The 56,801-nt window shown below is 69.9% G+C and carries 49 protein-coding genes and 4 pseudogenes (1 of these 53 running past the window's edge); 23 read left to right on the top strand and 30 right to left on the bottom strand.

Translation table 11 applies throughout. The annotated features are described in order from the left end of the window. The 3 genes in view from ACH4TL_RS35310 to ACH4TL_RS35300 are tightly spaced (at most 53 nt apart) and all read right to left on the bottom strand, a layout consistent with a single transcriptional unit that may run on beyond the window. Positions 1-1,159: the 5' portion of a hydantoinase/oxoprolinase family protein gene (locus ACH4TL_RS35310; protein WP_398324610.1), read on the bottom strand. 974 nt of this gene lie to the left of the window's left edge; only the first 1,159 of its 2,133 coding nucleotides appear in the window; it begins with the start codon at positions 1,157-1,159; the stop codon falls past the left edge of the window. A gap of 51 nt (positions 1,160-1,210) precedes the next feature. Further along, the gene (locus ACH4TL_RS35305; protein WP_398324607.1) at positions 1,211-2,809 is read right to left on the bottom strand and encodes an FAD-dependent oxidoreductase; all 1,599 of its coding nucleotides are present in this window, start codon (positions 2,807-2,809) and stop codon (positions 1,211-1,213) included. A 53-nt stretch (positions 2,810-2,862) separates the two neighbouring features. After that, positions 2,863-3,969 (bottom strand): LacI family DNA-binding transcriptional regulator, encoded by a 1,107-nt coding sequence (locus tag ACH4TL_RS35300; RefSeq protein ID WP_398324604.1) that lies wholly within the window; start codon positions 3,967-3,969, stop codon positions 2,863-2,865. An 84-nt stretch (positions 3,970-4,053) separates the two neighbouring features. Between ACH4TL_RS35300 and ACH4TL_RS35295 the strand changes: the two genes are divergently transcribed. Continuing rightward, a complete protein-coding gene (locus ACH4TL_RS35295; protein ID WP_398324601.1) occupies positions 4,054-4,233 on the top strand; it encodes a hypothetical protein in 180 nt (59 codons plus the stop codon). Here ACH4TL_RS35295 and ACH4TL_RS35290 read toward each other — a convergent pair. Continuing rightward, entirely contained in the window at positions 4,225-5,376 is a 1,152-nt protein-coding gene (locus tag ACH4TL_RS35290; RefSeq protein ID WP_398324599.1) for an abortive phage infection protein, read from the bottom strand. The two genes, ACH4TL_RS35295 and ACH4TL_RS35290, sit on opposite strands and share 9 nt — an antisense overlap. Positions 5,377-5,586: 210 nt before the next feature. Here ACH4TL_RS35290 and ACH4TL_RS35285 point away from each other — a divergent pair, with 210 nt between their 5' ends. Continuing rightward, positions 5,587-6,804: a sensor histidine kinase gene (locus ACH4TL_RS35285; RefSeq protein WP_398324596.1), complete on the top strand. Its 1,218-nt coding sequence runs from the start codon at positions 5,587-5,589 to the stop codon at positions 6,802-6,804. Positions 6,805-6,808: 4 nt separating this feature from the next. Continuing rightward, a complete protein-coding gene (locus ACH4TL_RS35280; protein WP_398324593.1) occupies positions 6,809-7,462 on the top strand; it encodes a response regulator in 654 nt (217 codons plus the stop codon). A 32-nt stretch (positions 7,463-7,494) separates the two neighbouring features. On the opposite strand, the gene ACH4TL_RS35275 is transcribed toward ACH4TL_RS35280, so the two are convergent. The 4 genes and pseudogenes from ACH4TL_RS35275 to ACH4TL_RS35260 all read right to left on the bottom strand — a co-directional run bounded on the left by ACH4TL_RS35275 (position 7,495) and on the right by ACH4TL_RS35260 (position 9,504). Beyond that, the gene (locus ACH4TL_RS35275) at positions 7,495-7,917 is read right to left on the bottom strand and encodes a spore-associated protein A (protein WP_398324590.1); all 423 of its coding nucleotides are present in this window, start codon (positions 7,915-7,917) and stop codon (positions 7,495-7,497) included. 90 nt (positions 7,918-8,007) lie between these two features. Further along, positions 8,008-8,223 (bottom strand): PLD nuclease N-terminal domain-containing protein, encoded by a 216-nt coding sequence (locus tag ACH4TL_RS35270; RefSeq protein WP_398324587.1) that lies wholly within the window; start codon positions 8,221-8,223, stop codon positions 8,008-8,010. 11 nt (positions 8,224-8,234) lie between these two features. After that, complete coding sequence (locus ACH4TL_RS35265) at positions 8,235-8,864, bottom strand: DUF3887 domain-containing protein (RefSeq protein ID WP_398324584.1); 630 nt, start codon at positions 8,862-8,864, stop codon at positions 8,235-8,237. A 44-nt stretch (positions 8,865-8,908) separates the two neighbouring features. Beyond that, a pseudogene (locus ACH4TL_RS35260) lies at positions 8,909-9,504 on the bottom strand (LysR substrate-binding domain-containing protein). A 121-nt stretch (positions 9,505-9,625) separates the two neighbouring features. Between ACH4TL_RS35260 and ACH4TL_RS35255 the strand changes: the two are divergent. Beyond that, a pseudogene (locus ACH4TL_RS35255) lies at positions 9,626-10,497 on the top strand (EamA family transporter); the annotation flags it as partial. 56 nt (positions 10,498-10,553) lie between these two features. Here the strand turns inward: ACH4TL_RS35255 and ACH4TL_RS35250 are convergent. From ACH4TL_RS35250 to ACH4TL_RS35235, 4 genes are all read right to left on the bottom strand, one after another. Further along, on the bottom strand, positions 10,554-12,119 hold the full coding sequence (locus ACH4TL_RS35250; protein ID WP_398324581.1) for a carboxylesterase/lipase family protein: 1,566 nt from the start codon (positions 12,117-12,119) through the stop codon (positions 10,554-10,556). Positions 12,120-12,134: 15 nt separating this feature from the next. Next, positions 12,135-12,773, bottom strand: coding sequence for a GPP34 family phosphoprotein (locus ACH4TL_RS35245; RefSeq protein ID WP_398324578.1), 639 nt, complete (start codon positions 12,771-12,773; stop codon positions 12,135-12,137). A gap of 115 nt (positions 12,774-12,888) precedes the next feature. After that, entirely contained in the window at positions 12,889-13,548 is a 660-nt protein-coding gene (locus ACH4TL_RS35240) for a response regulator (RefSeq protein ID WP_398324575.1), read from the bottom strand. Beyond that, positions 13,545-14,693: a sensor histidine kinase gene (locus tag ACH4TL_RS35235; RefSeq protein WP_398324982.1), complete on the bottom strand. Its 1,149-nt coding sequence runs from the start codon at positions 14,691-14,693 to the stop codon at positions 13,545-13,547. The genes ACH4TL_RS35240 and ACH4TL_RS35235 overlap by 4 nt, the downstream gene beginning before the upstream one ends. Before the next feature lie 211 nt (positions 14,694-14,904). Here ACH4TL_RS35235 and ACH4TL_RS35230 point away from each other — a divergent pair, with 211 nt between their 5' ends. Next, positions 14,905-17,337 (top strand): SpoIIE family protein phosphatase, encoded by a 2,433-nt coding sequence (locus ACH4TL_RS35230; RefSeq protein ID WP_398324572.1) that lies wholly within the window; start codon positions 14,905-14,907, stop codon positions 17,335-17,337. 18 nt (positions 17,338-17,355) lie between these two features. Here ACH4TL_RS35230 and ACH4TL_RS35225 read toward each other — a convergent pair whose 3' ends face one another. Both ACH4TL_RS35225 and ACH4TL_RS35220 read right to left on the bottom strand, forming a co-directional pair. Then, complete coding sequence (locus ACH4TL_RS35225) at positions 17,356-18,102, bottom strand: SDR family oxidoreductase (protein WP_398324569.1); 747 nt, start codon at positions 18,100-18,102, stop codon at positions 17,356-17,358. A gap of 53 nt (positions 18,103-18,155) precedes the next feature. Next, a complete protein-coding gene (locus tag ACH4TL_RS35220; RefSeq protein ID WP_398324566.1) occupies positions 18,156-19,412 on the bottom strand; it encodes an MFS transporter in 1,257 nt (418 codons plus the stop codon). A gap of 481 nt (positions 19,413-19,893) precedes the next feature. On the opposite strand from ACH4TL_RS35220, the pseudogene ACH4TL_RS35215 reads away from it, so the two are divergent. Beyond that, positions 19,894-20,815 (top strand): annotated as a pseudogene (locus ACH4TL_RS35215) (AraC family transcriptional regulator). Between the two features lie 173 nt (positions 20,816-20,988). Here the strand turns inward: ACH4TL_RS35215 and ACH4TL_RS35210 are convergent. Then, positions 20,989-21,537 carry a GNAT family N-acetyltransferase gene (locus ACH4TL_RS35210; protein ID WP_398324563.1) on the bottom strand — a complete coding sequence of 183 codons (549 nt, stop codon included), beginning with the start codon at positions 21,535-21,537 and terminating at the stop codon, positions 20,989-20,991. Positions 21,538-21,843: 306 nt separating this feature from the next. After that, complete coding sequence (locus ACH4TL_RS35205; RefSeq protein WP_398324979.1) at positions 21,844-22,671, bottom strand: class I SAM-dependent methyltransferase; 828 nt, start codon at positions 22,669-22,671, stop codon at positions 21,844-21,846. 91 nt (positions 22,672-22,762) lie between these two features. Here ACH4TL_RS35205 and ACH4TL_RS35200 point away from each other — a divergent pair, with 91 nt between their 5' ends. Next, the gene (locus tag ACH4TL_RS35200; RefSeq protein WP_398324560.1) at positions 22,763-23,527 is read left to right on the top strand and encodes a transposase; all 765 of its coding nucleotides are present in this window, start codon (positions 22,763-22,765) and stop codon (positions 23,525-23,527) included. A gap of 69 nt (positions 23,528-23,596) precedes the next feature. Here the strand turns inward: ACH4TL_RS35200 and ACH4TL_RS35195 are convergent, their stop codons facing one another. Together ACH4TL_RS35195 and ACH4TL_RS35190 are read right to left on the bottom strand one after the other, a co-directional pair. After that, positions 23,597-24,028 carry a VOC family protein gene (locus tag ACH4TL_RS35195; protein WP_398324557.1) on the bottom strand — a complete coding sequence of 144 codons (432 nt, stop codon included), beginning with the start codon at positions 24,026-24,028 and terminating at the stop codon, positions 23,597-23,599. Positions 24,029-24,569: 541 nt separating this feature from the next. Beyond that, positions 24,570-25,314, bottom strand: a pseudogene (locus tag ACH4TL_RS35190) (3-keto-5-aminohexanoate cleavage protein). Positions 25,315-25,740: 426 nt separating this feature from the next. Here ACH4TL_RS35190 and ACH4TL_RS35185 point away from each other — a divergent pair. From ACH4TL_RS35185 to ACH4TL_RS35165, 5 genes are all read left to right on the top strand, one after another. Next, complete coding sequence (locus ACH4TL_RS35185; RefSeq protein ID WP_398324554.1) at positions 25,741-26,187, top strand: nuclear transport factor 2 family protein; 447 nt, start codon at positions 25,741-25,743, stop codon at positions 26,185-26,187. A gap of 1,134 nt (positions 26,188-27,321) precedes the next feature. After that, positions 27,322-27,759, top strand: coding sequence for a type II 3-dehydroquinate dehydratase (locus tag ACH4TL_RS35180; RefSeq protein ID WP_398324552.1), 438 nt, complete (start codon positions 27,322-27,324; stop codon positions 27,757-27,759). Positions 27,760-27,908: 149 nt separating this feature from the next. Then, the gene (locus ACH4TL_RS35175; protein WP_398324549.1) at positions 27,909-28,835 is read left to right on the top strand and encodes a GNAT family N-acetyltransferase; all 927 of its coding nucleotides are present in this window, start codon (positions 27,909-27,911) and stop codon (positions 28,833-28,835) included. Between the two features lie 348 nt (positions 28,836-29,183). Next, complete coding sequence (locus tag ACH4TL_RS35170; protein WP_398324546.1) at positions 29,184-31,820, top strand: amino acid adenylation domain-containing protein; 2,637 nt, start codon at positions 29,184-29,186, stop codon at positions 31,818-31,820. Between the two features lie 709 nt (positions 31,821-32,529). Beyond that, positions 32,530-33,822 (top strand): aminotransferase class V-fold PLP-dependent enzyme, encoded by a 1,293-nt coding sequence (locus tag ACH4TL_RS35165; RefSeq protein ID WP_398324543.1) that lies wholly within the window; start codon positions 32,530-32,532, stop codon positions 33,820-33,822. A gap of 50 nt (positions 33,823-33,872) precedes the next feature. Here the strand turns inward: ACH4TL_RS35165 and ACH4TL_RS35160 are convergent. From ACH4TL_RS35160 to ACH4TL_RS35150, 3 genes are all read right to left on the bottom strand, one after another. After that, positions 33,873-34,690, bottom strand: a protein-coding gene (locus tag ACH4TL_RS35160; RefSeq protein WP_398324540.1) for an IS5 family transposase whose coding sequence is annotated in 2 segments (ribosomal slippage) — positions 33,873-34,348 and positions 34,348-34,690 — 819 coding nt in all. Because the reading frame shifts where the segments join, the coding sequence is not laid out codon by codon here. Between the two features lie 147 nt (positions 34,691-34,837). Continuing rightward, a complete protein-coding gene (locus ACH4TL_RS35155) occupies positions 34,838-35,686 on the bottom strand; it encodes a hypothetical protein (RefSeq protein WP_398324537.1) in 849 nt (282 codons plus the stop codon). A 1,155-nt stretch (positions 35,687-36,841) separates the two neighbouring features. Further along, positions 36,842-37,921, bottom strand: coding sequence for a hypothetical protein (locus ACH4TL_RS35150; RefSeq protein ID WP_398324534.1), 1,080 nt, complete (start codon positions 37,919-37,921; stop codon positions 36,842-36,844). 816 nt (positions 37,922-38,737) lie between these two features. Here ACH4TL_RS35150 and ACH4TL_RS35145 point away from each other — a divergent pair. From ACH4TL_RS35145 to ACH4TL_RS35135, 3 genes are read left to right on the top strand one after another with little or no spacing between them, the layout of a single operon-like run. Next, positions 38,738-39,346 carry a helix-turn-helix domain-containing protein gene (locus ACH4TL_RS35145; RefSeq protein WP_398324530.1) on the top strand — a complete coding sequence of 203 codons (609 nt, stop codon included), beginning with the start codon at positions 38,738-38,740 and terminating at the stop codon, positions 39,344-39,346. Between the two features lie 48 nt (positions 39,347-39,394). Then, positions 39,395-41,620: a Mucin-19 gene (locus tag ACH4TL_RS35140; RefSeq protein WP_398324525.1), complete on the top strand. Its 2,226-nt coding sequence runs from the start codon at positions 39,395-39,397 to the stop codon at positions 41,618-41,620. Beyond that, positions 41,617-42,369: a hypothetical protein gene (locus tag ACH4TL_RS35135; protein ID WP_398324520.1), complete on the top strand. Its 753-nt coding sequence runs from the start codon at positions 41,617-41,619 to the stop codon at positions 42,367-42,369. Before ACH4TL_RS35140 ends, ACH4TL_RS35135 begins: the two co-directional genes overlap by 4 nt. 104 nt (positions 42,370-42,473) lie before the next feature. Here ACH4TL_RS35135 and ACH4TL_RS35130 read toward each other — a convergent pair whose 3' ends face one another. The 3 genes from ACH4TL_RS35130 to ACH4TL_RS35120 form a co-directional block, all read right to left on the bottom strand. Continuing rightward, a complete protein-coding gene (locus ACH4TL_RS35130) occupies positions 42,474-43,241 on the bottom strand; it encodes a helix-turn-helix domain-containing protein (protein WP_398324517.1) in 768 nt (255 codons plus the stop codon). 59 nt (positions 43,242-43,300) lie between these two features. After that, a complete protein-coding gene (locus ACH4TL_RS35125; RefSeq protein ID WP_398324514.1) occupies positions 43,301-43,438 on the bottom strand; it encodes a hypothetical protein in 138 nt (45 codons plus the stop codon). An 859-nt stretch (positions 43,439-44,297) separates the two neighbouring features. After that, entirely contained in the window at positions 44,298-45,305 is a 1,008-nt protein-coding gene (locus tag ACH4TL_RS35120; RefSeq protein WP_398324510.1) for a hypothetical protein, read from the bottom strand. A gap of 58 nt (positions 45,306-45,363) precedes the next feature. Between ACH4TL_RS35120 and ACH4TL_RS35115 the strand changes: the two genes are divergently transcribed. Both ACH4TL_RS35115 and ACH4TL_RS35110 read left to right on the top strand, forming a co-directional pair. Next, positions 45,364-45,528, top strand: a complete 165-nt coding sequence (locus ACH4TL_RS35115; RefSeq protein ID WP_398324508.1) for a hypothetical protein — start codon at positions 45,364-45,366, stop codon at positions 45,526-45,528. Between the two features lie 170 nt (positions 45,529-45,698). Then, complete coding sequence (locus tag ACH4TL_RS35110) at positions 45,699-46,595, top strand: aminoglycoside phosphotransferase family protein (protein ID WP_398324505.1); 897 nt, start codon at positions 45,699-45,701, stop codon at positions 46,593-46,595. Positions 46,596-46,632: 37 nt separating this feature from the next. Here the strand turns inward: ACH4TL_RS35110 and ACH4TL_RS35105 are convergent, their stop codons facing one another. Both ACH4TL_RS35105 and ACH4TL_RS35100 read right to left on the bottom strand, forming a co-directional pair. Next, complete coding sequence (locus tag ACH4TL_RS35105; RefSeq protein ID WP_398324501.1) at positions 46,633-47,241, bottom strand: ankyrin repeat domain-containing protein; 609 nt, start codon at positions 47,239-47,241, stop codon at positions 46,633-46,635. 180 nt (positions 47,242-47,421) lie between these two features. Beyond that, complete coding sequence (locus ACH4TL_RS35100; protein WP_398324498.1) at positions 47,422-47,931, bottom strand: hypothetical protein; 510 nt, start codon at positions 47,929-47,931, stop codon at positions 47,422-47,424. Positions 47,932-48,088: 157 nt separating this feature from the next. Between ACH4TL_RS35100 and ACH4TL_RS35095 the strand changes: the two genes are divergently transcribed. Further along, positions 48,089-48,838: a hypothetical protein gene (locus ACH4TL_RS35095; RefSeq protein WP_398324495.1), complete on the top strand. Its 750-nt coding sequence runs from the start codon at positions 48,089-48,091 to the stop codon at positions 48,836-48,838. Here the strand turns inward: ACH4TL_RS35095 and ACH4TL_RS35090 are convergent. Beyond that, a complete protein-coding gene (locus ACH4TL_RS35090) occupies positions 48,816-49,457 on the bottom strand; it encodes a hypothetical protein (RefSeq protein WP_398324490.1) in 642 nt (213 codons plus the stop codon). The two genes, ACH4TL_RS35095 and ACH4TL_RS35090, sit on opposite strands and share 23 nt — an antisense overlap. Before the next feature lie 1,189 nt (positions 49,458-50,646). Here ACH4TL_RS35090 and ACH4TL_RS35085 point away from each other — a divergent pair. Together ACH4TL_RS35085 and ACH4TL_RS35080 are read left to right on the top strand one after the other, a co-directional pair. Further along, positions 50,647-50,877 carry a hypothetical protein gene (locus tag ACH4TL_RS35085; protein ID WP_398324486.1) on the top strand — a complete coding sequence of 77 codons (231 nt, stop codon included), beginning with the start codon at positions 50,647-50,649 and terminating at the stop codon, positions 50,875-50,877. A 417-nt stretch (positions 50,878-51,294) separates the two neighbouring features. Then, positions 51,295-51,477: a hypothetical protein gene (locus tag ACH4TL_RS35080; RefSeq protein WP_398324482.1), complete on the top strand. Its 183-nt coding sequence runs from the start codon at positions 51,295-51,297 to the stop codon at positions 51,475-51,477. A 510-nt stretch (positions 51,478-51,987) separates the two neighbouring features. On the opposite strand, the gene ACH4TL_RS35075 is transcribed toward ACH4TL_RS35080, so the two are convergent. After that, positions 51,988-52,680, bottom strand: coding sequence for a hypothetical protein (locus ACH4TL_RS35075; RefSeq protein WP_398324479.1), 693 nt, complete (start codon positions 52,678-52,680; stop codon positions 51,988-51,990). Further along, positions 52,677-53,339: a sigma-70 family RNA polymerase sigma factor gene (locus ACH4TL_RS35070; protein ID WP_398324475.1), complete on the bottom strand. Its 663-nt coding sequence runs from the start codon at positions 53,337-53,339 to the stop codon at positions 52,677-52,679. The genes ACH4TL_RS35075 and ACH4TL_RS35070 overlap by 4 nt, the downstream gene beginning before the upstream one ends. 581 nt (positions 53,340-53,920) lie before the next feature. On the opposite strand from ACH4TL_RS35070, the gene ACH4TL_RS35065 reads away from it, so the two are divergent. Further along, a complete protein-coding gene (locus ACH4TL_RS35065; protein ID WP_398324470.1) occupies positions 53,921-54,118 on the top strand; it encodes a sigma factor-like helix-turn-helix DNA-binding protein in 198 nt (65 codons plus the stop codon). After that, positions 54,102-54,824 (top strand): hypothetical protein, encoded by a 723-nt coding sequence (locus ACH4TL_RS35060; RefSeq protein WP_398324467.1) that lies wholly within the window; start codon positions 54,102-54,104, stop codon positions 54,822-54,824. The genes ACH4TL_RS35065 and ACH4TL_RS35060 overlap by 17 nt, the downstream gene beginning before the upstream one ends. Before the next feature lie 105 nt (positions 54,825-54,929). Here the strand turns inward: ACH4TL_RS35060 and ACH4TL_RS35055 are convergent, their stop codons facing one another. Beyond that, entirely contained in the window at positions 54,930-55,925 is a 996-nt protein-coding gene (locus ACH4TL_RS35055; protein WP_398324462.1) for a competence protein CoiA family protein, read from the bottom strand. Between the two features lie 527 nt (positions 55,926-56,452). On the opposite strand from ACH4TL_RS35055, the gene ACH4TL_RS35050 reads away from it, so the two are divergent. Beyond that, on the top strand, positions 56,453-56,713 hold the full coding sequence (locus tag ACH4TL_RS35050) for a hypothetical protein (protein ID WP_398324457.1): 261 nt from the start codon (positions 56,453-56,455) through the stop codon (positions 56,711-56,713). The last annotated feature ends 88 nt before the right edge of the window (positions 56,714-56,801 follow it).

The raw sequence follows: 56,801 nt of genomic DNA, 5'->3' as shown, positions 1-56,801 counted from the left end.
AGGTCATCGTCACGGCGAACCGGCCGCCCTCCGCGTTCAGCACCACGTAGTCGTCGGGGTCGCCGTCCATCGGCCGTACCGTGGTGACCTTCGCGTCCCGCAGCTCGTCGAGCGAGGCGAAGCAGGCGTAGGGAATCCCGGCGATGTGCGCGCTGCGCGGACCGACGCCCGTGACCTTCCCGCCCAAGACCCGCACCATGGACCCGCCACCGACGCCGACGGTGCGCACATCCAGGGCGCTCAGGTACGACCTCTTGCCGAGGATCGTCGCGTGCCGCACCGCCACCTTGCCGCGCCGCACCACGCTGACGTCCGTCGACGTGCCGCCCGTCTCCAGGAACACTCCCTCGCTGATCCGCTCCCGCATCAGCGCGCCCGCCACACCCGCCGCCGGCCCCGACAGGACTGTCAGCAGCGGGCGGCGCCGCATCTCGTCCAGCGACATGACACCGCCGTCGCACCGCATCACCATCAGCGGTGCCGTTACTCCGGCCTTGGTGATGGCGGAGTCGACGAGATCGGCCGTGACCAGCATGCGCGGCAGGATCGCCGCGTTCACCACGGCGGTACGGGTCCGCTTGTGCAGCCCGTACAGCGAGGTGATCTCGTGTGCCGCCGCGCCCGGCAGCCCCGTGGCCCGCGCCACCTCCAGCACGGCCCGCTCCCCTTCGGGCCGGTCCACCCCGAACGGCTCGGTGGCGACGAGGACGTGGGCACCCTCCTCCCGTACGCGGTTCACGGCGGCCCGCACCGCGTCGCTGTCGAACGGGTCCGCCACATGCGCGTACGCCAGCGGAAGCCGCTTGCCCGGGGCGAGTTCCAGCTTCCCGAACGCCGCCAGGCGCCGGGTGAGCACGGCACCCGCCCCCGTGCCGATCCCGATGAGCCCGACCTTCGCCACATCGCCCTCCAGGAGCGCGTTGGTGGCCTGGGTCGTGCCGTGCGCCAGGAACATGACGTCGGCCGGGGTGCGACCGACCTGTCCGAGGAGACGGTCGAGCGCCCGGACGATGCCGTGTGCGACACCGTCCTCATGGTGGTGGCTGGTGGGCACCTTCACCTGGCCCACCAGTTCGAGTGTCGCGGCATCGACGGCCACGGCGTCCGTGAACGTGCCGCCCACGTCGATACCGACGCGGACGCGACGGTCAGGGCACATGTCAGGCACCTCCTTGTGCGTTGACATACGTATGTCGCTGAAGGGAGCCGGTCAGTAGCCGCGGACGTCGGGCCAGCGCCTCTGCACGCCCGCCCGGTCCAGCACCCGGCCGAACTCGTCGAACCGCTTGTCCTCCGCCTGCACCTGCTGCGGCTCCACGTCCTGGTCCAGGCAGTGCGCGGCGAGCGCGCCCGCGACCTCGCCGATGTTCCATTCCACGGGGTGCAGGCGGTAGCAGCCGTTGGTGATGTGCGTCGTGCCGATGTTCTTGCCCGCGGGCAGCAGGTTCCGCACCCGGCACGGCACCATCGCGCCCAGCGGGATCTCGAACGGCACCGAGCCGATGTCGATGTAGGTGTCGCCGCCCGTCGAGGGGTGCAGATCGATGCGGTAGCCCCCGACGCCGACCGAGTCCCGGTAGTGCTTGGTGCCGTACGGCCCCACGGCGTCGATGGCCACATCCTGCTCGACGACGGTCGTCACCGCCTTGATGCGCCGCGACTCGCGTACGTAAGGCGCCTTGGCGAGTCCGTCCGCCGTGCCCGTCACATCGGGGCGGATACGCAGCCCGGGGAACCCGGTGCCGCCGTCCGCCCGCGGCGCCTCGGTCTGCAGCCAGTACAGGACGGACAGCGACAACTCCCGTGCCTCGCGCAGCGCTTCGGCCTCCTGGCCGACGTAGGGCTTGCGCCAGTAGTCGTTCAGGGGCCAGTTGACCAGCGTGATGTCCGAGCCGAAGGCGCCGGGCCGGTGCAGCTTGCGGGCCAGGATCCGGCGGAAACCCCACAGCTCCTTGTCCCCGGCGTCCGCGCTCTGGTCCGCGTGCACGGCCAGCGGATCCTGCTCGGGGTTGGGCGCGAACGTGCGTGGGACGGGCTCCAGGGTCCGCGGGTCGGGAGCCTCGAACCCGAGCAGCGGACCCGGCCAGAAGCCGGGGCGGTACGCGCGCCAGAAGCCGTACCCCTCGGGCCGGTCGATCGTGTGGTCCTCGCCCTCGTGGTGCGAGAGCGCGAAGCACACCGTGATGCCCTGCTGGTTGCCGGGCTGCGCCCGGGCGGGGGCGTGCGGCTCCCCGAACTCGTCGTGCGACTCGGCACCGCTCCCGTGTTCCACACCGGCCAGCTCCAGCAGCTCACCGGTCTCGGTGGCGTCGATGACGTACGGTGCCGCGAAGGTGCGCGAGGCGCCACCGCGCAGGTCGCGCACCGTGACGGCGGTGATGGCATCGTTGTCGTGCTCGGCGGAGACGGCCCGGTGCTCGGTCAGGACGGTCAGCAGCCCGGCGGCCCGGTGCGGCGCGAGCATCGCCTCCAGGACGGCGAGCGCGACGCGCGGCTCATGGCACAGTTTGCTGACACGCCCGGCGCCCGGGTTGAGCTCGGTGAGCCCGAGCGCCTCGCCGCGCAGCGGATACCACTGCCGGTAGTAGGCCCGGATGCCCTCGCGCAGGGCCCGGTACGTCGCCGTCGTGCCGAACCGTTCCACCCACGGGTGCTCGTCCGGCGGCACGGCCTGCGCGGTCAGCTGCCCACCGATCCAGTCGGTCTCCTCGGTCATCACGACGCGTCGGCCCGCCCGGCAGGCCGCGAGTGCCGCGGCGACGCCGCCGAGGCCGCCACCGACGATCAGGATATCTGGCTGGGGTACCACGGTGCTCCTCGTAGTCGTGACGGAACTGCGAGCTGCAGTACGGGAGTTGATCGCTAACGTGGCGCCGCGGGCGGGCCCGCCGTCTCGCCGGTGCGGAACTCGCAGGCCACCAACGGCTCCCGCGCCTCCTCGCCCGCCACGAGCGCGGCGAGCAGCCGGACCGCCGCGGCGCCCAGCCGGTGCCGGGGGATGTCGAACCCCATCGGCACGGGCCCCGCGGCGAGGTCCGCGGGCGGGCTCCCGAGCAGCCCCAGCGAGACATCGCCCGGGCAGGTGAGTCCGGCCTCCCGTACGGCACCGTTCAGCGCCCGCCACGCCGCCCCCGTGTCCGTCTCCTCGGCCACGAACGCGGTCACCCCGTCCGCGACCAGGGTCCGCACCCGCTGCGCCGTCAGCTCGCCCGCCGGATCGGCGCAGCGCAGCACCGCGCCGGGCCCGTCCGCGAGGCCCGCGTCCGCCAGGCCGTCCTCGAAGCCCCGCTGCCGGTCCGTGGACGGGGGAGCGTCGTCGTCCTCCCGTACGAGCACGATCCGCCGGTGCCCCAACTCGGCCAGATGGGCGACGACTTGACGGCTGGCGCTCACATAGTCGGCGCCGACCCAGGCCAGCCCCTCCAGTTCCTCACGGCGGCCCAGATGCACCACCGGAAACCCGTCGGCGACGAGCCGCTTCAGCTCGGCGCGCGGTACGTGGCGGCCGAGGAAGAGACACCCGTCGGCCAGCCGGACCCGGCTCAGCGCGGCCGGGCCGACGGCGCCCGCGCCACCGGTGCTCGACCCCGTGAACAGCACCAGGTCGTAGCCCAGGGCGGCCGCCTCCTGCTCCACACCCACCAGGAACGGGTAGTACGAGTGCTGGACGTCGGTCGGGAACGTGGCGGTGAAGCTGAAGACGCCGAGCAGGTTGTTGCGGGCCGCCGCCAGCCGCCGGGCCGCCGGGTCCGGCACATAGCCGAGACTGCGGGCCGCGTCGAGGACGCGCTGCCGGGTCTCCTCGGAGATGGCCGCCGCCCTGCCGTCGACGCGCGCCGACAGCACCAGTGACACCGTCGCCTGGGACACTCCGGCGAGCCCGGCCACCTCCGCCTGCCGCGGCCGTGACGTACGGCTCGCGGGCGCCGGGTTCCGTCCCGGTTTCGGCCGCTTCTTCGGCTGCTCCACTCCTGAGGCCCCCTCGCTCGCCGAGCTGTTAATGCGCATTAGTAATGCGCATTAACGCACGCGGCGTCAAGAGGAAGGGCGGGGTTGCCAGATGCGCTCGGCGGCAGCCCGAAGCCCTTCGTGGCGGCCTTGCTGCTGGACTGGACGGGCTCACCCTGGAGCATCGCCGGTCTGCTGGCGGCCGCGTACGTCCTGAGCCTGGTGCTGATCGCCCGCACACCGGAGACCAAGGACGTGGACTTCCACGGCACACGGTCAGGGTGATCCGGGCGACGGCCGTCGGCGGGCGTACGCGCCCGCCAGGGCCGTGAACGATTCCTTGGGCTCCCAGTGCCAGGGGGAGTCCGGATCCGCCGGACGGTCCCGGATCACCTTCACCAGGCTGTAGCTGGCCATGTCCAGATCGAGTCGCCGCTCGCTGCGGTGCGGGGCGTCGGGCGTGACGAAGGTGTACGCCATGGCCGCGTACAGGTTCAACGACTCGAACACCTCGAACACATCCGTCAGGTACGCGGCCTGCGTGCGCTCGCTGCGCACCAGCCCCTCCTTCACCCGAGGTGGCGTCGTGGTGTAGTCGACGACGTCCCAGCCCATGCCGCCCAGACGCGGTGCGCCCTCGAAGGTGCAGCAGCCGAACTCGGTGATCGCGAGCGGTTTGCCGTGCCGCTGGTACCTGCGCAGCTCGCGGAGGTGTCCGGCGCGGTTCGGATACCAGCCGTAGTAGTCGATGCACACCAGGTCGAACAGGTCCCAGTCCACGTCCTCGTCCTGCGCGGCCCCGTACGACAGGGGCCCGCGGAAGACCGAGCGGCCGACCGCGGCGGCCCGCGCGGTGAAGCGGCGCAGCCGCCGGGCCGTCTCGACCGGGTCGTAGTTGCCCTTGACCAGGTTGTCGATCCGTTCGGCCGCGGTGGCGCCGGGCACGATCCCGGGCACGAACAGCAGGAACTCACAGCCCACGTTCAGATGCACCCGAACTCCCTGGCGGCGCAGCCGTTCGGCGAACCGTCCGGTCTCCGCGAGGTGGTCGAGGATGTCCCGGGCAGGCACATCCCCCAGGGTCGGCTCCAGCCATACGCGCAGACCGCGCTCGGCCGCCTCGGCCGCGGTACGGGTGAGCCGTTCGACGCCGTCGCCGGTGACCTTCACCGTGTCGGCGTGCAACTCGTCGCGGATCGCCCGCAGATCGGCCCGGGTACGTTCCGCGTTCCACGCCGTGGCCGCCGTTTCGCCCGCCCCTACTTCGTAGACGACCCCGCGATATCGCACCCCGCCGAACCCCGCGTCCCGCGCCCGCCGGTGGTGTCGCCCCGCCGCGGCCGCGTGCCCGGCGGGCAGCGCCGTGCCGACGGCGACGGCCCCCGCGAGCTGTAGAAACCGTGCCCTGCTGACCTGAGCTGCGCCCATGTCCGTCTCTCCCGTCTTCCGGATGGAAAACAGCCTGAACGGGTCACCGGAGCGCGCACCATTCGCCGATGGGCCACCACGAGACTGCCGGACGACCCGCCGCCGCCGTACGGAAGTCCCGGCCGGCGCCACCCGCCTCCGCCAAGTGGCCAAGACGATCCGGCCGATGGGCCGATGTGCCGCACCCGGCGGCCCGCATACCCTCCTGCCATGACCGACGGCCCCGACCTCGCCCTCCCGCCCGGTCGCGCCTGGCGTGCCTGGCGCGACCGGGCGGTGGACACGGCGCTCTTCAGCGCGGCCGTCCTCCTCGGCATGGTCGTCCTCGGCGTGGTGAAGGAGCAGGGCGATCTGCCGGGGTGGGCCGCGGACGTGGACCCGCTGCTGGGGCTCGTGGCCTGCCTCGCGCTGTGGTGGCGGCGCCGTCACCCGCTCGCCGTGGCCGTGATCGGGCTGCCCGCGGTGGCGCTGGCGACCAGCGCCCTGCCCGCGGGCGCGGTGATCGTCACCAACATCGCCCTCCGGCTCCGCTGGCGGCAGGCTCTGCTGACGCTCGGGGCGTACGCGCTGCTCATGACGCCCTCCGGCCTGCTGCTGTCGGGCACGGCCGACGACCTGTGGCTCGACGCCGCGTTCTCGCTGGCCTACCTCCTGGCCGCCTTCGCCACGGGCCACGCCCTGCGCTCCCGGCGGCTGCTCGTCGAACGGCTGCGCGCGGACGCCGCCCGGGCCCGTGCCGAACACGAGCGACGGCTCGCCGACGCCCGCCGCGGCGAACGCCAGGCCATCGCCCGCGAGATGCACGACGTGCTGGCACACCGCATCTCCCTGCTCTCCGTCCACGCGGGCGCGCTCGCCTACCGCACCCGGCAGGCGGAGGCGGGCGCCGGACCCGCGCTCGACAGCGCCGAGGTCGCCGAGAGCGCCGAGGTGATCCGGGGCAACGCACACGAGGCCGTGGAAGAGCTTCAGGACGTACTGCGCCTGCTGCACGCGGAGGACGGCGGCGAGCCGATGTCGCTGCTGCCCCGCATCGAGGACATCGACGCTCTCGTCGCGGACGCCCGCGCCACCGGCCAGCCCGTGGACTTCCGCACCGAGCTGACCGCCGACGCCGTACGCGACCTGCGGTCCCCACTGCACCGCACCGTCTACCGCGTGACCCAGGAGGGCCTGACCAACGCCCGCAAGCACGCGCCCGGTACCCCCGTCCGCGTAGCGCTGGCCGGAGGCCCGGGCGACGGCCTCACGGTGGAGATCCGCAACGCCCTGCTCGCCACCCCCGGCACCGGCGACGCGATCCCGGGCACCGGCACCGGTCTCACCGGACTCGCCGAACGCGTCCGGCTCGACGGCGGCACCCTCGGCCACACCGCCGCCGACGGCACCTTCACGCTGCGCGCCCGGCTACCGTGGCCCGCGAGGTGACGCGATGATCCGAGTGCTGCTGGCCGACGACGACCCCTTGGTGCGGACCGGGCTGAAGATGATGCTGCGCGGCGCGGACGGCATGGAGGTCGTCGGGGAGGCGGCCGACGGCGGCCAAGTGGCCGCCGCCGTCCGCGAACACCAGCCCGATGTGATCCTGATGGACATCCGGATGCCCGTCATGGACGGCCTCGCCGCCACCCGGGCCCTCACCCGCCCCGGCGCGCCGTCCCCGCGGGTGATCGTGCTGACCACCTTCGACGAGCACCGGCTGGTCGTAGCGGCGATGCGCGCCGGCGCCGCCGGATACCTCGTCAAACACGCCGCGCCCGAGGACATCGTGGAGGCGGTACGGCGCGCCGCCCGCGGCGAGCCCGCCCTGTCACCGTCCGCCGCGCGGGCACTCATGGAACACGCGGCGACGGAACCGGACGACCGGGCCGAACGCGCCCGTCAGCGGCTCGCATCCCTCACCTCACGGGAGCGCGAGGTGGCCGAGGCGGTCGCCGAAGGGCTGTCCAACGCCGACATCGGCAACCGCCTGCACCTGTCCGTCGGCACGGTCAAGGCCCACCTCTCCAGCGCCCTGGTCAAGCTGGGCCTGGACAACCGTGTCCAGCTCGCCCTCCTCGCCCATGACGCCCACCCGCGGAGCTGACCGTCTGACCGTACGGCCGTACCGGCTCCCGGTCAGCCGCAGTGACCGGTGCCCTTCGTGGAATAGGTGGTGATGCCGCCTTCCCAGGTGACGCACTGCCCAGGGGCGTGAAGGTAGACGGGCCCGGCGTAGGTCGTGAACCGGCCGCTGTCGGTCGCCTTCCCCTCCAGTTCGGAGCTGAGCGAGGCGAACATGTACACCGGCGCCCCAGCGCTGGCGCGCACGGTGACCACACAGTTCTCGCCGGTCGTCTTGTTGTACGTCAGGAACGTGGTGCCCAGGTTCTCCATGTCGGCGGAGTCGATGACCTTGTGTCCGGCGCCACAGGCCCCGTTGTACTTCGCGACCGGCCCGACCGACTCCGTCGCGGACGCGGGCCCGGCAAGGGCGAGAGTGCTGCCCCCGACGACGGTGGCGATGGCCGTGATGATGGCTGTACGGCGTGCGAGCTTCATGGGTTCCCCTCGTTCATGTGGTCCGTATGGGGTGAGACCAGATGACCGCCGGGTTGGTTGTGGCCACGTCGCGTCACAGTTCTGTAAGGGCTATCGGTCTTCGCTCCGTCCGAACCTCACGTAGGCGATGAGCCCCAACACGTTCCCGAATGCGCAGATGGCCAGCCATGCCTGGGCGGACAGACTCCGGGTGTTCGGGTGCCGGGAGACGTCGATCATGCAGTAGACGGCGGGGATGAGGGCCACCAGCGGTACGATCGCCGCCCAGATCGGCGGTGACGAGGAGCTGAGGGAGTCGGTGAGCACGGGAGCGCCTTTCACGGGGTGTCGGGCGGAACGATGACGAGCCCGGCGACCTTCTCGTCCGTGTCGAACGCGACCCGGGCCTTCATGTCGCCGGCCTCGTAGCGCAGCGGAATGTCGACGACCGTGTGGTCGCCGATGCGCCGGACGAACGGATCGCCCTCAGCGAAGCCCTCGAACGCCCCGACCAGGCCGGTGATCGAAGCGAGGCCGCTGCCCCGCACCTCGTCGGTGAACGCCTCCAGCACCTGGGCGTTGAAGGACTGCCTCGCTTCGTCCATGCGGCCGTCGAGGACATCCGTGACGATCTTGGTGGCGCGTTCCGCGGCGTCGGTCATGTGCACTGTCTTGTCCATGGGTTCTCCCGTTCGCGGGTCGATGGGCTTCCCGAACCGCTGGAAGGCGGCTTGCCGGGTGACTCCCAGCAGGTCGCCGATCTCCTGCCAGGTGTGACCGGCGTCGCGACACTGCTGCACGCACAGCTTCAGCAGCTGTTCGGCCACACCGGCCACGCTCTGGGAGCGTCGGACCAGGCCGAGGTAGGCGGGCGAGGCCAACGGGCTGGCCAACGACGCGGCCAGGGCCGAGGCATCTTCGGCCAGCGAGGCGCTGAGGGCGGCGAGAGTCGGCGGAGAATCGGCCATATGTAAAGGCTGCCTTTACAAGGGACCCGATGTCAAGGATTCCTTTACGCCGGTGATCTGACCCCGAGGACATCGAGCAGCGCCTGCGTGGCCGGGCTGGGATGGACTCTGCTCCACGCCAGATACTCGACGCGACGCGGCCCGTCGACCACCGGGACCAGCTCCAGCTGCGGGTCGTCGGCGGCCAGCGGCCGGATGAACGCGGACGGCAGCAACGCGATGCCGAGCCCGCGCACGATCAGCCGGGTCAGGCCACGTCCGCCTCGTACGCGACATCGCGGGTCAGACCCGCGGCCGCGAACGCCTGGTCGGACTGGGCCCGGCCCGGTGACCCGTCCCTGAAGTCCACGAACGTCTCCTCGGCGACCTCGTGCAGCATGACCAGGGAAGCGCCCGCGAGCCGGTGCCCGGCCGGTACCACCAGCACATGCTCGTCATGATCGAGAACGATGGCTTCCACACCAGCCGGACGGTCGCCCTCCGGCAGACCGAGGAAGCCGATGTCCAACTCTCCGTTCCGGATCGCCACGGCCAGTTCGTCGCTGCTTCCGGCACGGAGGCTGACACGGACGTCCGGGTACCGGGCGCGGTACCGCTGCAGCAGTTCGGGGACGTCGATGGCGGCCGTGGTCCTGATCATGCCGACGCCGAGTCGGCCGCGTACCACGCCGGCTGCCGCCGCGGCGTCGGCGACCGCGCAATCGGCGGCGGCCAGGCACTCGCGGGCGCCGACGAGAAAACGTCACGTCGAGACTCCTCACTTGGACACCTCGACCGAACGGTCACCGGGCCCGCTGCTGCCCTCATCCGCTCAGCGGGCGGCAACAGTCGCGCTGACCGCGCTCGCCCCCGCCTCCTGGGGCACCACCTATGTCGTGACGACGGAACTGCTCCCGCCCGGGCATCCGTTGTTCGCCGGGCTGCTCGCACTGGCGATCACCCGGGTGCTCCCGCGCGGGAACTGGTGGTGGAAGGCCGCCATCCTCGGCGTACTCAACATCGGCGGGCTTCCCCTGCTGTACCTGGCGGCCGAACGACTCCCCGGCGGTGTCGCCGCCACCCTCAGCGCCGCTCAGCCGCTGCTGGTCGCCGGCCTGGCCGCAGCGGTGCTCCACGACCGGCCGACGGCCTGGCGCCTGACCTGGGGCGTGCTCGGCGTGACCGGCGTCGGACTCGTCGTGCTCGGACCCGGGGCCCGGCTGGACACCGTCGGAGTGCTCGCCGGCCTCGTCCATACGGCCGCCATGGCGGGCGGGATCGTCCTCACCAGACGCTGGGGCCGCCCGACCGGCGTCGGGCCACTGACACTGTGGCCGGCTGGCAACTGACGGCCGGTGGCCTGCTGCTGCTCCCGCTCACCGTCGCGATCGAAGGCGCGCCACAGCGCATCGATGCCGGAGCCGTCGGCGGCTACCTGTGGCTCGGCAGCATGGGCGGGCTGATCGCGTACACGCTGTGGTTCCGCGGGATCGGAAAGCTGCCGGTCGGCGCGTCCGCACCGCTGGTGGTGCTGTCTCCGCTGGTCGCGACCGTCATCGGCATCGCGCTGGGGGAGTCGCTGAACCTGCCGCAGACGCTGGGCTTCGTCCTCGCCCTGGCCGCCATGCTGGCCGCACAGCTCAAAGCCCCCAACCGGACCGCGCGGCCCAGTAAACGGCACAGCATCGCGACCCGCGCTGATCGCACCGGTCACCCGACGGCGTCCCAGAACGCGCAGTGGTGGCGCAGCCGTGCCGTGCGGGTGGGGACGATGTGGTCCGGCGCCAGGGACAGCACCGTCTGCCGGGGCCAGCGCGGCGACGACGGGCCGTTCGGGTTTGCGGTACGGGCGAAGCGCGTCCAGTAGTCGATCATGGCATCGGCCAGCCGGTGCTGCGCCGCGGTCAGATCACGGGGGCGGCCGCCCAGGTCGAACAGGTAGGGCAGTTCGCTCGCGTGCGGCGCGCCGAGCGGGAACGGCGGCGTGCCCGAGGTGAGCGGCGGTGCGTGTTCGTCGGCGAACTCGTAGCGCCATACGGGCACATGGGCGGCGAGCAGGCCGACGGCGCGTGCCGTCGGGCAGGCGAAGTTCGCGTCGCCGATGACCGCGCCGAACACCGGGCCACCGTCCGCGCCGTACACCGGGTACTCGCGGACGATGGCCTTCGCCTGTCCCGGGGAGTCGAAGAAGGAGGCCACGACATCGGGCCAGGTGTCGGGAGTGACGGGATGGCCCGCCTGGATGATCCCGGCGGCCCAGCCGTTCCCCTCGTCGTGGTTGTCCCCGATGAGTACGGGGACGCGGTGGAAGCGGCCCGCGGCGATCGCCGCCGCGGGATCGCTCGGCAGCAACGGGGTGGCGTGAGCTGGCTGTTGATCGGTGTCCTGGGCCGCGAGCAGACGGGAGACGTTCACCCGCCGCAGACAGGCCAGGACATCGCGGGCGGAGCCGCAGCCGGCCTTCGCGGCGAGGTCCGCGCCCGTCGCGCGCGCCGCGGACAAGGGGACGGAGGACGGGGCGAACGGCCGGTCGGGGCGGCCCGTGCACGGGCCGCTCTCGATGATCGCCCGTTCGAAGAGCCCCGCGGCGGCGGGTGAGGCGAGCTGGGCGCAGACGCTGTAGCCGCCCGCTGACTCGCCGGCCAGCGTCACGTTGCGCGTGTCGCCGCCGAAGGCACCGACCTCGGCGCGGACCCAGCGCAGCGCCGCCTGCTGGTCCGCCAGACCGAACGTGCCGGATCCGGGCAGCCCGCTGTGCGCGACGAAACCGAGCGCCCCGAGGCGGTAGTTGACGGTGACGACCACGACGTCACCGCGGGTGGCCATGCGATGGGCGTCGTACGAGCTGCCCGCACCGGTGGTGAAGCCGCCCCCGTGCAGCCACACGATCACCGGCCGCGGGCGCGCCGGTCCCGCGCCGTCGGGCGTCGTGACGTTCAGGTGGAGACAGTCCTCGTCGGTGCTGCCGCCGGGCACCTCACCGGCCGGCTGCGGGCAGGCGCTCGCGGGCCGGATCGCATCCCGCACCCCGGACCAGGGCGCCGCGCGGTGGGGCGGCGCCCAGCGCAGCCTGCCCACCGGGGGCGCCGCGTAGGGGAGGCCCTCGAAGGTGCGGTAGCTGTCGTGGGCGGCGCCCCGTACGAGGCCGTCATGGGTGCGCACCACCGTGGCGGCGGCGGTCCTGGCGGGCTCTGTCGGCGGCGCCGCGGACCAGGCCGTGACAAGCACGGCGGTCACGGCGCAGCCCAGGGCGGTCAGGAAGCGGTGCATGCTCATCAACTCCCCATCCGGTCAGCTGCCGCCCATGCCGCCCTGCGCGGCGACCATGGTCACCGGCAGAGCGCGTACGGCCTTCTCCAACCCGGGCGCGAGGGCGGCGAGACGCCCCGCGCAGGCGTCGATACGGACCCGGAAGGTCTTCTGGTCCTGCCGTGACAGAACCGAGCGGATGCCACCCGCCGCGGCCAGCGCCAGCAGCACGGCGTCGGCTGCGGGGATCTCCCGCACGGGCCCGTCCCCGTGCAGCGCCGCGGACACGCGGGCGCGGAGTGCGGCGGGTACAGCGCGGTCCGTCACGGTCAGCCGCCGGGTGCCGAAGCGGGTCCGGGGCGCCTTCACGGCGAGGAGCCCCGCCGCGATGAGCCGGTCCTCCACCTCCATCAGGGTCCGCTTCCGGTGGCGGCGCACGAGGTGCTTCCAGCCGTGCCCGGCGGTGGCGTCGCGCAGCACGCCGTCCAGGACAGGGTCGCCGGTCGGCTCCGTACCGGACACGGTCACCGTGCCGCCGTCCTCTCCCAGCCGACCGCGCGACGCGAGGTCGACGAGGGCGGCGGCGCGGACCAGCAGCTCCGTCCGGGAACGGTCGTAAGGGCCTTCGGCCGCGTCGTCGTGGGCGAGCAGATACATGAGGCATACCAGGTCGTCGATCACCCTCCGACGCTATGGCCGGGTACCCCGGCCACGGATCGGCCGCGGGAACGGACCGGCACTGGGAACACAGGAGGACCGCGGCCCGGCCTCCTCCTCAAGGAGGAGGCCGGTGCGGTCAGGGGCGGCGCGGCCGCACGAGACCGTGGTCATAAGCGGCGACGACGGCCTGCACGCGGTCACGCAGCCCCAGCTTGCGCAGCACCGAGGTGACATGGTTCTTGACGGTCGCCTCCGACAGACCCAGCCGCTCGGCGATCTCCGCGTTCGACAACGCCTGCCCGATCAGAGTCAGCACCTCCCGCTCACGGCCCGAGAGGTCCCGCAGCGAGGGCGGCGGCGCCGGGACGGACGTGGTACGCAGGAACCGGTCCAGGACACGGCGCATCACGGTCGGCGCCAGCAGCGCGTCACCACGCGCGGTGAACCGGATCGCGTCGACGAGCTCCGCCGGGCGGATGTCCTTCAGCAGGAAGCCGCTCGCCCCCGCGCGCAGGGCGGCCACAACATGCGCGTCCACATCCCAAGTGGTCAGCACGAGCACCCGGGCCGGACTGCCGCACTCCGCGATCTGCCGGGTCGCCTCGATGCCGTCCACGACGGGCATGCGTACGTCCATCAGCACCACGTCCGGCGCCAACTCCCGCGTCAGCCGCACCGCCTCCCGGCCGTCGGACGCCTCACCGACCACCTCGAGGTCGTCCCTGGAATCGATGATCATGCGGAATCCGGTACGGACCAGGGCCTGATCGTCGGCCACCACCACGCGCAGCATCATGACGCGGCCTCCACCGGCAACCGCGCCGCCACCTCGAACCCGCCTCCCGGCAGCGGACCGGCGCGCAGGCTGCCGCCCACGAGCCGTGCGCGCTCCCGCATCCCCACAAGACCGCGCCCCGCTCCCGCCGCAGCCGAACGTCCCTGCGAAACAAGCCCGTTGTCGACCACCACGACCTTCACGCACTCCCCTTCGGCCGTCACACGCACGCTCACCTCGTCGGCACCGACCGCATGCCGCAGCGCGTTGGTGAGGGCCTCCTGGACGATCCGGTACGCCGCCAGATCCACCGCCGCAGGCAGCCCGTCCATCACGCCCTCACGGTGCACCCGCACGGCCGTCCCGGTCGCGCGCACCACATCCGCCAGCTCGTCCAGCCGCGCGAGCGAGGGCCCCGGCTCCCGCTGCTCCCCGTCCCCGTCCCCCTCGTCCTCCTCCCCATCGAGCCGGAACGCGCGCAGCAGCAGACGCAGTTCACCGAGCGCCGAGCGGGCGCCCGTCTCGATGGCCCGCAGCGCCTGACGGGCCTGTTCGGGCCGTTCAGTGAACGCGTCATCGGCGGCACCCGCCTGAATGACCACCACCGACAGGGTGTGCGCCACGACATCGTGCACCTCGCGCGCGATCCGCGCCCGCTCCTCCACCACAGCCCGCCGCATCTCCGCCCCCGCCCGCGCCTGCTGCGCCCTGCGCCACTGACCCGCGGTCCATGCCAGGACCACCGCGAGCAGATAGACCGTCAGGCCCGCAGGCCCGCCCGCGCCGAACGCCAGCGGCCCGGGCAAGCACATCGCAGCGAGCGCCCGCACCGACACCCGCCGCGGCCTGGTGGCTGACAACACGCACAACGTGACCTGGGCCGCCAGCAGCGTCCCTGTCAAAGTCACCGCGGGCAGCAGCGCCCATACCGCGAGTCCCGTCGCCGCGTGCGCCGCCAGTACGGCGACCGGGGCGCGCACCTGCCACCTCAGGACGCAGACCTGAGCGAGGACCAGGACCACGGCCAAGGGCAGCCGTCGTCCGTGCTCCGAGCCCGCGACGAGAACCGAAGTACCGGTGACGCCCAGCACCAGGCCGGCCGACCCCCACCACAGCGCCCGAGCCGTCCGGGGCGACAGTTCGCCCCGGGCTTCCCCGGCGAACATGTCGTCCGGCAGTCTGCTCTTGCGGTCCACGCCCCGACCCTATCCAGCGGCGCGACCCGGGCCATCCACCGCGACCGGTACTCGGCTGACCAGCTTGTCCCTATACGCGCATCCACATGAATAAAAGTCGGATGTAGGTATAGATGTACTCTGGGCGCAAGCCACGTGGAACGGCCCATTCGGCTGATCGGAACGCATCGGATGGATCAGGATGAATGACGCTCGGGACGCGACTTCCCATGGGGCGCCGGAGGGGGTTGTTCGCACCGCGCGGTGGGCCACGATGGTTCTCGACGCGCGGGGAGTCGTCCTGCGGTGGAGCGCGGGCGCCGAGTGGCTGCTGGGCTACTCGCCAGCGGACGTGGTGGGACGGGCGGCCGAGGACCTGCTCTGGGACGGCCAGGCATCCCTGCCGGATACCGTCCGGCGGTCGCTGGCGGGCCGGGCGCCGTGGATCGGCGAGGTAGCGGCGCGGCACCGGGACGGCGGCCCGCTCGTGGTGGAGCTGCTGGCCTGCCCCCTGCAAGACAGCGACGACAGCGACGCCAGCGCCCAGTGGCTGCTGGCGGCCATGGCGGCACCAGCGGGCGCGCACCAGGGCTACGCGGCGACGGAGCGCTCGTTCACCCAGGGCGCCTGGCCGATGGCGATCCACGACACGGAACTGCGACTGCTGCGCGCCAACGCGCGAATGTGCCAGGTCGTCGGCCTCTCCGAGGACGAGATGCGCGGGCAGCGATCCGGCTTCCTGGCCGGAAACCCCGTGAACGAGCAGGTCGCGACGGCCATGCGGAAAGCGATACGCACGGGGGAGGCGGAGCACGCCCAGACGCTCACCCGCGCGGCGGGCCAGATCCGGGACCAGGCCTGGGCCGTTTCCCTCTCGCCTCTCAAGGACGAGACCGGCCGGGTGTGCGCGGTCGCCGCCGCCGGGCTCGACATCAGCGAGCTGTACCGGACACGCGAGCGCCTCGCCCTGCTGAACGAGGCCAGCATCCAGATCGGCACCACCCTGGACGTCACCCGCACCGCCCAGGAACTCGCGAGCATGCCGCTGCCGCGCTTCGCCGACTTCATCAGCGTCGACCTGCTGGACTCTGTGCTGCACGGCGACGAGCCGACCCCGGGCCCGGTCTCCGGCGATGTCCGGCTGCGCCGCGTCGCCCACGCGTCCGCCCACGCGGAGGACACCCCCGAGGCCGCCGTGGGCATCGGTGAGACGGACATCTACCCCGAGTTCTCGCCACCCGCCCGTTGCCTGGCCTCCGGCCGGGCGGTGCTGACCGGGCCCTGGGACACCGACTACTTCCGGTGGATGGACCGGGACCCCAAGCGGAACGCCAAGCGCACCGACTTCGGGGTCCAGTCGCTCGTGGCGGCACCTCTGGTCGCCCGCGGTAATACCCTCGGCGCGGCGCTCTTCTCCCGCCGCCTGCACCCGGACACCTTCACCGAGGACGATCTGATCCTCGCCGAGCAGCTGGCGGCCCGAGCGGCCGTCTGCATCGACAACGCCCGCCGCTACACACGTGAGCGCGACACCGCCGTCGCCCTCCAGCGCAGCCTGCTCCCGCAGGGGCCGCCCGAGCAGACAGCCGTCGAGCTCGCCACCCGCTATCTGCCCGCCGACTCCCGCTACGGCGTGGGCGGCGACTGGTTCGACGTCATCCCGCTCTCCGGCGCCCGGGTCGCGCTGGTCGTAGGCGATGTCGTCGGCCACGGCATCCACGCCTCCGCCACCATGGGCCGGCTGCGCACCGCCGTCCGTACCCTCGCGGACATCGACCTTCCCCCGGACGAGCTGCTCACCCACCTCGATGACGTGGTGGTGCGCCTCGCCTCCGAGAACACCGGGCAGGTCGACTACGACGTGATCGGAGCCAGCTGCCTGTACGTGGTCTACGACCCGGTCTCCCGGCTGTGCTGCGCGGCCCGCGCCGGCCATCCGCCGCCCGCCCTGGTCACCCCCGACGGCACGGTGGAATTCTGCGACGTGCCCGCGGGCCCACCGCTGGGCCTGGGGGACCTGCCCTACGAGTCCGCCGAGACCGCGATGGAGGAAGACACCCTGCTCGTCCTCTACACCGACGGCCTGGTCGAATCCCGCGACCGCGACATCGGCTCGGGTATGGACAGACTGCGCGAGGTCCTGGCCGAACCGTCCCCGTCGCTGGAAGCCACCTGCGACACCGTGCTGCGGGCCCTGCTCTCCGGCCGTCCGGCCGACGATGTCGCCCTGCTCGTCGCCCGGGCCCGCGCCCCGGACGCCGAACAGGTCACCACCTGGGATCTGCCGGCCGAGCCCGCCCTGGTCGCCGAGGCCCGCGAGCGGGCGACCGCCCAGCTGGCGGCCTGGGGGCTCGGCGAGCTCTCGTTCACGACGGAGATGATCGTCAGCGAGCTGTTCACCAACGCCATCCTGCATGGCCAGGGCCCCGTCCAGCTGCGGCTGATCCGCGATCGCGCCCTCATCTGCGAGGTCTCCGACACCAGTACCACCGCCCCGCATATGCGCCGGGCCCGGATGTTCGACGAGGGCGGGCGGGGGCTGCTGCTCGTCGCCCAGCTCAGCCGCCGCTGGGGCACCCGGCAGACGCCCACCGGCAAGATCATCTGGGCGGAGCAAACCCTCCCGGTCGGCTGACCGGTCGCCCGCGCGGCCTCAGCCGTCCAGGCGCCGATCGAAGCTGAGGCCCCCGGGCACCTGGAACGTCGGCACGATCTCGATGTGCCCGATGTTGACGTGGCGCGGCGCGCCGATGGCATACTCGACGGCATCGGCGATGTCCGCCGGACGCAGCGTCTCGTAGCCGTCGTAGTAGATGCGCTGAGCCCCCTCCCGGTCGCCCATCAGCCGGCCGAAGATCTCGGTCTCCACCCGGCCTGGGCAGATCTCGGTGACCCGGACCCGGCGGCCGCGGGCGTCGATCCGGAGCTGGCGGGAGAGGGTGTGCACAGCGGCCTTGGTGGCGTGGTACACCGTGTTGCCGGGGAAGTTGTACACCCCGGCGATCGAGCCGATGTTGACGACATGGCCCAGGTCGCGCTCCACCATGCCGGGCATGACCAGCCGTACGAGGTGGAGCACGGCCCGCAGATTGACGGCGAGCTGCTCCTCCACGGCGGACTCGTCCGCGGTGAGGATGGTGCCGGTGTGGCCGACTCCGGCGTTGTTGACCAGAATGTCGATCTTGAACCCGGATACGGCGTCGCGGAGGGCTTCGGTGTCGGCGACGTCCACGGCGTGCGGCACACAGCCCGTACGCCGAGCGAGATCCTCCAGCCGCCCGGCGTCCCGGGCCAGCGCGTGGACCCTGAGGCCCCGCTGCGCGAGGCGCTCGGCGATGGCGGCGCCGATGCCCGCGGAGGCGCCGGTCACCAGCGCGGCCCGGTAGTCGGAGAATGGCATGAGGCAATACCCTCTGTGTTCTCTTCCGAGCTTAGATCATTTCCTGGCCGAGCTCATTCGTCGGGCAGCGGGAGATGGGCGCTCTCCCGGATGGTCAGTACGGCGACGAATGATCCGAGGGCGGTGGCGACGACGTAGTAGCTCGGGAGCTGGGTGTTTCCGCTCAGCCCGATGAGCCAGGTCATCAGGAAAGGCGCGGAGCCGCCGAACAAAGCGGTGGCGATGTTGTATCCGAAGGCGTAGGCGGAAACACGGACGCGGGTGGGGAACAGCTCGACGAGCAGGATATGGATGACACCGGTGTAGCCCGCGAAGAGGATCGCCAGGAGGACTCCGCCCGCGATGGCGAGTGGCACCGATCCCTGGCTGAGCAGGAGGTAGCAGGGAATTCCCATAACCGCCATGAGCAGTGCGGCTCCCGCGACGACAGGGCGACGGCCCAGACGGTCCGAGAGCCGCCCGGCGAACGGAATGGCGATGCTGATCGCGACCAGGGTGCAGGCCGTTACGAGCAGTCCCCGCAGGGTAGTGAATCGCAGTTCCGCGGAAAGATACGTCGGCATGTATACGAAGAGCACGTAGTAGCCGGAGCTGTTGAGCAGTGTGATGGGCAGGATGAGCAGAATCGCCCTGCGGTGTTCGGGGGACGACAGCGCCTCCCGCACAGGGCTGGCGGAGAGCCGGTCCCGCTCCTTGAGGCCTTCGAACCGCGGGGTCTCACCGACCCGCTTGCGAATGTAGATGCCGATGAGGCCCATGGGGAAGGCGATGAGGAAGGCGATCCGCCAGCCCCAGGACTGCATGGCCCCGTCGCTCAGGCCCGCGTTCAGGACGGTGGCCAGCAGGGTGCCGGTGAGCAGCGCGGCGAAGGACGCGAGCTGGGCGTAGCTGGTGATCCTGCCCCGGCGCCCTCCGGGGGAGTACTCGGCGAGAAAGCTCATGGCGCCCGCCACTTCCCCGCCGAGGGAGAACCCCTGGGTGAATCGCAGCAGCATCAGCAGGATCGGAGCGGCGATACCGAAAGCGGCATAGCCGGGCAGCACGCCGATGGCGGCGGTCGCGACGCTCATCAGGAGGATGACGAAGACCAGCATCCGCTGCCGCCCCACTTTGTCGGCGAAATAACCGCAGACGACGCCGCCCAGCGGACGGACGAAGAAGGGGATCCCGAAGACCAGGAAACTCAGCATCAGCGCCGCGTGACCGCTCGCCCGAGGAAAGAACACCGAGGTCAGGGTTCCGGCCAGAAAGCCGTAGATGCCGTAGTCGTAGAGTTCTACGAAAACCCCGACCGAGGCGGCGAGCGTCACCCGGCGGAGGGTGCCGGAATCTGGGGGAGTGGCAGTGCGTGAAGGCCTGCGAACAGACATTTTCCCTCCCGGCTGCGCGAACGCCGGATAGGCCCGAGCCTGCCTCACGCGATACCGCGGGGCAAGGCCTTCCGGTCGGGTATGGGGACGGGCTGGCCGGCCGTGTCCGCCCGCCGCTGTGCAGTACCCATGTCTGCAGCGCGAGCACTGCCCGGTCGCTGTCCGGTTCCCAGTGGTCCGGTGCCAGCCAGTCCGCGTTGTCCTGCCACACCCCGGCGGGGGTATCCGGAAGGATGCCGGAAGCGGGCGCGAATGGTCTTTGTCATTCGGTGGCGGGGATGACTTCGACATCTCCCAGTATCGTGCTTTCGTTGGTTGTGTGCTTGACTTTAAGGGGGGTCGAGTAATTGTCTCAATGTGTGTCCAGCTGATGGAATTACGTATCTGTCTCATGCTTCATGCGTGGCGGTATTCTGTGCGGATGGATGTGGTGGGCGATGCGATCTCCGCTGTACATCTCGGGTACCCTTTCCTCGCACCGGGTGCGGGGAGGCGGGAGCTGGTGTGCGCGCCTTGACCCGTACGGCGGCGCGGGCTTCTATGTCGTTGTGAAGGGCGGCTGCTGGCTGCTGCCCGACGGCGGCGCCCCGGTGTTTCTCGGTGTGGGTGATGCGGTGCTGCTGCCGCATGGCGCAGGCCGTGTGATCGCCGATTCCCCGCTCGATTCGGCGGTCGCCGAGGAGAAGGCGGTGCCGTTCGGGCAATGGCTCGCGGAAGCGGGGTCACGGGCCCGGCCCGACCGCGACGGGACGGGGTTGCTCTGTGGCAGGTACTGGCTCGACTGCGCCCGCCTGCACCCGCTCATGACGGAGCTGCCCGAAGTGGTCCACCTGGCCGGCCGGGTGGGCAGCCACCTGGAACTGCGGGCGGTGATCGATCTGCTCGCTGGTGAGGTGGACGAGGCGCGACCCGGTTCTTGTGTCGCGCTCCCGGGCCTGCTCGGCCTGCTCCTCGTCTACATCATCCGTTCCTGGGTGGCCGAGGCCGCTTTGGGTGTCTGGCCCCGCGCACTGGGCGACCCGGTGACGGCCGCCGCCCTGCGGTCGGTGCACGCGGATCCCGCCGCTCCGTGGAGCAATGACCGCCTGGCTGCCGAGGCGGGCGTGTCCCGCCCGACTCTGGCACGCCGTTTCACTACCCTGGTCGGCCGCCCTCCGATGGCCTATCTCACGTGGTGGCGCCTGGTCCGTGCGGCCACTTTGCTCCGGGACACTCCGGCCTTCCTGGCCACGGTCGCCGACCGGGTCGGCTACGGCAGTCCGTACGCACTCTCACACGCTTTCGAAAGGGAGTTCGGCATTACGCCGGGCCGTTACCGGGCGCAGGCGGCGGGCCCGCGGTAACTCGGCCAGGCGATCACTCTCACACTCGTTGTGAAACAGGGCGGTGGCGAGTGTAGCCACGGCTATCTCGTCGCGGAGGATGTTCTCGTGGGCGCGGAAGGCCACCCCGAGAGCGGCGCGGATTCCTGCCGGCTGGCCAGCCCGTGGCGGCCTGCCCCGATGCCCCGGCGGTATCACGGCTTGTCGATCAACAGTGAGTACATGAACATGTCCCGGTGTTCGTCCCCTATCTGCTGCCACTTCCGCAGCAGCCCTTCGCGCCGGAACCCGGCATGCTCGGCGGTGCGCACGGAGGCCGTGTTCCACGGCTCGATCCACAGTTCGAGTCGGGGAATCCGCAGGTCGCGCAAGGCCCAGCCGACCACTGCCTGGACGGCAGCCGCGGCGGCGCCCTGGCCGCGGGCCGACTTGACAACCCAGTAGCCCAGCGACGCACGGCCCTGTTCGAGGTCCCTCAGCCACAGCCCCACCTGGCCGACCGGCCGGTCGTCAGGGGCCGCGATGACGAAGGTGTACCCAGCCCTGGTGGTCGCCCGGCCCCACTGCCGTTCGATGAACGCGACGCCTTCCGGTTCGGTGTAGGGGGACGGCACCGTTGTGATCAGCGGGATGTAGTCGTCTTCCGCTGCCTCACGGACAAGCGGAAGGTCTGAGAGGCGCCAGGGCCGAAGTGTGAATCCGCCACCAGCGGCGAGTTCAGGAATGACGAGAGGTTGCTCCATCCACCCATCCTGCTGTGGTTCTCCACCGGTGCGCATCTGGGTTGCGGGTACCGCCCCGCACCCGCAACGACACCACGACGAACTTGCCCGTCGTCGGCGGATCACGGGGAAATCGCAGGCAGGAGCCGTGTATTCGTCCCGACCAGCACCCGCCCCCCGGACAGGTCGCCCGCCCTGCGATCGTAGGGGCCTCGGCCCGGACGACCGTGTCGATCACCTCGACCGATTCCACTGACACGCCCTGCGCGCATGAATGGCTGGCCGCGCAAGAAGCTAGCTCCACCAGGCCCTCTTGGAATGGATCTTTCAGGGAGCCGGGAGGCGGCGGATCGCCGAGATCAGTCCGCCGGGCCGTTCCTCACGCTGGGGCGGGGTGTTGATCGGGCGGCCGTAGGCGGCGGCGCGCTCGCGCAGGGTGTGGGTGTCGGCTTCCCAGCCGTGGCCGGCCAGCCAGCCGACCGGGTCGTGGGGCATCTCCGAGACCCACAGGGATGCTGCTGATCCCGGCGCGGCGTCCGCGCCGAAGCGCTCGATCACGCCGCGTGAGCCCAGCGTCAGCCCCATCCGGCTGCCCGCTGCCGATTGGGTGCTGATCCGGGCCAGCAGCAGTTCCACCGCGTCCTCGGGCAGATAGATCAGCAGTCCTTCGGCGATCCACGCGGTCGGCGCGGCCGGGTCGTGTCCTGCGGCGGCCAGCGCGCCCGGCCAGTCCTCACGCAGATCCACCGCGACGGTGATCCGCTCGCAGCGTGCGACGGCCCGCTCCCGGCGCAGCACGGAAGCTTTGAAGTCCAGTGGGGCGGCGGTGTCGACCTCGAACAGCCGGGTGCCTTCGGGCCAGTCCATCCGGAAGGCCCGGCTGTCCATGCCGGCGCCGAGCAGCACGACCTGCCGGACCCCGGACGCGGAGGCCTGCCGCAACAGGCCGTCGAGGAATTTTGTCCTGATGACGATGGAGAACGACACGGCCGACCGGCGGCGTCGCGCGGCCTCGTCATCGGGCAGCGGCGGCGAGGAGGGCCACAGGCCGCCGGCGGCGGCGAAGGCCTGTGCCAGCGGGTCGCGGAACAGCGCGTTCTCCCGCTCGGTCTCCAGCGCCCGCACCCTGGCCACCCCCACGGCCGTGGCCCGCACTCCCGACGGCCGCACCCGCTCCTGCTCATCAGTCACCGCGCCAGCCTAAGGGCCGTCCCGTAAGTGATCTTGCTGTGGGATGATCTTGGCTGTGGCTGGTGTGATCACGGCGTCTGAGTCGTCTTGGATAGTCCCGTTCACCGGGTTGAGCCCGCGTGCCTTCGGCCAGTTGGCGACGCAGCTGCGCCGCGAGGGTGTCGACGCCCCTGATGGCCGGCCGTGGAAGCTGTCGCTGGAGGACCGGGTCCTCTTGGTCGCCGCGTACTGGCGGACCAACCTGACGATGCGGCACCTAACCCCGCTGTCCGGGGTGACGGAGTCCGCCGCCGACCGGGTCATCGACCACCTCGGACCGCTCCTGGCGCTCTGGCCCCGCCAGCGGTTCGCCAAGGACGCCGTGCTCATCGTGGACGGCACTCTGGTGCCCACCCGCGACCATAAGGTGGCCGAACAGTCCAAGAACTACCGCTACTCCACCAACCACCAGGTCGTCATCGACGCCGACAGCCGCCTGGTCGTCGCGGTTGGCCGACCGCCGCCGGGCAACCGGCACAACAGCCGGGGCTGGGCCGAGTCCGGCGCCAAGGCCGCCGTCGGCAACACCACCACGATTGCCGACGGCGGCTACCCGGTCACCGGCCTGGCGGTGCCGCACCGCCGCCGCCCGGGCGAGGAGCTGCCCGACTGGAAGCAGGCCCACAACACATCGCACAAGCAAGTCCGCGCCCGCGTCGAGCACTGCTTCGCCCGCATGAAGACGTGGAAGATCCTCCGCGACTGCCGCCTGCGCGGCGACGGCGTCCATCACGCCATGCTCGGCATCGCCCGCCTACACAACCGTGCTCTCACGGGATAGCTCCTGCCGCATGCGGGACCTGAGAGGTCCACGGGAGACGGCTCCCCACCTCGCAGTCTTGGAGGAGATTCAGGCGAGGCAGAACTCGTTGCCCTCGATGTCCTGCATCGTGATGCACGACTCGTTGACGCCATCGGCGCGCTGCGTCAGCACGTGTTTCGCGCCGAGAGCCATCAGCCGTGCGCATTCGGCCTCGAGTGTGGCCAGGCGCTCCTCACCCACGAGCCCGGCGCCGGCCCGCACACACAGATGCACCCGGTTCTTGACGACCTTGCCTTCGGGAACTCGCTGGAAGAGCAGGCGTGGACCCACACCGGAGGGATCAGTGCACGCGAAGTAGATCTCATCCTCAGGCGGCAGCGAGCGGTGGTACTCCTCCCACGTGGCAAAGCCCTCCGGGACCGTCGGTACGACGTACCCCAGCACCTCGCACCAGAAAGCGGCGAGGCGCGCAGGTTCCGCGCAGTCGAAGGTCACTTGGAACTGTTTGATTGTTGACATCGGCGCACGATAACAGGGGTCCTGCTCATCTGCCTGGGTGGGTAGGTCCGCACGTTGCCGGGAGGAGGACCCCTGCTGTCCGCTGCTGTGTCGTGCGGTCCCAGGGGTGAACCGAGGCCGGTGCCTCCCCAAAAATAAAGGGGGATCTGGGATGCGATCCCGGCCAGCCACTCTCGTGCTGCCAAAGATCAGTTACGGGACAACCCTTAGGCGATCGATTCCAGGGGGCCTGGGGAGTGGAGCTGGCTTCAGGCGCGGCCGGCCGGTCATGCGTGCGTGTACGGACTGCCTGCGGCCACTGAAACCACGATGAGGCGAAGATCAGCAGTCGCCCTGTGTACGTGACCACATGAAGTGGGCCAGAGCCGCTGAACGTGTACAGAGTCACCCCGCCGGTGTGCGCGGTGCCTGCCCTTTGCCGGAGCAAGAGCGAAAAAGAGTCGCCGGAGGACAGGTGGGATGAGCCGGTCGGCCGTGGGCGCGGTCGCGTCGGGTGGCGCAGGTGGCAGGACGCTGGCACAGGGCTATTTCCCCTGAGGCATCATGATCGTCTGTGCTGCTTCCCCCTGGTGGTCATGATTGTCCGTGCCGCATGTACAAGTGCGGCGTTGTCCGTCGCGACCGCGCCGTCGGGCAGCGTCAGGGTATCCTCCAGGCCGGTCCTCGTGTCCAGGCTCAGGCGGGCCGCCACCCGCAGTACCGGCCAGGCGCCGCTCTCTTCTCCGTGCAGCAGCACCGGAGTCGGCCGCGCAGAGCCCAGTTCCTCCAGGAACGCGACAGCAGTCTCCGCGACCGTAAGGGGATGGGTGTCGGTGACCTCTGCGAGTACCCGCAGAACCCGGCCGGAAAGCGGCGAGGCACAGAAGCGGCGTGCCACGTCCGCGCCCGAATAGATGCCTGCCTCGACTCCGACTCCGCGATCGAGCAGCGCTTGGGCCACCTGCTCGGCGCCCTCCTCGTGCCAGTTCACCGAGGCGTGGTCGGGCAGCACACTCCAGGAACGCACCAGCGCCGCGCGCTGCTCGACGTCCGGGACGGCCCACGCTCCGGTCGTGACCCCGATCTGCACACCCCGCGGGACCGCGTGGCGCACCGCGGTGACCGCCTGCGCGACCACCTGCGCCTTAAGCGAGTCACGTCCCCCCCTCATCCTTGGGGTGAAGATGGATGTCTTCGGCGCCAGCGGCCACAGCCCGTGCGGCTTCCGCGGCAAGCTCGCTGGGTGACACGGGCAGAGACCGGCATTCCGCGCGGGTACGCGCCCCATTCAGACATACCTGCAGCATGACCGGCACTATGCCGGCAGCCACCGACAGCGCCTGGCCACAGCGGCGTCCACGCTCGCCTTCGCCGCGCTCGATCGGCGGACCGTAGCCCGGGCACGCCCACAGGGTGGGACGAGCCCCGGACCACCGTTGCTTGACGTTCCCGCATCATGGCCACGCCTGCGGCCCACAGCGGACCTCTGAGTCCGTGAGGCCGAGCCGCGCGAACCGGATGCCGTCCTGAGGCCGCCCGCCGTGCGACCGAAATTCCGAACTGGCCCAGGAGGCTCAACGCGGCAAGCTGGCCGACCAGAGCGTGTGGCAGGAGTGGATCGTGATGCGGTCCTGCGATTACCTGGGAGGTCATGGCAGGGCTATCGGGCGCTGGTGAGAATGGTGATTTCTCCGCGTCAGTAGCGTGCAGGTTCCGGATCGGAGTGATCCAGCTTGTCGTCAGCCACATCTGCGACCACCCGGGCCGTGGTGGAGGAGTTGCTGCGCCGGATCGGCGGGGGCGACCCCGGACGCATCGCGGAGCTGTATGCCGCCCGGGGCGACTGGAAGCTGGACTGGCCGGAGGCCGAGCACGGTCGTTCCGCAACCCCGTGGATCCGGTACCGCTCCACCCGCGCCGATGCCGCCGACCACTACCCTGAGCTCGCTGAGCACCATGTGCCTGGGCAGGCGGCTATCGAGATCGAGCGCATCCTCATCGACGGTAACGACGCGGTCGTGTTGGGCGAGATCCGCCAAACTGCCCGCTCTGCCGGGTGTGCTTATCGCGCTCGGTTCGCTTTGCACCTCACGGTCAAGGATGGCCTGGTCACTCGGCATCATGTTTACGAAGACAGCCTTGCTGTAGCTCAGGCTTTCGATGCCGGGTGGGTCGGGTAGGGCCTGTTGAGGCACTGCGAAGCGGCTGGTCACAGCCGTACGTTGAGGAGTGTGACCAGCGCGGTCGCGTTGTGGCGGGCATCAAGCTCGTCGTACCTCGTGGCGACGGCGTGGTGGCGCCTGGTCCCGCATTCGACGGCAGGCAGCTTGCGGTGGTGGGCCGTGTCGAGTCCGCTGTGTGTGCCCGTTCCGGGTGGTGGCGGGGTGTTGGGTGGTGTTATGGGGCAGTGGTGCTCCGGAGTGGGCGATGACCTTGTCGAGGGCGTAGTGCCGGCGAGTTGACGGACCTGAGTGGCCCGACTCGTGTGGACCGGTTGTGTTGGGGCGTGTTTTGGGAGTGATGGCCACCTCTGTGTCTGGGTCGGGGCTGGTGTGGTAGGTGTCTGGGCCAGTCTCCACCGGTACCGCCTACCGCCTGGCACGCTGGTGCCGAGGTGCCGGGCGGCCTGGGGGAGGTAAGGCCGGGAGCGGGGACGACTACCTCGCTGCTACAGCCGGCATCCACGCCCCTCCACCTCCACGCCCCTCCACCTCCAGGGCGAGTCCGAGCACGTGGTGCCGTTCGCTGCGGTCGGCGCGGTCCGCCTCCCCGGGCAGTCGGGTAACTGCTCCCCGTAGACGCTGGGTTCGTCCCGGTCTGCGTGCTGCTGTTGGTCTTGTTTCCGTGCCGGGGTCCGGGCCGGTGGGATGGGGTTCCGCGTCGCCGTGCTGTGGCCATGCCTGGAGGGGGGAGCCCATTCGCACCCTGCTGCCTCATGTTGTTTCTTGGTTCCCTCGGGGCCACGCGCAGCCCAGCAGTCCGTATCGTTCGCTTGGCCCGCACCGCACGCGGTACGGCACGTGGCGGTGGTTGCTGTGCGCGACGCAGATGTCCTGGCCGGGCACCGGGTACTCCGGATGCATGGTCCGGCCGCGTTTCCGGGGTGCCCGGGTTGGGCTGTGCGGTGGCCGCTGGTTGGTGGGGTGCCGTGTTTACGCACGCTATCCCGGCGCTTGACGGTTTGTCTTTCCCCCTTGGTATCCCCCTATGTGTCCCTTGTGATGGTAGCCATATCGGTGATTGGTGTGGGTGTGTGCGTGGCTCGTGCTAGAAAGGGCACTTCTCCAGTGGTCCTGTATTGGGCGAGGTGTGTATTGAGTAGGCTCTTGTTGTTGAACGGGCCGAATCTTGGCATGCTCGGAAGTCGTCAGCCGGAAATCTATGGGACGGATACGCTCGCCGATATCGAGAAATGGGTGGCGGAAGAAGTCGCGGGCCGTGGCTGGAATGTGGAGGCGTTTCAGCATGATGGTGAGGCGGAGATGATCCGCACTCTCCAGGGTAATTACGACACAGTCGGCGCGATCATCAACCCTGCTGCGCTGATGATGGCCGGCTGGGGGCTGCGTGACGCGCTGGCGAACTATCCGCGTCCGTGGATCGAGGTTCATCTTTCCAATGTCTGGGCGCGGGAGCAGTTCCGGCATGAGTCGGTGACGGGTCCGCTTGCCACCGGGGTGATTTTCGGTCTGGGTGCGACGGGTTACCGGCTCGCGGCCCGCGCGCTGCTGGAGAAGGTCACCGACCGCTGACGCGGCGCCACCCGCTGCCGGCTTGACGTGGCGCCACCTGCCGCCGCTGTCTGCCGTGACGAATGTATCCACTGGTCCGACGCGCATGCCCGCCCCCTCGGGCGATTTCGCTCCCGGACCTGAATGTGAAAGCCGAGGAATAGGACACTATGCCCCAGCACCAGACGGCGGAATCCGTGCTGACCGCTCATCGTGACCGGCTGCGTCCGGTGGACCGGATGATTCCGGAGGCCGCTGCGCTGCCGGAGCCGGCCGAGGGTCAGGAGGTGCTGGAGGCCGACGGCGCGTACGGGATGCTGACCCACACCCGGGTCGCCCCTGACACGCTGGAGGCGGTGCTGGGCCCGCTGGACCGCTGGGAGTTGGAGCCCCGGGTCTGTGGGCCCGAGGAGATGGCCGCCCTGCTCACCCGGTGGAACCAGCACATGGCAGACCATGCGGAGCGCCCTGGCGCGGACTCCATGGCCGCGATCGAGTGGCCCAGCCGGGACGTGGCCATGACCGCGGTCCTGCGTTCTTTCGGTTTCGTCCCCGAGTTCGTGATGATCGGGCAGCTCAAGGGCAGCCCGCTGATGCCCGAGCCGGGCAACGTCCATGTGCGCCGGGCCACCGCTGAGGACACCGAGGAGGTGTGTGAGCTGCAGATGGTGGAGACCCGGTTCGACGCCGCCATCAGCGGCGCCGTCGAGCGCTCCAGCACCGAGGCGCTGCTGCGCGCCGAGATCGTCGAGCAGCTCGCGCTCGATGATCCGCTGGTCTGGGTCGCCGAGTACCAGGACAAGATTGTCGGGGTGCACCGGGGCCAGGAGCCTTCCGAGCCGCAGCAGGCCTGGCTGTCGACGAAGATCGCCACTACCCCGGTCGCTCATCTGGTCGGCACGGCTGTCCGTGAGGAGTACCGGGGTCTGGGGGTTGGTACCTCGATGGCCAACCACGCGCACGCGGAGCTGAACGCCATGGGCATAGGCGCGGCGGTCGGCTACCACGCGATGTTCAACCCGATCTCCGTGCCCTTCTGGCACCGCCACGGCTGGCGCCCGTTCTGGCACCGCTGGATGCGTACACCGGCCGTCTGACCCGGCACCGAGACGACCCCGCGCCGCGACGACCCGGGACCGAGAGGATCCGGCACCGTGACGATCCGGCACCGTGACGATCCGGCACCGAGGCGACCTGGGACCGAGGCGCCCCCGGGACCGAGAGGATCCGGCACCGAGGCGACCTGGGACCGAGAGGACCCGGCACCGAGGCGACCTGGGACCGAGGCGCCCCGGGACCGAGAGGATCCGGCACCGAGGCGACCTGGGACCGAGAGGTCCGGCACCGTGACAGTCCGGGACCGGGACGGTCCGGCACCGCGACGGTCCGGCACTGCAATTCCGGTACCGAGACGACAATTCCGTACGAGCCCCTGTGGAGATGTGATGCTGGTCAAGGCGCTGGAGGAGCGGGCCGACGCCATCTGGGACCGCCCTGCCCTGGAATGCGAGGGTGTGGAGCTGACGTTCGGCCAGGCGCATGAGCGGGCCAACCGGCTCGCCCGTCACCTGGTCGCCCGGGGGGTGGGGCCCGACAGCGTCGTCGCGGTCATGCTGCCCCGTTCCACGGACCTGCTGGTGACGCTGCTGGCGGTACTCAAGGCAGGCGGTGCCTACCTCGCGCTCGATGCGGAATACCCCCATGAGCGTCTGGCCTTCCAGGTCGCCGACGCCGCCCCTGCCGTCCTGGTGACGTCCTCACACATCGATGCCGACCGCTCCGAGCTGGGCGTTACGCGCATCGTGCTGGACGACCCCGCCACCGTCGGCACGCTGGCCGCGCTGCCCGCCGGCCATCTCACAAACGCCGAGCGGACCGCCCCGCCGGACCCCGAGGACCTCGCCTACGTCATCTACACCTCCGGTTCCACCGGAACGCCCAAGGGCGTCCAGATTCCGGTACGGGCTCTGCACAACCTGATGGAGGCGATGCGGGAGCGGCTGCCTCTGGGGCCTGGTGACCGCATGCTGTCGGTCACCACCGCCACTTTCGACATGTCCGTGCCCGAGCTGTTCTTCCCGTACTACACCGGTGCCTGCGCGGTCATCGCCACCCGGGCCACCGCGCAGGACCCGCGGGAGCTGGGTGACCTGATCATCCGCCGGAAGATCGGCCTGGCCCAGGCCACCCCGACTCACTGGCACATGCTGGCCACGGTCAGCCCCCAGGCGCTGAGCGGCCTGCGTATCGTCATCGGCGGCGAGGCGTTCTCCGAGAAACTGGCGGCGACGCTGCTGGACCTGGGAGCTGAGATGATCCAGGGATACGCGCCCACGGAGACCACCGTGTGGTCCACCCTGCATCCGGTCACCGTGCCCGAGGACGCGCCCGTGGTCGGCCACCCCTTGCGCAACACCCGCCTGTACGTCCTCGACGAGGACCTGGAGCCCGTCGAGCCCGGTACCGAGGGCGAGTTGTTCATCGCCGGCGCCGGTGTCGCCCGCGGCTACCTCAACCGGCCCGAACTGACCGCCGAACGCTTCCTGCCCGACCCATTCCACAACGGCACCGGCACCGCGGACAGCGCCGGTCAGAGCGGCCGCGACAGCACCGGCACCGGCGCCAGTGGCCGCGACAACGCCACTGAAAACGGCGGCGAGAGTGGCCGTCCGGCCCTGATGTACCGCACAGGCGACCTGGTACGCCAGCGCCCGGACGGCGCCATCCAGTACATCGGCCGCACGGACCACCAGGTCAAACTGCACGGCTTCCGGGTCGAACTCGGCGAGATCGAGGCCACCCTGGAACGCTCCGAGGATGTCGGCCAGGCAGTCGCCACCGTCCGCGAGGACCGGCCCGGCGACCGCCGCCTGGTGGCCTACGTGACCCCCGCGCCCGGCCGCGTCCCCGACACCGCCCAGCTGCGGACCTCCGTCGCGGACACGCTCCCGCTGTACATGGTGCCCTCCGCCGTGGTCGCGGTGGAGGAGTTCCCGCTCACCCCTCACGCGAAGATCGACCGTAAAGCCCTGCCGGCCCCCGTGGTCGAGCAGACCGCCATGGTCGAGACCCACCTCACCCAGCCGGAGCTGATGCTCAGCCGGCTCTTCGCCGAGGTCCTGGGAGTCGAGCAAGTGGGCCCGCGGGAGAGTTTCTTCGACCTCGGCGGCTCCTCGGTCCTCGCCGCGCGCCTGCTGGCACGGGTGCGCTCGGAGATGGATCTGGACCTGTCCATCCGCATGCTGGTGGAGACCCCGACACCAGCCGAGCTGTCCCGACGGCTGACCGGCGAGGAGCCACAGGACTCCTTCGACGTCCTGCTGCCGCTGATGACCAAGGGCACCGCACGGCCCCTGTTCTGCATGCGCCACCTGGGCGGCACGGCCTGGTGCTACGGCGTCCTCGCCCAGCACTTCAGCCTGGACTACCCGATCTACGGCCTCCAGTCGCACACCTTCCAGGAATTCGACACTCCCGTCGACACCATCGCCGCCATGGCAGCCGACTACGCCGACCGCATCAGCGGCGTGCAGGCCCGCGGCCCGTACCGCCTCCTGGGCTGGTCCTTCGGCGGCGTCCTGGCCCACGCGGTGGCCACCGAGTTCCAAAAGCGCGGTGAGGAGGTCGAGTTCCTGGGGATATTCAACATCGACCCCCACCTCACGGAGAAAGAGGACCGGGACGAGCAGGGCCTCATCGAGCTGATCCTGCGGATCAACGGCAAGGACCCCGCCGACTACCAGCATCCCATCCGGTACGAAGATGTCGCCGAGTTCGCCGAAGCGGCCACCAACTACGCCTGGCGGGGACGCAAGAGCGCGGCCGAGACCTTCGTGGAGACCATGCTGACCGACCTCGGCGCATGGCGGGAGCACCGGCCCGAGAAATACAGCGGCACCATGCACCTCTTCGCCGCCGACCCCAGCCCGGTAGCCGAAGCAGCCTCCAGCCAGGCCTGGGAGCCCTACGTCGCCGGCGAGATCGTCCGCCATGAACTGGGCTGCGCACACGAGGAGATGCTCAGCAGCCCCCACGTGCTGCGCCAGGTCGCCGAGATCGTCAGCGGCCACCTGACGGACTGACCAGAGCCCGGGAGCCACCCATCCGTCACCCCCTGGGCACCGACGCCGACGGCACCAAGACGGCGCACGCGGAACGCGAGGACGCCACCACCACGCAAGACCGCCGCTCCCGGCGACCGCCGGCCACGGACGCCGGGCCAGCGGCCCCGGCACCCGGCACCCGGCCCTGCACCCGCCCACCCGCCACACCCGCGGGGCCCGCGCAGATACCGCCGACACCGACGGGGGAGCCCTGCGGCGGCTTCTCGCGATGGCGACGCCCACCACACCGGGCGTCGCCACCACACCGGGCGTCGCCACCACCCGGCCCAGCCACTCCGACCAGGCCCGTCCGGACCGGTGCCGACCCGGCCACTCCGCCCGGCCTGCGCCGACCCGGCCACCTCGTCCGGACCGGTGCCGACCCGTGCAGCGCCCAGCCGGACCACCGTTCGCACCACGGAAGGGCCCTGGCACCGACGACGGCGGCCCCACCGCGCTCGCCCAGGCACACCCGGCGGGGCCGCACCGACCGCCGCACGCCAGGTCCGGCACCGGCATGCGGCGGCAGCACGCCACCGCCGAGCCCGCTCCGCTCAGCCCGCCCGCCCCGCCCGCCCCGCCCGTTCGGCCCCGCAGTTCCCGCGAGACCGGCCATAACCGGACCCGTTGCGGCTGGCCGCCCCCGCCACCGATCCCTCCCACCCCCAACCGTGCCAAGGATCTGTGTATGTGTCCCAACGCCAGAAAAACCGGAGCTGACCCCGTGACAGCCATCGGAGCTGAAGACCTGGACGTAGAGCTCCGGCGCAGGGAAACGCCCGGGGCCGGAAGCGTGACTCACCTCAACAACGCCGGTGCCGCACTCATGCCCACCCCCGTGGTGCACGCGATGACGGCCCACCTGGAACTGGAGACGCAGCGCGGCGGATACGAGGCCGCAGAAATCCAGGAAGAGGCACTGAACCGGCCCTACACCGCCGCCGCGCAAATCCTGGGCTGCGAACCGGACGACATCGCCATCACCGACAGCGCCACCCGCGCCTGGAGCCTGGCCTTCTACTCCATTCCCTTCCAGCCAGGGGACCGCATACTCGCCTCCTCCGTCGAGTACGGCAGCAACTACCTCTCCCTGCTGCACGTAGCCCGCCGCGCCGGAGCCGTCGTCGAGGTGCTGCCGAACGACGCCTTCGGCCGCGTCGACGTGGCCGCCTTACGCGCGATGCTGGACGACCGGGTGAAGGCCGTGGTGATGACGCACGTGCCCAGCCACTCCGGCATCGTCAACCCGATCGCCGAAATCGGCGCCGCGGTCCGGACCACCGGCGCGCTGTACCTGGTGGACGCCTGCCAGTCGATCGGACACCTGCCCATCGACGTCAAGAAGGTGGGCTGTGACTTCCTCTCCGCCTGCGGCCGCAAATACCTGCGAGGCCCGCGCGGCACCGGCCTGCTGTACATGAACCCCCGAGCCGCCGAGAACATCGATCCGCTGATGGTCGGCCTGGACGGCGCGCGCTGGCTCGGAGGCAGCCACTACACGATCGCCCCGGGCGCCAAGCGGTTCGAGACCTGGGAAGTGAACGCCGTGGCCCGCCTCGGCCTCGGCGCCGCCCTCACCTACGCACTGGAGACCGGGATCGAGACGAGCTGGGCGCGTATCGCCTCACTCGGCCGGACACTGCGCCGGGAACTGCACGCCATCCCCGGCGTCGAACTGCTCGAGCGGGTGGACGACGAAGGGGACCTGGCCGGCATCGTCGGGTTCACCATCGACGGCCACGAGCCCGAGGAAATCCGACAGGCGATGCGCCGGTCCGGCATCAACCTGTGGGTGTCGAGGTCGAATACGGCCTGCGTGGACATGGAAGACCGCAAGCTGGAAGAGACACTGCGGGCATCCGTCCACTACTACAACACCCACACCGAGATCCAGCACCTGACCTCCGCCCTCCGGGACCACCTCGGCGCCCCCCGCCAGCACACCGGCCGCCCGCAACAGCCCTGTCACTTACCTGCGTAGTTGCCACACCAGCAGACCTCTGACTTGGGATGCGGTAGTTAGACGGTGTCCTATGTGGTCAGGCGGATCAGTCGCTTGTAGCAGCACAGGGCGGCGGCGAGGCCGAGAAAGGCCAGGTAGTTGCGGGAGTGGCGTTCGTAGCGGGGGCTGAGTCGGCGGTAGCCGGACAGCCAGGAGATCGTCCGCTCGATCACCCACCTACGGCGGCCCAGCCGTTCGCTGGACTCGACGCCTTTACGAGCGATACGCACGCCAATGCGCTTGCCGCGTAACCATTTCCGCAGGTGGGGGATGTCGTACGCCTTGTCGGCGTGCAGGCGCTGGGGCTTGAAGTAGCGGCCGCGGTGAGGGTCGTGTCTCGTTTGGTTACCCTCGACCATGGGCTTCAGCGCTTTGCTGTCGTGGGTGCTGGCGGCCGAGACGCCGACGAGTAGGGGCAGTCCGTTCGCGTCCGGCAGGACGTGCATCTTGGAACCCGGCTTGCCCCGGTCCACGGGGCTCGGACCTGTGAGTTCGCCCCCTTTTTAGCTCGCACGTGAGCGGAGTCGAGGACCACGCGTGAGACATCGATGAGGCCGGCGTCGTCGAGTCGGTGCAGCACCGCCTCATGCAGGCGGCCCCACACCTCGGCCCGCGACCAGATCAGGAACCGGCGGTGCGCGGTCGACTTCGATATCCCGAAACACGGCGGCAGAGCCCGCCAGGCGCAACCGCTGACCAGCACGTAGATGATGGCCGCGAACAGCGTCTCATCAGGCGTGTCCTGCGTTCCGCCGCCCTGTGGCCGCACCTTCGACAGTGGGATCAGCGGCTCGGCGATCTCCCACAGCCCGTCCGGAACAATCCAACTCCACGTACCCCGCCCCATAGACAGCTCAACGAGCGATCACCACATAGGACACCGTCTTAGGATAGCCCGTCAGGGTCGCACATTCATGCCGGGCTGCCTCGTGCGGCCGTCGAGCCATGGGCTCCTCTCACGAGGGGGCGAAGGACGAGTGGCTGGGCCTGCCCCTCAGAAGCGGGCGTAGCGGGTTTCAATGCAGTTGCGACACATGTGGATCGCATCTTCGTCGGGGCCGATGTCGAGGACAGTCCCGCAACCACCTTCACAGTCGATCAGGTTCTTGAAGACGGTGCCGCACGAGAAGCACAGGGGCGTTGCATCGGGCTGGCCCGCCGCAGTCACCGCTTCGATCACCAGAGCGTCTATCTCGCAGTCCGGACACTCGACCACCGGAGAGTCTCCACCGTCCTTGATGGCGGAGTAGGCGTCCAGCCCCAAGATGATCCATGCGCAGTTAGCGGCTGCGGACTCTGGATTCTGCGGCCATACCTGGTGGCAGAACAGGCAGGTCGGGCCCTCGTCCCTGCCGTTAGCGACCAAGGCCCACTGCTCGCAGTCGGGGCACTTCACCGTCACGTCGGTGACCTTGGCCAGCCCGCTCCGGAGGTTATTCATGCGCTGCTTGACCAGCGTCTCGATGCCCTTGAGTTTCAACCGGAACGAGTCCATGTCCTGCTCGACGCCCTCAGCTTCGGCGGGTTCGAGTTCCGGGATGAGGTGCCTGTGGATGAAAGCGATCAGGAAGTCGAGCACCCTCGCCGCACGCGACTCGATGGCGTACGCGTTGTGCTTCAGCCCGTAGTGCTGAAGGGCGTTGCGGTGGTCCGAGAGGTCTTTGATCCGTTTCCGGTCGTCCTCTTCGATTGCGAGGCGGGCGATGTTGCGGAGCCGGTCGAACGCGTCCAGGGTGCCGCAGCTCTTGAAGTCGCCCTTCTGCCACGCGTCGTGAGTCGCCTCGGTGGGGTCGACGAAGATAAGGCTGAAGTGCTCGCGCGCCAGACGGGCCTTGAGCAGCACCTCGGTGCCGCCTGAAGATGAAGCACCGTGTACTTGAGGTCACGGGCGCTCGGAGGTGTCGCACCTTCCGTCAGGTGTTGAAAGTCGCTCACCAGGTAGTCCATGCCGTTGGACACGGGGGTGTAGGACACGTCCGGCCGAGGGGACGGACGCTCCGCCTTCTTCGCACTCTCGACGGGCACGGTCGCCGGTGCCGGGATTTGCTCCGCGCTGCCCTCGGGCTCGTCGGGAAGCTGCGGTCCAGGCCGATCGGTCATTGGGTTCCTCCAGCAGGTAACGCGATTCCAGGGAGAACATCCGGCATGACCGCTGTACCCATGTTCCCCAGGCTGTAAGGAAGGCAACGACTTGTAGACACGGAACAACAGCCACGACCGTTCGCCCGCCCCTATCGTCGCTCTTGGCCACCGCCGCTACACGTCATTTGCACGCTTGGCCACCAGCTGGCCGGCAGAAGGCTCACGACGGGGACCTCTGGACTGATACACCAAGGGGACCAAGGTCACGAAATGGTGATCCTCTCGTCCTGCTCCAGGCGGTCGAGATGCGACGACTGCCGGCGGAGGCGGGGCTCGAGATCAGGGCGGGGAAAATGTCGGCGCTGTGGTCGGCGACTGATGGTCTGCGGGGGAGTGTCAGTTGGGCATCGTCGTCTGAGTGTCAGGCGTCTCAATCCAACGCGTCGAACAGCGACTGCTGAGCGGGGCTGGGGAAGCAGCAGGCTGCCGTACCGGCCGTCGTCCAGCGCGTGACGGCACGTGTCCCGCAGGGCGAGCACCTCGTGCCGTGCACCGTGCACCAGCCGGAGCCGAAAGTCTGATAGCCCAGGCCCCCCGGTACCCGCCGCTCCAAGACCACAGGACTCCGAAGGTAGTGGGCATTGCCGGGCGGTGGCGTCCCTACGACGCTTCTGCCTGCAGCGGCCAGCTAGGGTGGCAAGCCCCGTCGGACCGCCGACGTACACGTACTGCGTCCAGCCATGGGTGTGGACGATGTTGGTGACCGACGCCGCGGTGAGCAGGGAATGCACGAGGCGACTGAGGTGGAGACCGCTCGGCCGCCGCCGGGAGCCCCGCAGCTCGGCTGGATCCGGCGTGTGCAGCCCGCGTGACGACTAGCGCACCAGCGAGGGTGCCCCTGGGGGCCTGCCTTGGTCTACTTGGCGGGACGACGGAAGCTGCTGGCGAGTGGGGTGCGCACGTCCGGTACGGTCAACGCGGCGGTGTCTGCGCCGGCCTTCTGGGCAGCAGCCATCACGATGCCGATGTCGCCCGTGGCCAGTGTCTCGGCGGGGCACTGTCGGCACTCTCCTTCCGGCTCGTGCTCTGGCTGAGAGGCAACGAGCGCCTGGACGTGGCCGAAGGCGTCCAGAGCCCGGTCGACCCGCACCGCGTACCACGTCCCCCGCTGCTCCTGCGGTGAGATGCCGGCCGCGACCTGGGGATGGACGGGCAGGTTCACCCGCCCGTCCACGGCACGGACGAGGACGACCTGGTCGAGGTAGTCACACTGGTCGGGCTCGGGCCGATTCGCGTCTAGCCAATCAACGGCCTCAGTGCGGGTTCCCGGCCCCCACAGATACTCGGACGGGAAGACGGTTGCCGCGGCGCGGGCGTCGAACTCCATCAGGCCCGGGTCGTCCACCACGGCACGGACCAGGAGGTAGGTCAGCGGCTCCTCGTCTTGCGCCGAAGCCAGATGCTCGGCCAGGCCGGCGAGGATCGTGCGCCCGTTCTCGCTCCAGCCGATGGCGACGATGTCCCGCTTTAGGGGCGCCGGGTACAGCCGTCCGCCAGGCGTAGGCTGCCCCCATAGGTGGTTGATGAGTTCGGCGAGGTCGGACAGGGTGCGGGCGGCGTCCACCGGCGAGTTCAGATGGTAGGAGCCGTGCGCGACCATGTTGCGCAGCTCCGCCTGGACCGGCTCCAGGCTCCGGTTGCGCTGCCCATGTATCAGACCTTCGCGACGTGCCCACCGCAGCAGCCCGCTGAGCATCCCGTTGAAGCGCTCCCAGTCCCCGGCAGCGCCCATCCGGATCTTGGCGCCCCGCACGTCCCGGAACTGCTCGTAGAAGGCCGAGTAGCTGGTCATGGCGACCTGGTGCTCCCGGCCCCGGTGGTCGCGCACGTCGACGGCGCGGTCCTGGTAGTGAGCCACGAAGCGGTCCCGCAAGGCCCGCTCGAAGGCGAGACGGGTCGCGTCCTCGACGAGGGTGAAAAGCTCGTAGCACAGCACCCCGTGGCGCCGCGGATGGAACTTTCGGACGACGAGGACTGCTCATGGCGTGCAACGACCCGTGGATTGAAAAGCGGCGTTACGAGTACGCGGGCGGACGGTACGTCGGTTGCGGTACATGCGGCGGAGATCTCTGCACCGTCTGCCGAACAAATCATCTCATTCCGTCTGAAGTGCGCCCCGAGGACAATGACGACAGCGTCTGCTCGGCTTGCCGGCCGGAAAAGGCTGATGCCGCGGACGCAGGGGCATGAGCATTGCCGCCGCCCGTACGTCTGTCAGACGTCCATCGCGTTTAGCGCCTGATCCACCGTGCCTTCCATGAGGGTCGGGTCATGCTGGCAGAAGGCCGCATCCCGGTGCCGGAGGGCGCGGATTCGTGGCCGTATTCAGGGAAATTTGCTGGCCCAATCCTTGACCATAGAGGGTCCGGGGGAGGGGCTGATGAGGGCGGGCCCGCATGCAGCCAGTCGGCCGCTGGCCCCACGTGCCTAGCGTGATATCCCACATTCAGCAGGTCGCCCGGAACGCCATCGCCAGGGTGCGCTGGGCCTGCGACTCCAACGTCACCCTCGGCTCGTTCCCGGCCGTGTCCTACGCCGAAGATTCCATGCGCGTGGCATCACCGACCTCCCATAGCCCCGATCGACCATCTCTAGGCATCTCTTCGTGTGCCGGGGCGCTCACTCTGCCCCACGACCCGGTAGGTGCATCCAAGGTGCTCCACCAGGTCGAGTACCCGGGCCTGCGTTGACTTGAGTGCCCGGCATTCGATAATTTCGATGCCTCATCAGATATCGCAGTCGGTTCGAACGGGTGGATGAGGTGCTGCTGACAACAGGGCAAGCTGCGGAAGAGCTGGGCTGCGCGGTCACCACCTTCCGTCGCCTCATCCACGCCGGAGTGCTGCCGGGCCTGTCGCGTCGTGGAGTGCGTGTCATGGTGCCGCTGGAGGTCGTGCAAACTCTCCGGGACCGTGTGACCGCGCCGCTTGAACACCTCAAGGCCCGGGAGGTCGGAGTGCTACGGGCCGATGTGGCCAAGCCGGTGAAGGAACATGATCGTCAGTGGCTTGGCTTCTCGGCCTCACTGCCGCCGGAGGACCTGCTGAAGGCACTGCGGGGCTGGTGGCGATGCGACGCGGCCAGCATCGCAGCCGGGGGAGCGCTGCCCGTAACACTGTCCGGCTACGTAGTCGCCGTCCTGACCGGCCTGAAGCACTGGGAAAAAGATAGCCGCGGACGCCACGGCTTCCCTGAAGCGACCCTGGCCGGCTACATCACCGACCTTGCGCGCCCGGTGAAAGAGCTGACCGCACCGAAGGCAGCCGACCGTGAACTGGCTGATCTCCTGCTGGGCACGCGCCTGACCTCCCACGCCGGCGGCACCATCGCCTACGTCACCACACAAACGACACCCGCATAGCTCCCTCAGCCATCCCCCAACCCGACGCGACGCCCGGAAGAGACCGTGATGGACAGCAAGGAATTTACCGCCGCCCTCGGGCAACTGCGTCAAGTCCGTGACGACATCAAGGTCGTCCGCAAGGAGCTGCAGCGGCTGGAAGCGGACCGGGACAAGCGGATCGTGGCGCTGGGGGCATATGAGAAGGCCAAGGCCGACCGGATCGCTCCCGCAGCTGGCCTGGCCGTTGTTGACGTCGTCGCCCTGGTCCCGCATCTGGGCCCCCGACAGCAGGTGGCCCCGACCTCGGCCCCCGCGCAGCCCGAGCTGACCGGCGGGGGCCAGGCCGCGGCCGCCGCCCCAGCTCCCGAGCCGGCCGGCGCGCTGGCCCCCGACCTGCGCCGCCCCGAGGAGGTGCCTGCGGCCGCCGACAGCGCCGCCGCGCCCGGCGGCCTGGTCCACGCGGCGGACGAAGGCCCGCAGGAGACCGAGGCCGAGGCGGCCACCGACGTGGTCCCGCCTGCCACCGAGGAGACGGTCGGGCAGCACGGCCAGGAGCCGCAGCCCGCCCCGGCCCCGGCAACCGTTCCCGCACCGGAAGAGGGCCGGGAGCTGCCGTCGATCCCGTCCGGGGAGCGCGGCGACGCCTGGTGCGCCCCAACGCCGAACCTGGCCTCCAAGCGGCCCAACTTCACCCAGCAGCCGCGCCAGATGGCGTTCCTCGATACGAACACCGGCGTCCTGGTTCACCGCGACCAGACCGCGCGCCTGGACCTGGGCACCGCCAGCGTCTCGGAGATCCTGACTGCCGTGTACGCCACCGTCCCCGAGTCGGTGGAACGGATCTACATCACCGACGGTGACCCCTGGCACCGGGATGCCGACCGGTACCCGTTCCTGCGCGACGCCGTGGCGGCCTGGCTCAATGCACCGGTGCCCGGCTGGAGCGTGGAGTCCTCCCGGGGCAAGGACCGCCTTGCCGGGCACCTGGTCCACCCGCGCAACCCGGTGGGCCGCTGGCAGCGCGGCGACCAGCACACCGAGATCCGATCGGTGGGGGAGTGGTTCGACCCCGACGGCGCCGACCCGGCCACCGTGAGGGACGCGTTCGTCATGTTGTGGAAGCAACTACGCCACCACTGGCCGGATGTGACGCTGATGGGATCGCCCTCGCAGACCGGCCGCGACCTGTGGTCACGCACCATCCCGACGAAGGCTGGGTCGCGGTGGGCCGAGGGGTATCCGGTGATGTCGGAGGAGATCCGCGGTCTGCTGCACGCGACCGCCGGGCAGGGCCGCACCGAGCTCATCGTCCCCCCGCGGGTGCCTACGATGTTGCCGCGGCTGGTGGAGTACGACCGCACCTTCGCCTACGCCAAGCACACCTGGGCTTCCGGCGTCGGCGCTCCCCGCCGCATCACCGCGGCCGCGTTCGCCGCCATGTCGGAGAAGGAGCAGACGAACGCGCTGTTCGCCCCCAGCCACTGGCAGATCCGGGTCACGGTGCCCGACGGCTGGAACCACGTCGGGATCCTGCCTGCACCGGCCGCGGGGGACCGGGCCTGGTACTACCCGGCCGAGCCCGGCCAGACCTTCACCACCTGGGCCGGGGGAGCGGAGGTCAACCTCGCCCTGCGCAACCCGATCACCCCCTGGCGGATCGAGATCCTCGACGGCCTGCTGTGGGAATCCGGCACCCCGCTGCGCGACTGGTCGACCCACCTCAAGGACGCCTGGGCATCCCTGCAGGCGCTTGCGGCCAACCACGGCGACCAGCGGCAGCGCACCGCCGCCCACCTCGCCTCCCGCGCGGTGCGCAGCATCCTGCTGTACGGCATCGGCGGCTTCGCCCAACGCCCCCGGATCACCACCCGCTCCGTCCCCGTAGGCCACGAGCACGAAATCCCGGCCGGAGCGCAGATCGTCGGCTCCGACGGCGAGACGATCACCTGGCAGCGCAGCGCCGGGTTCTCCCGCGACCCCTACGCGCACCCCGAATGGGCGGCCGGGGTGTGGTCCGGCGCCCGGGCCGCGCTGCTGTCCACGAAGATGCGCGAGGACAACACGTTCGTCGGCGCGCTGCACCTGCCGCCCGAGTCGGTCGTCGCCTTCCGTACCGACGCCATCTACACCACCCACGACGCCCCCTGGCCCTATCACGGCCAGCCCGGCGACTACCTCAAGAAGGGCCACCTGCCCGGCCCGATCACCGGCCCGCGCACCGAGGAGGAACTGCTCTCCTTGCAGACCCTCGGCCGCGCCCACCTCGCCGAGGAACAGGAGGCCGGACGATGACGCCTCGCAGGCGCAGGCCAGCCGGCGGCCGCCGCGGCCGTGCTGGTCGGCCGCAGGTGAACGAGGCGGCGCGGCTGACCCAGGAGCTGCTGAACGCGGGCTTCACCAAGCGCGACGTCGGCGAGATCATCGGCCGCAACCCCTCCCTGGTGAGCCAGTTCTTCACCAAGGGCAAAGGCGCCTCCTACGTGGAGGCGCTGCGCTACGCCGTCCAGGAGCTCCAAGTCGGCGCCGCCACCACGGTTCCCGAGCTGAAGGCGGTGGCGCAGCCCTACGTCCACCGCCGCACCACCAAGGCCGGGAAGACCGCGCGGGTGCGCAGCAAGGACGTCATCGCCACCCCGGGCCGCTCCACCATGGCCCGCGCCGCCAAACAGCACATCGCCTCCGGCGCCGCCCGGCTGCGCCCGGTCGTGGAGAACAGCGCCGCGGCCGAGGGCAGGATCGCCTTCACCGTCCGGGCCAAGAAGAAGGACTTCCTGATCGACTCCGGCCGCATGCGGGACTCACCGGGCGTACGGCGCAATGTCGTCCAGCGCAGGGACAGCACCGAAGAGCGCGCGTACGGCAACAGTGCCGGCCCCGGCCTGGGCGAGGCCGGGTTCGACGCACGGGAGTGGAAGGACCGGGTCGACGCGCACGGCGGCGACGTCGCCGCTGCGGTACGCGCCTGGATGGTGGACACCGGCCGCCTCGCCCCCGAGGCGCAGCTCACCCACCTGGAAGTCCGCGGCTGGACACCCACCTGACGTCTCATCGGGGAGGCTGCCGGTACCACCTGGACGCACCGGCAGCCTCCCCATTTCATCGGCAGGGTCGGCAACCGCGCGGTTGGCCTACGGGCGATCCGGCACTACAGCACGCCCGCCCTCGGCTCGGCACGTGAGGGCGCCGCCGGCTTGGGACTCATCAGCGGGAAACCGTTCCGCTGCCGGTCCTGGCGCGCGGCCCGGGGCCGCCCCCCTGCGTGCTGCGTGCGCCGGTAGTTTTCGATGCTCGCGTTGTACGTCTGCACACGGAGTGCCTCTGCGGGCCGTACTCGGGCCAGTGCCGAAAGCCAGCGCTGGGCAGCTCCCGGATCCACTCCGCAGGCGCGGATTATGGCCATGAGGACGTCGGTCGTCACGGGCCGGTCACCGCGCAGAACGGCCGCGAAGGTGTGGTGGGAGAAGCCACCGCTCCGGCGCGCCATGTCCCTCAGACTCAGGCCGCAGAAGCGCCGCATGTGGTCCAGGAGCTGTGCCAGCTCCGCCTCGCTCTTCACCCACTGAGGTGGAGTGAGCTGCCGCGTGCGGGCCCATCTGGTCATCAGCGCAGCGTGATGGTTCTCGGCACGGCTGGTGCGCTGGGCAAGCCGGACGCCTTCCCACCGCGAGCGCCAGAGCGCCGGATCGCCACCACAGGCACGGACGTACCCCTGCACGGTGCGCCAGGTGGGCAACGCGCGGCCGTTGTGCGCGTCCGAGAGCGAGGCGGTGCAGACGCCGGAGCGCTGCGCTATCTCGGCCAGCGTCGGTTCTCCCGCCCGGGCGCGCAGGGCGCGCAGAGCGGAGGCGAAGTCCACCAAGGGGCTGTCCTCGCCCTCGTTGGTGGTGGGCAGGGCGTTCATGGGGCGGGCCACCGTGTCTCCTTTCCGTAAGCCCGCGGCCCGGGGCGCTGGGCCCCGGGCCGGAGGAATGGTCAGGACTGGGTGAAACGGCGGCGCATTTCGACGCTGACGAGCCCGGCAACGCCTACCACGGTCACAGCTTCGGGCAGATCGATCCCCAGTGCGAGGAGGGCGACCAGCGCGCCCAGCACCACGACCAGGAGGACCACGTCGATCCAGGACAGGCGGGGCGCGGGGCCGAGGGCTCGGGCCGGGAAGGAGACTGGGAGGTGCCGGGGTCTTCAGGAAGAATCAGGGACAAGCGAACTCCAGGTCCGGACGGGATTGCTGTGGACGCGCACTGGACCGGTTGCAGCCGGTGGACCAGGGCTATTTCTCACGCTACTGAGACCAACGCGCCTGTGTACGGCGTAAGTTGCGGTACTCGCACACGTGGTCAACACGCCTTGGATCCGCGACACGCGTGGCACGCTGCACAGTTGGCCGGATTGCACGGATTCGCCCGGAAGATAGGATTTCCAAGGATGTGCGGCACCGTTTCCGCAGGTCACGGCCGCAGTTACTTCGGAGGAAGAGAAGCTTGTAATTCTCCGACAGGGAGTAAATAACTGCCCGCGCTCCGCTTCTCCGAAGTTTTTCGCGGGGTGTCGCGGATGTGTCGCGAATAATCCGCTGTGATCGCGCGTTTCGGACTCACGTTTCCGCAGGTCGCAGCAGGGAGTTTTTTGTGCGGTGTAACTTCCGGCGCCCAGAGGTTGCTGTGGATCACTTTGGCGGGCGAGACTCTTATCTCGTAGGAGCGCGCACTTCAGCGCGGTCTCATCCGGGCGACGATCCGTATTGCTGTGGACGCACCCAGGGACAAACGGGGAGCTTCCGTTGCAGCGGAACCCCCACCAACTTCTCGGCATGCACCCTATGAGGTGAGCAAGGCTGAGGACAGCGGGTGGCCCGGCCAGACTGGCCGGGCCACAAGTGTGTCAGAAGCCGTACCGCAGAACCAGCACGTTCAGCGACGGAGCTCCGGAGACCGCCGGCGATCTCCGGGACTCGGCATGCTGCTGACGGTCAGGATGTGCTGGCAGGCACGGGCCGGTCGTCCAGGACGATGGTGGTGACCTCGCTGCCATCGGGCCGCGTATGCGTGGTGTCGGTGACGGCCAGCACAGTGCGCCGGTAGACCGCGCTGGCCAGTGCCCAGGTCGCCATCTCCGGATCGCCCGCAACACGGTCGTCGAGGATCTTGCGCATGGTGACCAGGACTGCCAGCAGGGACCGGCCGGACAGGAACGCCTCGATCTGTCCGTCGGCGATGTCGCTGGTGCGGTCGGGAAGACGGAAATGCGGGTGCTGGGCGGTCTGCTCGAGCACGAACGCCCAGGTGTCCCGGTGGCACACCAGCCGGGCGGAAGCGATAGCGGCCGCCGCCAGCACGCTCTGCATGTGCTGGCTGTAGTCGGCCTCCTTCCGCGCCTTCCGCTCCTCCACGGTCTCCTGCCCCGGCGGCACGACCGAGGCCTCGACAGACGGTGCGGCGGGTTCCGGAGCAGTCCTGGAGGAGAAAAGCGCCGGCACCTCTTCCTCCGGCGGGGCGGAGGGGACCTCGCCCGCGCGCTGCTGCTCGAGCGGCGCGTCCTTCGTGCCGTCACCCGCGTCGGCCGACTGCATGCCCTCGTGCACCGTTTCCTCCCCCTCGCCGCCGCCGTTGCCGTCGGCGCCGGCCTCCAGAGCCCGCTGCTCGTGATGCGTCAGCTCCGCTGTCGTCGAACTCGGCGCGGCCGCCGGGTTCGAGGCGCTGATCGTGTGCGCCCAGGCCTGCGCGATCTCCCGCCGCAGCGCCTCGACCGCGGCGCGCGTGTCCGACAGATCGCCGAGCATCTTCTCCTGGCGGCGCCGCAGCTCCCGGTTCTCCTCGCGCAATCCGGTCGTGCCGAGCTGGATGTTCTCCAGCACCTTGCGCCGCAGCTCTTCTTGATCCTGGTGGAACGCCGCCAGCCCGACGGCGGGGTCATCCAGCACCCGCCGTACCTCGCCCAGCTCATTGAGGATCTTCTCGTTGTCCTGTCTCCGCGTCATACAGCCCCCTCGCCGTCGAGCGCCACAGCCAGCCCATCTCTCCCCATGGCCCGATCGGATGACGCGGCGGTTTCCGGCCGGGCTGCGCACTGCGGCAGCCAGCGGCGATGCGCACTCCCTGCGGCAGGGCGCGCACCGCGCACGCGGCAGGGTGCGCAGCTCCTACGCGCCGCCGACGTTCCACAGCATCGCTCCGCTGCGGCTGCTGTCCCGTCTCAAATGATCTGGTCCGAAGCCGCAGCTGTGACCTGGGGCGACCAGAACGGTTGAGACACCTGGGCGGCGGAAAATTTCAGTTGATCTGGACCCTGGCGTATGAATACTGGCTGTCGTCTCAGTTGATCTCGTCCGCTCCCGGCGTTTCGAATTGGACTGGTGGAAGGGCCTGCGTGAATGACCATGCACGATGACCAGGTGGACGTGACCACCGAAATCGTTGCGACCTTGATCCAAGAACAGTTCCCTCAGTGGAGCGACGAGGCGATCCAACTCATGTCGTCGACCGGGACGGTCCACGCCATCTTCCGTATCGGGAACGACCTCTCCGCGCGTTTCCCACTGCGTCTGGCCGACGCTGCCGAGGCGCTGGCGGTTCTGGAACAGGAAGCCCAGGCGAGCGCGGAGTTGGCACAGGTGTCCCGGTTCCCCGTCCCGGAACCCGTCGCCTTGGGAAAGCCTGGAGCGGGTTACCCCATGCCGTGGTCGGTCCAGACATGGCTGTCGGGAAGGGTCGCCTTTGATGCCGACCCCAGCGGGTCAGACGCTTTTGCCGAGGACCTCGCGGCCTTCATCGCAGCTCTGCGGGACGCCGAGACACGGGGGCGGCTTTTCAGCGGCGAAAATCGTGGCGGCGTTCTCGCTCACCACGACGATTGGATGGCGAAGTGCTTTGAGGAGAGCAAGGGACTGCTCGACGTGCCCCGGCTGCGCCGGATATGGAGCCACTTTCGGGACCTGCCACGCACGGGTGCAGACGTGATGAGCCATGGTGACTTGATTCCCGGCAATGTACTGGTCGCGGAAGACCGGCTCGGCGGCGTACTCGACACCGGGGGCTTCGGCCCGGCCGACCCCGCGCTGGATCTGGTCAGTGCCTGGCACCTGTTGGAGTCGGGCCCGCGGGAAGTGCTGCGGCGGACACTGGTATGTGACGATCTGGAGTGGGAGCGCGGCAAGGCATGGGCGTTCGAACAGGCGATGGGTGTTGTCTGGTACTACGTCGAGAGCAATCCGACGATGAGCGGAATGGGGCGCCGGACACTCGACCGCATTCTGGAGTCGGTGCAGTGACGTCGCCCCGATCGTAGGCCGTGATAGAGACGGAGGTTCAGCCCTCGGCTCCGGCGGCACGCAGGGCATCGATGATGAGCGCGTACTGCTCTGCTGCCTTCGGAAAGCGCTGCGCGCGGTGGTGTGCCTCCTCCAGCGCCTTCCCCGTCGGCGTTGCGCCGCGAGCGAGCAGATGCTGCACCATCTGCACCTGTCCGAAGGCGGCCGCCCACTCCAGTGCCGTCCTGTTCTTCATCACCGCATCGATGTCCGCCCCATGATTCAAGAGCAGGTCCACAGTCTGCGGGTGCCCGTGGTCTCCGGAAGTCGCTGCCAGCACTATCGGTACGTAACCCATTCTGCCCTGAGCACAGATCGGGGCACCGCCACCTAGAAGAAGAGCCCTCACCGCCTCTGTGTGCCCGTGCATCGCTGCCTGGCACAGAGGCGTCGTCTCGTCGTACTCGCCTGTTTGCTGTTGCGGGTCCGCCCCCGCCGCGAGCAGCAGTCGGACGGTCTCGGCATGCCCCTGCCTCGCCGCGAGATCCAGTGCGGTACGCCGAGCCGCGTTCGGTGTGTCCACCCCCGCACCCTCGCTCAGCAACCGTGCCACCACAGCCGCGTCGCCATCCTTCGCGGCCCGTACCAACTGCTCCGCTTGGTCCATGTCGTGATCATGCATGACTGTCCAACTTCACTGGCAAACAGTCCAGGTTCGATGTCAGAGGACAGCTGCGCCCGGACCGCTGTCACGCTCCCCTGCCACGCCAGGTGTGACGCTGACTGTCACGCCGCGCGGCGTGACACCGTTGAGCTGCGAAAACACCGCCCAGGGGCTCATCCGACTTCATGAAGGAGAAGGGATATCAGCGTCGGGCAGGAGTACCTCGGGGTTCCCCGCGAAGTACGTCACCTGGGCGCCGGGCACCTCGCGGGAGGGCACCGGTCCGGCCAGGGAGCCGTGCTCGGCGGCGCCCATGGCGGCCAGGACTCCTGCGAGGCGTTCGGCGGCGCCGGCCGGGCCGGTGACCGCGATCCGCACTTCGTACGCGCCCTCGGGCCCGGCGCCTTCGTTCCCGCGGCGTGCTCCCCGGCTGCGCCCGGGCCGTCCCGCACCGGTGCCGTCGGCGATGCGCTGAAGGCACAGCAGGAGCCGGTCGGCGGTGCCGGGCGGCCACGGGGCGCGCAGCTCCCCGGTCGCCGGGTCCAGCTCGCCGCGCCACTGCGCGAGGCGGTCGCGTACCTGCCCCGGCCACGCCCTGCGGTGCGGGTTCCAGACTCCCGTCTCGACCTGACCGTGGGGCACGGCCGGACCGAGCTGCACGGGGCGCCCCAGAGCCGCCAGACGCTCCGTCACGGGCTTGAGGGCGTCGGCCGTCCAGGGTGATGCGCCTGCGGCCTTCCAAGGCTGCCTGGAGGGCCTTGGCGCCCTCCTCGGGCGGGATGGCCTCGGCTGGGGCGCCTTTGGTGCGGGGCCCGGCGAGCCGGACCAGGACGTCGACCAGGAGGCGGCCGTGGCCGTCGACCGCGTGGACGCGGGCGGCCAGCGGCGGCCGCCGCCGGCCGGACGGTGTCGGCTCGGCCTCCAGCACCTCGACCCACACCACCGCCAGCGCCGGATCGGCCAGCACCCCCTGCGCCCACTCGGCGAGTTCCGCGCGCCGCTCGCGCAGCTCGATCTGGAAGTCCACGACGCGCGCCAGCTTCGCGCACATCACACACAGGTACCGGCCGCGCCGCTCGGCGAGCGGCTGCTGGCAGTTGGCCCCGCAGTCCGAGCACACCCGCACCGTGGCGGTCCGGCGCCGGTCGGCGGCCGCCAACTGCCCACCGCTCGCTTTCGTCGGCACCGACTCGGCCACCGCGTACAGCTCGATGTCTATCTCACGGCCGCGGAAATCCCGGCCCGTCACCCAGCCGCGCACCGGCCCGCCCGGCTCACGCGGCAGATCCGCCCGCCCCATCTGCGACTTCGACGCCAGCGTCCACGGCACCTCACCCCACCACCGATACGCCACCGGCGACTTCGCGGAATCCCGCGGCCGCGCCGCCGCGCTGTTCCCGACCGCCGCGCTGTCATCCAGCCGCTGCTCCTGGCCGTGCTCGAGCTCGTCCACCCGGTCCACTGCACACCCGTCCCTTGTGATCGCGGGGCGACACTGCGTCACCTCTCGTGGGGTGCGACGGTAGCCCTCCATGTCTCCTTGCGCAACCATCAAAATGCCTTTGACCTGCGTGTTTTTAGTTTGCAATTCGTGTGCTGATGGTAGGTTCGGAGTCGATGCCCCGGCGGACGCCCGCCCGCCAGATCGCGCCGGCCGTCGTCACCTGGGCCGCCAGCCGCTCGTACTCGGCCAAGGCCTCGTCCTCACCCTCGGAGCGGAACCGCCGGTTGGGCAGAGCATCGGGGTACCTGTCGCGCCAGTCGCGCAACTGCCCGATCGCCTCCTCCGAGGTGTGCCAGCACGCCGACCACACCGTGTTCACCAGCACCGACGGCAGACGCACCGTCACCCCCTCAGGCCACGCCCCATCCCGGGAGCCGGGCCAGCGCCCCGGCAGCAACGCCTGCGCCGGCACCGGAGGCCACTCCCGATCCCAGCCCCGCTCCGCCAGCTCGGCCCGCACCCCCCACGCCACCAGCACGTCGAGGGTGTCCACCAGCTCACCGGTCTCGCGCAGGTGCCCCTTGAACATCTCCCACTGCGCCCGCTTCGCCGCGGCCTCCCGGCCGGACAGTCCGTCAGTACGCCATTTCGGCTCCCGCGCAAGCCTCTTCGCCCGCTCCCGCTCGGCTTTGAACAGAGGCTTGAGCCCCCTGAGGATTTCCTTGGTGCCGAACGCCACGCGGGCGGTGACGGTGATGGTGCCTGCCTCGCTCATGGCCCTCATCATCCCGCCTCCAGCTTGCAACCCGCAGACGGACAACCTGCCGGGCTTGCCGCGTTCGAGCGCGACGCCACCCTCGCCGACGAACTCGCCGGGGTCCGCAGTACAACGAAGCAATAGACGGAAACGCGAAGTCTCGCCAAGCACCCGTCCGAGGGACCGTTGCCCACGTACAGGTCTGAGGCTGTGCATGTGGCGCTTTCTTGGAGCACAGTGGTCGGGCAGCAGCCTGGGGGACTGGGGGCCTCTTTCCCCAGGTGAACAGGCCCTTCTGAGGGATTGGGGAACTGGGGGTGGGGTGTCGATCTGATGCGTCCGCTGTGCCAGCGCAGGTCACGGCTGGTGCGCATTGCGCCCGCGTCGTGTCCTGGAGACAGGCCGCGGCCGGGCGTCGGGACGCGACCAGATGCTCGGGGACGCAACGCGGCCGGGCCGGGCCGCATCGCTGCCAGGTCGGTCCCGGACGCAGGGCGAGCGAGTCCTTCTTCACCACCTCCGGAGTCCGGCAGGCCCTGGAAGCGCGCGCGTGACGTGCGCACTCAAGGCGGTGAAGTCCGGCGCTTTTGCCGGGTGATCGGCCACCGCAGTGCCCCAAGCTGTGACGCCGGCGCCCGCCTGACCCGTGCGAGGGCACGCACGCGCGCGTAACCGCGCGACACGCGTTGGCGGCCGCCAGAAGGGAGGGGCCGGCCAACGTCGTCCCGCCAGCCACGTCACCGAGCAGCTACAGCCGCCCCTGCGCGTGCACGTGAGCTGGAACCCGGACTCAGCTCTAGGCCAAAACCGCCAATCAGTCATCCCGGCACGAAATGGCGTTTCCGGAGACGCGTTTCCTTACATTTCGACCCAAGCAAGGTACGTGTCGTTCGTCACAGGGCTTACGCCGCCGAGCCAGAGCAGCGTTTCCGCTCCCCCGACAGCATTTCCGTGACCGACAACGCGGCTGCGGCCAGCACGATCACGTTCCCGCGAGCGCAGCGGGGGCGACGACGTTGCCTCAGAAGGCGCTGCCATTTCCGTTCACCGTTGCCGTTTCCGTAGCCATGAAACGGCAACGGAAACGCTAAACCCCCAGCTCGGATGGGGTTTAGTAGGTGGAGATGCACGACAGGGCCGCCCTTGCCCGGCAGCCCCGTCGAGTCCGCGCATCGAGCATCCACTCACCTTCACGCGGAGGACCATCATGACCCTGCACACGCTCACCAGCACCAGCGACCCTGACCAGGGCGAGGCCATCGCCAGCATCCAGCGCCCCTCAACGGCCCTGGCGCGCTGGACCGTCCTGGGGCTCGCTGTCGCTGCCCAGACCGCGGGCGTCATCCCGCCTCGCACGCCGTCGCAGATGGCAGGGGCCGGAATCGCCGCAGGTGTGCTCACCGGTTTCGTCTCCGGGTGCGTACGCCGTAACCGCTGACACCCCGGCAGTCGGCACTGGGACGCGCGCCACGCGCGCGAAGACCGACACCCAGGATGTCCACTCCCTAGCAAGGCCAGAAGGGAAAGGCGCCCGGGGCTGGGATCCGTCGCCCGGCTCGGCCGCTCGGGACAACCTTCCAGGTACTGGCCTGACGGCAGGCAGGCCAGCCAAGAGTTCGGCGTGCCGGTCGACGTGGTCCGCCCCTACCTCGTCATGACTCTGTGGCCGTGATCACGTTCGACGGTAAATGCCCTGACCAGGACATATTTGCGGGGCTAACCCCGCCGCGCTCCATCCTGGCTCCGCTCTGCCCGGGCCCCCTGTTCCGCCATAGGGCCCGGGAGTTCACACGCTCCACCGCCATGTCCCGCATGCGAGACATGCATGCCCTGAATCCTGAAGGAATCCACCGCTATGTCAACGCTTGCCCTGCTGGTCATCCTGCTGCTGGTCGTGGTCGGCCTCCTGGCCGTGGGCGCTCTCGCCTACGCCGTGTACCGACGCCCAGTGCTCACCCAGCCGCTGATGGTCGCTCTGGCCGGAGCCGCGGTTCTGGTCGCCGTGGTCACCGCCATGGTCACCGTCGGCACTCCGTGAGTGCCCGTCCGGCGACGCCGCAGGGGCCTCGAGCCGGTGGGGCCCCCACGGCCCAGGGGATGCTGTGGGGAAGTAGTCGGCGCGGCCGGGAAGCTGCTAGAGCGCGTTGTCCGAGGCCAGCGCCTCGCGGCAGCGCCCCCAGTGCCCGGGCCGGTCCGACCAGAGACGCGAACCTCTCACGCTCGGCTCACCGGCGCCTCTTGGCGCACGCAATCCCTTGCAACATCCCTTGCACTATCCGGTACACCCCTTCCCCGAAATCGGTCCTGTTCACGCAGGTCAGGCCCGTGGCCAACGCGCCGACTTCCCTCCTACGCCGCCTTGCTGAAGGGGAGAAGGGCGGAGCGGCTACCCCCGGCCCCGGCCCGGACGAACAGAGCCCGAATCAAGGATTGGGCCCTTCGATCCCTAGCCGGTCAAGGCGAGCAGCCCGGCCAGGTCACGGCGCAGCGTCCGCAGACGCCATCGGTTGGTCCCGTTACCGGCCTGTAGAAGAAGCAGACCCTCCCCTCATCCGGTAGGGACGGGCAGAACGTAAGAGTGGTCCCCCTCGTCGGCGAACAGCATCTGCACCAGGGACTTCGCGGCTGTCAGGAGATCGGTAAGCCGATTGAGGCGGCCTTGTGTGACCTGCACGTCCGTTCGGGCCCCGTTGCGGAAGAAGGGAGAGAGCCTCCTCTGCATCTCCCGCAGTTCGTGGCGAACCATGTGAATGCTGCTGACAGCGGTCTCTTCGCTCATGTTCCGTTCCTGGACTCCCATCACGAGGGCAGCCAGCCATGTGGCGGCGTTCTCGACCCGGCCGGGCACCAGCGGCTCGTCCTCCGACAGGCAGTTCAGCCAGCGCCGGAGCCCGTCAAGGTCGTGGGAGATCTGGTCCAGGAGGTCCAGGATCCGGTTGACCAGATCGTTTGTCTCCACCGTGCCCGGCCAGCGCACCACTCGCGTCGCTGGTCCCTCCAAGCGGACCTCGTACTGGCAGGTGTCTTCCACCGGGATACCAGCGAAGTCGGTCACGGTTCCGTCCGGGCTGATAGTCCAGCTCGGTGGCTGACGGTCTCCGCGTTCCGGCGTGGTCACCAGCGTAAAGAGCGCGGCGCGACCAGCATCGAGGTCGAGGCCATCGTTCACGGCGGTCAGGACGGCGTCGTCCGCGGTCTGGAGCAGGGCGTCGAGCGCGGCGTCGCTGTCGAAATGGGTCATCGTCCGCCTCCGTCGGTCGCGTTGAGCAGGATCTCCTTGAGCCGGGCTCGACCGCGGCTGAGGTTCTTCCGTACAGCTTCCTGAGTCATGTCGAGCACCGCGCCGATCTCTTTGGCCGGGAAGCCGTCCAGGTGCCAGGCAAGAACCGCCCGCCGCTGGTGTGGAAGAGCGCCGAATGCCGCGTAGACCCGAACCTCTTCTTCCTTGAGCTCTACCGAGCGCACCGGGCAGATGCCACCAGGCAGGTCCGGAAAATCGTGGGTGAGATCTTCGCGGCGGGCGGGCTGGCGCCAGTACATGCGGATGGCCACCAGCCGAAGCCAGGAAGCCGGATACTCGATGATCTCCCACCTCACGAATGCCTCAGCGAACGCGGCCTGGGCTGCCTCCGCCGCTTCGTGGCTGTTGGCACCCTGCCGCATCAGGTGCCGGACCAGCTTGGCCATGTGCTGTTCGTAGAACTGGGCGAATTCCACCCGGTTGACACTGCCACGCTCTTGGGGCTGAGCCGCCGGTATGCACGGCTCTGGCGCAGACTCGGCGCAGTCTTGGCTGACCGTGTACCAGTGGAAGGGGTTCAGCTCAAGCTCTACGGTTTCCAGATGGATCTCGAAGTCAGCTATGGGCTTCTGCACCCGTTGGACCCCAAAGTCAGCCATGGGCTTTTCCGCCCCCCGCCGTGCCGACCTCGATGCGCACTTCCGCGCCGGCACGACGCTCGGTGACCACACTGCCTGGTGGCAGGACCCTGACTCGGTCGCTGGCCCCCTGCTGCACCAGGCGGGCGAGCTGAACCTGCGTACGACTGCGGATCCACTGGTACAGCAGCCGGGCGCTCAGCAGTGTGCCCAGCCCCGCTATTCCGATCAGTGTTTCTGGCAACCCATCCCCCTCGATGTCTCATGCATGGCGTCCGGTGCGCCCCGTCATTAAGGAAGTGCATCGAGGGGCGGCAACCGTGACATCGCGCCGAACGTGATGCGCGTCTCGTTGGCCGCAGCGCCCGATGGCCGGGGTAGGGGAGTCTGTGGGGATTCCGCCCCACGGCTTTACCGAAGGCCATTGACCGGCACTCGTTCATAACGGCCGGAGCCACGCAGGCTGTAGCGCCCGCCCGACGTCTTCGCCCAGCTCGTGCGGGCCGTCATCGAACGCCGTGACACAGCCGTACACGGAGCTGTTCTTCGGCAGGAAGCACCTGAGCAGGAGCGGTCCAGGGGGCTGACCGCTCCTGTAAAGGATGGCGGCTATTTCGTCGGCCAGCCAGCACGATGTCATCGTGCTGCGCTACTGCCTGGGCCACACCATCACCGAGACCGCCGACATCCTCGGCATCACCGAGCCCGGAGTCCGCTCCACCGCCCGCTACGCCAAGCGCCGTCTGAAGGAAGCTCTCGGCCTGGACAAGGAAGGAAGCGCCGATGACCACACCAATTGACCGCGCGCTGGCCAAGGCCCGCCTGCAGCCACGACGCCCCTACACCGACGGGGAGATGGCTGCTGCCAAACGCCGTCTCGCCGCCCGCCTGGCCGACCGCGTATGGCGTGGCTGCCTCTCCTTCGACGACCGGATGGAACAGCTCCGACACGCCCTCCCGCGGCAACCGCAGCTTCACACCCCGCGGCCTGGCGGGCCGCAGCCCCCGTCCCGGGCAGCCCGGGATCTGCGCATCCTGTGCCGGACCCTGGTCAGCCGCGACGATGCCCTCCACCAGCTCCAGGCCTTCGTCTCCCGCCGCCTCCTGGACTCCGCCGGCGCCCTGATCCTCGGCTGCGTCCTCCAGCTGGCCACTCGCGAAGACAGCGCCCGCTTCTGGTGGCATTTCGCCGCCGGCGCGGGCGACACCCGCGCCGCCTACTGCCTCGCCCTCCACCACCGAGCTCTCGGCGAGACGCGGGAAGCCGAGTGGTGGCAACACCAAGCCACACCCAGCGAAGACGCCGACCGGGACGACATCCTCAACGTCATCCAGATGCTCGGCGCACTCCAGCAACACGAAGGCAGCGAGCCCGTCGACCTTCCCGCCACGACCACCGCGGTCATCGACTACGTCCCCGACGCCTTGGACTTCGTCGACGAAGTCGACCTCCCCTTACCCGAACTCGACTTCCGCGCCCACATCGAAGAACTCAGCCACGCCTGATCGGGCGCCATCGTCGATACGGCACCCCTGGGGCCCTCGTCTCATGTCGAGCGGGCCCCCCAGGAAAGGGAAACCCAGGTCGGCCGATCCGACCGCGCATGCTCATCAGCACAGAACATGCCGACCCGCCCTCGCCAGCTGCGGAGCCAGAGGCCGCTTGCACACCTCGCACCGCAGCCCGCCCGCCGGTACAGGAGGCAGCAGTGGCGGCTTCGGATGCTGCGCGGCCTGCGCCCGCCGCTGCGCCGCGGCCCGCACCTGACGGGCGTATCGAGCCTCGCTCTCCCTCCACGTAGCTGCCTCTTCCCGCGCCGACTGCTGGGACTTCCGCAGCTTGTCCCGCAGGCCCTCGGGCAGCACCGCACCGCTTGGGCCCACGCCGAGCTCGCCGAGCGACATCGCCTGCCGCTCCAAGCCGTCCAGCGCACACGGCGGATGGTGCAGCCCAAACACCGCCAGATCCTCCGCCTCCCACCAACGACGCCCCCGCGCGTGCGCCCGGCCGAACGCCGTCCACACCGCCCCCTTCGACGCCACGTAGAACCACACCGGCAGACCCTCATCGAGCACCACATGCGGGAACTGCACACCTGGCCGCCAGAACCACACATCAACGATCCCCGCCCGCTCATAGTCGCGATGCCGGGCCCGCCACGCGTCATCGGTCATCAGCAACCGCTGCGCCTCCAGCGCCAGGCGCGTGCCGTCCTCCAGACGTACCGCGACGTCCGCGCGGCGGTCCTGGTCCGGCGTCCACTGCTCCAGGCGTACCGCGGCGACACCCGAGCGAGTGCGCGCCCACCGGGCCAGCGCATGCTTGGTAGTGATGTGCCAGACCGTCTCGGGGTGGTGGCCGCCAAGCGGTGCCTGCCCAGGTGGGTGGGCGAAGTGCAGCCGCACCTTCCCGCCCAGACGGCCACGGGTCAGCAGCGGTACTCGTGTCCCTCTCGGCGCTTCGAACCCGTGGAAGCAGTAGAAGCACACCAACTGCTCCAGGCCGCCGTACCCCCGCCGTCTCCAGTGCTCCGGCGTCTCCTCATCGACGTGCACCTCGCGCCGGGCTTCCAGGTCGAAGCCCACCACCAGTAAGTCGTTCTGCATCCGCTTCCCCTCCCCGACGAGCCATCCGATGAGCTGTCGGCTCGCCCCTTGCGGCCTTCGGCGCAACCGTTGAGGCCGCGGTTTCAGCCCGCTGACCAGCTACCCTGCTGGCCGCTCTCGGACGCATGGAGCGCCCGCGACGTGTGGAAGGGTGTCGGCCATCTGATGCACTACGAGGGCGATTCCCGGGTGCTGGCCGCTGTGCTGGGTGTGCGGCGCCGGACTGTAGAGCGACATGCGCGAGGGAGTGTTCTGCCGCCCTGCCGCGCCTTGCGTGAGCGGCTGCGGGAGATGACGCTCGATCGACTCTGCCCCCTGCGCGTCGCGGCCGCAGCCGAGCGGAGCACTCGGGGCGGCCGGAAACGCTCCCGAGGGGAACCGGAGTGAAAGGCATGGAGCCAGCGTCGGCGGCGTGTGCCGCGCGCTCACGGGCGGAGTCTCCCGAATCCCCCATAACCGCCACCAAATCCACGACAGGATGGTGGGCCGCGGCACGGTCGCCGTCCCTTTTCAGCTGAGGAGCTGCGATGTTCGACACCACCCGACTCTCCGACGGCCTACCCGTCCTGGAGGAGGCGATCCAGCACTCCGAGGTGCAGGCGCTGTCGGGGCCGCAGCGCGAGGCGGCTGCCCGATCGCTGGTCGCACGCCAGCGTCGTGAACAACTCGGCGACCGCCGCACCTGGGACGTCGGGGACGCCCCCACCGAGACCGACTGCGTCCTCGCCGTCATCGACCAGTCCGGTGGCCTGTGGCGGTCCACCCCGGACAACGACGTCTGGCGCTAGGTGTGCTGTTCGGGGAGGTTGGTGACGCGGCTGGCTGGGGTGTGGCCGCTGATTCCGGTGTGGGGTCGGTGGTAGTTGTACCAGTCCA

Source organism: Streptomyces sp. NPDC021115 (genome assembly GCF_044333065.1).
Classification (GTDB): domain Bacteria; phylum Actinomycetota; class Actinomycetes; order Streptomycetales; family Streptomycetaceae; genus Streptomyces.
This window is presented reverse-complemented; position numbering and strand designations above follow the sequence as displayed.

What these genes read in the sequence shown, in the direction of transcription:
- ACH4TL_RS35290 (WP_398324599.1), bottom strand. Translation starts at nt 5,376, where the DNA reads ATGGGCGCAGCTCAGGTCAGCAGGGCACGGTTTCTACAGCTCGCGGGG.
- ACH4TL_RS35285 (WP_398324596.1), top strand. Translation starts at nt 5,587, where the DNA reads ATGACCGACGGCCCCGACCTCGCCCTCCCGCCCGGTCGCGCCTGGCGT.
- ACH4TL_RS35280 (WP_398324593.1), top strand. Translation starts at nt 6,809, where the DNA reads ATGATCCGAGTGCTGCTGGCCGACGACGACCCCTTGGTGCGGACCGGG.
- ACH4TL_RS35275 (WP_398324590.1), bottom strand. Translation starts at nt 7,917, where the DNA reads ATGAAGCTCGCACGCCGTACAGCCATCATCACGGCCATCGCCACCGTC.
- ACH4TL_RS35265 (WP_398324584.1), bottom strand. Translation starts at nt 8,864, where the DNA reads ATGGCCGATTCTCCGCCGACTCTCGCCGCCCTCAGCGCCTCGCTGGCC.
- ACH4TL_RS35250 (WP_398324581.1), bottom strand. Translation starts at nt 12,119, where the DNA reads ATGAGCATGCACCGCTTCCTGACCGCCCTGGGCTGCGCCGTGACCGCC.
- ACH4TL_RS35240 (WP_398324575.1), bottom strand. Translation starts at nt 13,548, where the DNA reads ATGATGCTGCGCGTGGTGGTGGCCGACGATCAGGCCCTGGTCCGTACC.
- ACH4TL_RS35235 (WP_398324982.1), bottom strand. Translation starts at nt 14,693, where the DNA reads ATGTTCGCCGGGGAAGCCCGGGGCGAACTGTCGCCCCGGACGGCTCGG.
- ACH4TL_RS35230 (WP_398324572.1), top strand. Translation starts at nt 14,905, where the DNA reads ATGAATGACGCTCGGGACGCGACTTCCCATGGGGCGCCGGAGGGGGTT.
- ACH4TL_RS35225 (WP_398324569.1), bottom strand. Translation starts at nt 18,102, where the DNA reads ATGCCATTCTCCGACTACCGGGCCGCGCTGGTGACCGGCGCCTCCGCG.
- ACH4TL_RS35210 (WP_398324563.1), bottom strand. Translation starts at nt 21,537, where the DNA reads ATGGAGCAACCTCTCGTCATTCCTGAACTCGCCGCTGGTGGCGGATTC.
- ACH4TL_RS35195 (WP_398324557.1), bottom strand. Translation starts at nt 24,028, where the DNA reads ATGTCAACAATCAAACAGTTCCAAGTGACCTTCGACTGCGCGGAACCT.
- ACH4TL_RS35175 (WP_398324549.1), top strand. Translation starts at nt 27,909, where the DNA reads ATGCCCCAGCACCAGACGGCGGAATCCGTGCTGACCGCTCATCGTGAC.
- ACH4TL_RS35170 (WP_398324546.1), top strand. Translation starts at nt 29,184, where the DNA reads ATGCTGGTCAAGGCGCTGGAGGAGCGGGCCGACGCCATCTGGGACCGC.
- ACH4TL_RS35165 (WP_398324543.1), top strand. Translation starts at nt 32,530, where the DNA reads ATGTGTCCCAACGCCAGAAAAACCGGAGCTGACCCCGTGACAGCCATC.
- ACH4TL_RS35140 (WP_398324525.1), top strand. Translation starts at nt 39,395, where the DNA reads ATGGACAGCAAGGAATTTACCGCCGCCCTCGGGCAACTGCGTCAAGTC.
- ACH4TL_RS35135 (WP_398324520.1), top strand. Translation starts at nt 41,617, where the DNA reads ATGACGCCTCGCAGGCGCAGGCCAGCCGGCGGCCGCCGCGGCCGTGCT.
- ACH4TL_RS35120 (WP_398324510.1), bottom strand. Translation starts at nt 45,305, where the DNA reads ATGACGCGGAGACAGGACAACGAGAAGATCCTCAATGAGCTGGGCGAG.
- ACH4TL_RS35115 (WP_398324508.1), top strand. Translation starts at nt 45,364, where the DNA reads ATGACGCGGCGGTTTCCGGCCGGGCTGCGCACTGCGGCAGCCAGCGGC.
- ACH4TL_RS35110 (WP_398324505.1), top strand. Translation starts at nt 45,699, where the DNA reads ATGACCATGCACGATGACCAGGTGGACGTGACCACCGAAATCGTTGCG.
- ACH4TL_RS35105 (WP_398324501.1), bottom strand. Translation starts at nt 47,241, where the DNA reads ATGGACCAAGCGGAGCAGTTGGTACGGGCCGCGAAGGATGGCGACGCG.
- ACH4TL_RS35090 (WP_398324490.1), bottom strand. Translation starts at nt 49,457, where the DNA reads ATGAGCGAGGCAGGCACCATCACCGTCACCGCCCGCGTGGCGTTCGGC.
- ACH4TL_RS35085 (WP_398324486.1), top strand. Translation starts at nt 50,647, where the DNA reads ATGACCCTGCACACGCTCACCAGCACCAGCGACCCTGACCAGGGCGAG.
- ACH4TL_RS35080 (WP_398324482.1), top strand. Translation starts at nt 51,295, where the DNA reads ATGTCAACGCTTGCCCTGCTGGTCATCCTGCTGCTGGTCGTGGTCGGC.
- ACH4TL_RS35075 (WP_398324479.1), bottom strand. Translation starts at nt 52,680, where the DNA reads ATGACCCATTTCGACAGCGACGCCGCGCTCGACGCCCTGCTCCAGACC.
- ACH4TL_RS35070 (WP_398324475.1), bottom strand. Translation starts at nt 53,339, where the DNA reads ATGGCTGACTTTGGGGTCCAACGGGTGCAGAAGCCCATAGCTGACTTC.
- ACH4TL_RS35065 (WP_398324470.1), top strand. Translation starts at nt 53,921, where the DNA reads ATGGCGGCTATTTCGTCGGCCAGCCAGCACGATGTCATCGTGCTGCGC.
- ACH4TL_RS35060 (WP_398324467.1), top strand. Translation starts at nt 54,102, where the DNA reads ATGACCACACCAATTGACCGCGCGCTGGCCAAGGCCCGCCTGCAGCCA.
- ACH4TL_RS35055 (WP_398324462.1), bottom strand. Translation starts at nt 55,925, where the DNA reads ATGCAGAACGACTTACTGGTGGTGGGCTTCGACCTGGAAGCCCGGCGC.
- ACH4TL_RS35050 (WP_398324457.1), top strand. Translation starts at nt 56,453, where the DNA reads ATGTTCGACACCACCCGACTCTCCGACGGCCTACCCGTCCTGGAGGAG.